The organism is Arcobacter sp. s6 (assembly GCF_040884245.1).
Lineage (GTDB): Bacteria > Campylobacterota > Campylobacteria > Campylobacterales > Arcobacteraceae > Aliarcobacter.
Genome location: NZ_JBEVTN010000015.1, coordinates 1 through 57,671, shown reverse-complemented (window position 1 = coordinate 57,671; position 57,671 = coordinate 1). Strand labels below are relative to the sequence as shown.

Sequence of the window (57,671 nt, the reverse complement as noted above, 5' to 3'; positions counted from 1 at the left end):
AACAAACTCTAAGTTATTAGTAAAAACAACAGTAAATTCTAAATATTTAGACTCAAACTTTATAATAAAAGCAAAAAATATTTTAGATAATGCTTTAAAAAGAGTTTCAAAGAATTCTATATATTATGAGCATATAAATGAATTATATATTTCACTTGATTATGTTCAGTTATTAAAAGGAACAATTTCAAATGAAGATAAAAATAGATTCAAAAACTTTTTAATTAAAAACAATATAAAGTATTATGCTGAAAATGCATCTATTAATTCTTTATTGGCATATATCGATATGAAAAGGGTTGATCCTTTAGTTCCAAAAATCATTTTAAATGAAAGTACTCAGTGGCTTGATTATCAAGAATATGAATTAAAACTTTGCTGTTCAGAAATTGTAGAAGATAAAAAAGCTTCTTCAAGAAGTGCCGTTAGAATGACAGGAGACAAGTCAGATTGGGGAATACAATTAGATCTTAGCTCTATTCCAAAAGGAAAATGGAAAATATATGCAAATGTCAGAATCAAAAAAAGCACTAGTTTATCTGCAATTGACTATGTAAATCCAGCTATTTACTATGGAATATATGATAAAGGAATAAAAAACTTTTCTTTAATTAATACTTTAAAAGATGAAGAATATCATGAAGTAGAAATAGGAAATATAAGTATAGAAAATAATGAAATAGGTCAAATTTGGATTCGACCAGCAGCTAGTGATAAAGTAGAATATATTTATGTTGATAGAATCTTTGTAGTAAAAGAATAAGTGAAATAAAAAGGGGTAAATTGAATTTAATAACAGAAAAAAATTTATCAAAAACAATTATTTTCACTTTTATAATAATAATGACTTCTATGATAGTTGCCATTTCTTATTTTTATGTAAATAATACTTATGATAATTTTGAGCAAGAGATGGATAAATTTGTAAGTGAGTATTATGCAGATAAAAAGAAGACTTTGAAAAAAGAGATAAATACAGTAATTGATATTTTAAATTATAATATTGCAAAATCAAATTTAGACGATGAACAGCTTAAAATTGATGCTGTTAGATTGTTAAATAATATTACATTTGAAGAGAATAAAAGTAACTACTTCTTTGTATATGAAGTGAAAAATATGCAAGGTGGAGATAATTTTGCAAGATTAATGGTAAATCCAAATAGACCAGATTTAGTAGGAGCTTTAATATCTACAAATGTTACTGATATAAATGGAAAAAAGTTTAGAGAAGAATTCCTAAAAGATATTAGAAACTATAAGGAATCTTTCACTCAATATACTTATAAAAAACCATATTCAGATGAGATAAAACAAAAACTTTCTTATTTTAAATATTTTGAACAATGGAATTGGATAATTGCAGTTGGAGTATATACTGATGATATTGAAAATGAAATAGCAATAAAAAAAAGAGATTTAGAGGTAAAAATAAAAAATCAAGTAGTTCAAAATGTAGTTTTATTTGTAATGTTTTTATCAATAGCTATTTTAATATCAATTGCAATTTCTCAAAAAATTGATGAGGTATTAAAAAATTATGAAAATAAAGTTATATCAAATGCAAAAGAGTTGGAAGAATTAAATGAATCCTTAGAAATAAAAGTACAAAAAGAGATTGAAAAAAATAGAGAAAAAGAACAAGTTCTTGTACAAAAATCTAAGTTTATTGCTCTTGGTGAAATGATATCAAATATTGCTCATCAATGGAGACAACCTCTTAGTGAACTTTCTTCAATCCTTATGTATATAAAATTTAAACAAAGTATTAATGCATTAGATGAAAATACAATGAATCAAAAGCTTCAAGAAGCAGATAAAGTTTTAGATTTTATGTCTCATACTATAGATGATTTTAGAAATTTTTTTATGCCAAAAAAAGAAAAAGAAGAGTTTTTACTATACAAAGTTGTTGATATTGTAATAAATATTGTTTCAAGTACTTTAAAAAACTATGATATAAAACTTGAAATAGAGATTGATGAAAAGATAATTTTAAAAACTTATTTAAATGAATATGAACAAGTTTTATTAAATATTATTAATAATGCAAAAGATGTATTAATAGAAAAACAGATCCAAAATCCATACATTAAAATTAAAGCACAAGAAGAAAATAATCATATTATTTTGACAATAGAAGATAATGGTGGTGGTGTTTTAGTTGAGCCTAAAGGAAAAATCTTCGAACCATATTTTACTACAAAAGAGCATAGTAATGGAACAGGAATAGGTCTTTATATGTCAAAAATCATTGTTGATAAAAATATGAAAGGGAAATTAAGAGTAAAAAATACAAAAGAGGGTGCTAAATTTGCAATTATTATTCCTAAAAATATAGAAGAGAATAAAGAGATTAACTATGAATTTGTCTAAAAATATGATTATTGCTCATAGAGGATTACATACAGATTTAATACCTGAAAATTCACTATTGTCATTTCAAAAAGCACTTGAAAAAAGTTATGAAATTGAGTTTGATTTAACAATTACAAAAGATGAAAAAGTTGTAGTTTTTCATGATGAGAATTTATTTAGATTATGTGGTGTGAATAAAAATATAGAAGAAGTAGAATACTCTTATTTAAAAGAATTAAAGCTTTTAAATAGCGAAGAGACTATACCTTTATTTGAAGATTTATTAACACTTATAGAAGGGAAGATAGTACTTATTATTGAAATAAAAAAACACAATAAAATTGGAGTTTTAGAAAATATAGTAACTAAATTATTAGAAAACTATAAAGGCAAATATTGTATTTGTTCTTTTGATAAAAATATATTAACTTGGTTTAAAAACAATAACTCCAATTTGAAAAGAGGATTGATATTTGAATCATGTCCAAAGAAATTTAAAAAATATAATAAAATACTCTTCTTATATAAATACTATAAAACAAAACCAGATTTTATCTCTTTAGATTATAAATTATTAAATAGTTCTATTTATGAATTTTGTGAAAAAAACAGCTTAGAATTAATAACTTGGACCATAAAAAATAAAGAAGATTATGTAAAAATTGAAAAAAAAGTAGATGGAGTAATTTTTGAAAAATTTATTTTTTAGGTTCTTTATTTTGAAGTTTTTGAGTGAAAAATGCTAAAAGTATTACAACAAAAGCGATAATTGCAAAAGAGAAGATTTCCGATTGTAAAGTAGTCATAAGTAGCCTTTTTGAAAGTCTATCTAAATTATAAAAAAAAAGTAAGAGATAAACTCTTACTTAATTTTTTTATCCATACATTAATCTTGGCAACCATAGAGAGATTTCTGGGATATAGGTTATCAGCATTAATCCAATAAGTAATATTCCTGTCATCGGTAAAGATGCAACAATAACTTGCTTAAGACTAAGCCCAGTTATTCCACTAGCCACAAAGAGATTGAGCCCTACAGGCGGGGTTATCATTCCTATTTCCATATTTACAACCATAATAACACCTAAGTGAATTGGATCAATTCCAAGTGCAATTCCAATTGGAAGTAAAAGTGGTACTGTAATCATTACCACAGAACTAGGTTCCATAAATTGTCCCATAAATAAAAGTAAGATATTTACTATTAATAAGAACATTAATGGTCCAACATTAGCTTCTAATATCATTTGTGTAATATGTTGAGGAATTTGCTCATCTGTTAAGAAGTGTGCAAATAACATCGCATTAGCAATAATGAAGAAAATCATTGAACTTGTTTGTGCAGAATCTAAAATAATTCTATATAAATCTTTATATTTAGTATCTTTATAGATAAAAAATGAAACAAAAAATGCATACATTACACTGAATGCTCCAGCTTCTGTTGGTGTAAAAATACCACCATAAATTCCACCAATAACTACAACAATAATTAATAAAGCCCAAAAAGAGTCTTTAAATGCTGTAAATCTTTCTTTAAAACTAGCAGGTTTTGTAGCTTTAAAACCACTTTTTTTTGCTAGGAAATATGTAGCAATCATCATCATAATACCAATCATAAGTCCAGGAATTACCCCAGCCATGAATAGTTTACCAATAGATTGATCAGCTGTTACCCCATATACGATAAATACAATTGATGGTGGAATTAATATCCCTAATGTACCTGATGTTGCTATTGTACCAATTGCAAATTGTTCGTTATATCCAGCTTGTTTAATAGCTCCATACATAACAGAACCAATTGCAGCAACAGTAGCTGGAGAACTTCCACTAACAGCCGCAAAAATAATAGATGCTAAAATAGCAGCAATTGGAAGACCACCTGGAAGATGTCCTACTAAACTTTTTGCAAAATTAATAATTCTCATTGCTGATGAACCACGTGAAAGTAAAGCTCCAGCTAAAATAAACATTGGAATAGCCATAAGCGTATACTTATTTAATCCATCAAAAATTTTAGATGAAATACCCATTAAATCCATATCTGTAAAAAGAAATGAAGTTATTAAAGTTGTAGCTCCTAATGAAACAGCAACTGGAACACCTAGTAACATAAGGGCGAAAAGTAAGATAAATAAAGTAGCGATAATCATATTATTTTTCTCCTTGTGATTTTATTTCATGAATAACTGCTTCATGTTCATTGTATAATTTAATATCATCTGCATCTGTGTAATAAATTTCTACTAATTTCTCAGCACATCTATAAGCAGCTAATGCAAAAGAAATAGGAAGAACTAAATGTGGAATCCATACAGGTATTCCTAAATCTACACTCATTTCTCCAAAATCTTGTAGTAAAAGAATTAGTTCATAACCAAAGTATGAAATTAAACCAAGATATCCAATAGAGACTAAGTTCGCAAAGATTAAAAAGCCTTTAGTGACTTTTGGCGAGAATTTTTCAATAATTAAACTTACTGAAATATGCGCTCCTTGTTTAAATCCATATGCAGCTCCAAAAAGTGCAGCCCAAATAAAAAGATAATTTGTAAGTTCTGCAGCCCATGTAAGACTCATATCAAACGCATATCTCAATATTACATTAATAAATGCTAGTAAAACACCCAATGACAGTCCTACGACTGCCATTGTTTGATTAATTGCACCTACTATTAAATCGATAGTGTCAAAAAATTTTTTCATGTTTTAAACTTCTTTTATTTTGTATCAATTGCTTTTTGAATTAAATCTTCACCAATTACATCATAGAATTTTGGATAAACAGTAGCCATTACTTTTTTCCATTCAGCTTTTTGATCATCTGTTAATTCAATGATTTCAAGTTTATTTGTATCTTTAGCATATGCTCTTAAAGATTCCATGATTTTTGCATCTTCAACAGCTGATTCTTGTCTTTCAAATGCTGTTGCTTCTTTCATAGCTTGAGATACTTTTTCTTGAAGATCTGCAGGAAGCTTTTTCCAGAATCTATCACTCATTACTACTAAATAACCTAAGTAACCATGGCTACTTAAAGTAAGACTTGTTTGAACTTCATTGAATTTTTTTGTATAGAAGTTTGATAATGGATTTTCAGTTCCTTCAACAACACCTTGTTGTAAAGCTGAATAAACTTCTGAGAATGGAAGAACTTGAGGATTTCCACCAATAGCTTTAAATTGTGCTTCTAAAACTTTTGAACTTTGAATTCTATATTTATGCCCTGCTGCATCTTCAGGTAATACTATAGGTTTAGCATTTGTAGAAAAATGTTTAAATCCTGCATCCCAGTAATCAAGTGCAATCATTTGTTTTTTTGCATCGATTTTTGATTTTAAAATAGAACCAACTTCTCCATCCATAACTTTATATAAATGCTCTTTGTCTTTAAATAAGAAAGGTAAATCAAATAGTTGCATTTCTGGTGCGATACTTGTAAATTTTGATAAACTTGGCATAATTAATTGAACATTATCCATAACAAGTGCTTTCATCTCTTCCCCATCACCATATAATTGAGAATTTGGGAATACTTGAACATCAATTTTCCCAGCAGTTAATTCTTCAATTCTTTTTTCAAGAAAAGCAGCTGCTTTACCTTTTGGTGTACTATCACTAACAACATGGCTTACTTTCATTACAAAATCTGCTGCAATACCAGAAGTTGCTAACACTGCTGCTGCAATTGTTCCTATAACTAATTTTTTCATATCTCGTTTTCTCCTTAATTTTTGATATCAAAAAATTATAGTTAAATCTTGTGTAAGTATTATGTATAAAATCAATTTTTTATACATAGATATAAAAAGTGTACAAAAACAACATATGTATAAAAAATATACATTTAGAGAAAATTTAACAAGTAAATATTTTGTATAATGTGGTATCGTAAAGATTCTATTATTTTAGCTATTAACTTTTTTTAAACTAATTTATAGTATATTATCGGACTTTACTTAAGGAATATGTAGATTAATATAAAGGGAAATGATGGGGTGCAATTTAGACTTATTAACTTCTTTTAAAGATAATTGTGGGTTTGGTTTAGTAGCTGATATGAAAAGCAGACCAAGTCATAAAAATTTAGAAGATGCAATAACTTCACTTGAAAGAATGATGCATAGGGGTGCAGTGGCAGCTGATGGTAAAACTGGAGATGGTTCAGGTTTATTATTATCAATGCCAGATTCTTTCATGAGAAAAATAGCAACACAAAAAGGTGTTGACTTACCAGAAATTTATGCAGTTGCAATGATTTTTACAAGAGATCTAGCTGAGATAGATATATTTAAAGAATACTGTGAAAACAATGACTTAAAAGTTTTATTGACAAGAACGGTACCTGTTGATATTGATGCATTAGGTCAACAAGCGTTAGATAGTTTACCTAATATTATACAAGTATTTGTTATACCAAATACTTTAATGACATCAAAAAGATTTGATGCAATGCTTTACTTAACAAGAAAAGAGTGTGAGCATAGATTAGTAGATAAAAAAGATTTTTATATTCCAACGTTCTCGTCAAAAGTGATTGCATACAAAGGGCTTATTATGCCTACGCATATAAAGCATTTTTATATTGATTTAAGAGATGAAGATTTTAAAATTACATTTTCTTTATTTCATCAAAGATTTTCAACTAATACTCTTCCTTTATGGAGATTAGCGCAACCATTTAGAGCAATAGCACATAATGGTGAAATAAACTCAGTTGAAGCAAATAGATTTAATGTTGAAGTAAAATCAGAGCAATTAAAGTCAGAAGTTTTCTCAGAAGAAGAGATGAAAAGATTACTTCCAATTTTACAAAATGTTGGATCAGATTCTACATCATTAGATAATATGTTTGAATTTTTATTAGCAAATGGAGTTGATTTCTTTAAGGCTGCACGTGCATTAGTACCTGCACCATGGCAAAATGCTCCACATATGGATTCAAATTTAAGAGCATTCTATGAGTATACAGCAACTGCAATGGAAGCATGGGATGGACCTGCTGCTGTTTCTTTAACAGATGGAAGACATATTGGTTGTTTAATTGATAGAAATGGATTAAGACCATCTAAATATGTTATTACAAAAGATGATAAATTATATATTACATCTGAGTATGGAACTTTAAATATTGATAATGATAACATCTTAGAGCGTGGAAGATTACAATCTGGTCAAATGATAGCACTTGACTTAAAACATGGAAAAATACTTAAAGAAGATGATATTAATAACTATTTAAAATCAGCTCAACACTATTCTAAATGGTTAAATGATGATATGGATTATGTTCAAGAATATATTGAAGATACTTTTTTAAACGTAAAAGATTATAAAATTGAAAATTTAGAGAAAAAACAAAAGTTCTTTAATATTACATATGAAATATTAGATCAAGTAATTGAACCAATGGCAAAAGATGGTAAAGAACCTGTTGGTTCTATGGGAGATGATACGCCATTAGCATGTTTTTCTCAAGTTAATAGAAACTTTACAGACTTCTTTAGACAAAAATTTGCACAGGTTACAAATCCTCCAATTGATCCATATAGAGAAAAAGTTGTGATGTCTTTAGAAACAGGTTTTGGTAGAGTTCATAATATTTTAGATGAAAAACCTGAATATGCAAAAAGATTAAAAGTAACAAGTCCTATTTTAATGAAAGAAAAATATGATATTTTATACTCTTTTGGAGATGAAAAATCACCAAGATATGATCAATATTATAAAAATAGAATTTTTTCAACTACTTTTAAATCAAATTTAAAAGCATCATTAGAAAAACTAGCTTCTTATGTAGTAAAAGCAGTATCTAAAGATGGTGTTGCAGTTGTTATTTTAGATGATAGAACTTTAAGTGAAAATGAAAAAGCAATTCCTGCTGCTTTAGCTGTTGGTTATGTTAATCAAAAACTATTAAAAGAGGGAATTAGACATAATGTTTCAATAGTTGCAATTACAGGAGAAGTTTATGATCCTCATATGGCAGCTGTTCTAATTGCATTTGGTTGTACAGCAATTTATCCATATATGATGTTTGCTTCAACTGTTGCATTTTTCCAAAGAGAAAAACCATCTAAATATGAGATGCAAAAACTGCTAAAAAACACACAAAAATCTGTTAATGCAGGAATATTAAAAATTATGTCAAAAATGGGTATTTGTACAGTAGCCTCGTATAGAAATTCAGGTTTATTTGATATCATTGGTCTAAGTGATGAAATTGTAAATGACTGTTTTACAGGTGCACATAGTGATTTAGCTGGATTATCATATAGTGATATTGAAGCAAAAATTAATAAATCACATCATAATGCATTTATTGAAGAAAATACTATGTTCCCACTTGATTTAGGTGGTTTTTATAAATATAGTAATGGTGGTGAATACCATGATTATGGTCCAGCTACAACAAATGCTATGCATAATAAAAAAGCAGCTAAAAAAGAAGATATTACAGATTTTGATGCTTTAAGAGATTTAGTTAATAACAGAGATAAAAAATTCATTAGAGATTTCTTTGAATTTAATTCAGATAGAAAAGCTATTGATATTAATGAAGTTGAATCAAAAGAAGAAATTTTTAAAAGATTCGCAAGTGCTGCTATGTCTCTTGGTTCTATTTCTCCAGAAGCTCATGAAGCAATGGCTACAGCTATGAATACTATTGGTGGTATGAGTAACTCAGGAGAAGGTGGAGAAGATTCAAAAAGATTTGGAACTATTAAAAACTCTAAAATTAAGCAAGTAGCTTCTGGAAGATTTGGGGTTACACCTGCTTATTTAAGATCTGCTGAAGAGTTACAAATAAAAGTTGCACAAGGTGCAAAACCAGGTGAGGGTGGACAATTGCCAGGGCATAAAGTAACTGCTCTTATTGCAACATTAAGACATACGGTTGCAGGTGTTACATTGATCTCACCACCACCACATCATGATATTTATTCAATTGAAGATTTAGCTCAATTAATTTTTGACTTAAAACAAGTTAATCCATTAGCTAAAATTACAGTTAAATTAGTTTCATCAATTGGTGTTGGAACAATCGCAGCAGGAGTTGCAAAAGCTTATGCTGATAAAATTGTTATTTCAGGTGGAGATGGTGGAACAGGTGCTGCTCCATTAACATCTATTAAGCATGCAGGTAATCCTTGGGAAATGGGTCTTTCTGAAGCTCATAATGCTTTAAAAGCAAATAAACTAAGAGAGTTTGTACATGTACAAACAGATGGTGGATTAAAAACAGGTCTTGATGTTGTAAAAGCAGCAATGCTTGGAGCTGAATCTTATGCATTTGGAACAGCTTCATTAACGCTACTTGGATGTAAGATTTTAAGAATTTGTCATACAAATAAATGTTCTGTTGGAGTTGCAACTCAAGATGAAAATTTAAGAGACTTCTTTACAGGAACTGTTGATAGATTAATCTCTTATTTTACATTTATAGCAGAAGATGTTAGAAATATTCTTGCATCATTAGGTTATAAAACAATTGAAGAAATTGTTGGAAGATCTGATTTATTAAAAGTTATTGATGACAAATTTGCACAAAAATTTGATTTCCAAAATATTTTAAGAAGAATTGATGGAGTTGATACTTGTCAAAAAGAGACAAATGCTCCTTTTGATGATAATAAATTCGAAAAAGAGTTATTAAAAAAAGTTCATAGAACTATAGAAAATCCAAATTCTCCAATAAAAGTAACATCAGAAATTTCAAATTTAAATAGATCATTCGGTGCTTTAATCTCAGGAGAGATTGCAAGATTTTATGGAGATAAAGGTTTACCTGAAAACTCTATAAATATAAACTTAAATGGAATTGCTGGTCAATCATTTGGAGCTTTCTTATCAAAAGGTATGAACTTATATCTAAATGGTGCTGCAAATGATTATGTTGGAAAAGGTATGAATGGTGGAAAAATCATCATTAATCCTGCACAACAAGGTAAAGATTTTTCAGGTGGAGGAAATACATGTCTGTATGGTGCAACGGGTGGAAAACTTTATATTAGAGCTAATGTAGGTGAAAGATTTGCAGTTAGAAACTCTGGTTGTACAGCAGTTGTCGAAGGTACAGGAGATAATGCTTGTGAGTATATGACAGGTGGTATTGTAGTAATTCTAGGAAATACAGGTATCAACTTTGGTGCTGGTATGACAGGTGGATTGGCATTTGTTTATGACCCTGAAAAAACATTTGTAGATAAAATGAATCAAGAATTAATTGAATCAGTAAGAATTGATACAGATGATACAGAAAGAGAAAGATTATATTTAAAAAGATTATTACTAGATTATTTACATGAAACAGATAGTGAAATGAGTGATAATATTTTACAAAACTTTAGAGCTGAAATTAGAAATTTCTGGATGGTAAAACCAAAAAATATGACAGTATTACCACTAGATCCGGACAAGGGAGATTAAGAGATGTTAAATTTTACAAAATTCGAAAGAATTAACCCTGAAAAAAGAGATGTACTTCAAAGATTAAAAGATTTTAATGAAGTATATCAAGTGTTTTCAAAAACAAGAGCAACAGAGCAAGCTGATAGATGTATGCAGTGTGGTGATCCATACTGTCATACAGGATGTCCACTAGGAAACTTTATTCCGGCATGGTTGAAGCAAACAGCAACAAAAAATCCTGAGTTAGCTTTTGCTTTATCAAATGAAACATCTCCTTTCCCTGAAATTTTAGGAAGAATTTGTCCTCAAGATGTATTATGTGAAGGTGCTTGTTCATTGAATACAGGACATGGAGCTATTTCTATTGGAGCAATTGAAACTTACATTTCAGAAGATGCTTTTGAAAAAGGGATGAAACCTAAATTTACTGAGCATAAAAATGATAAAAGAGTAGCAATAGTTGGTTCTGGACCTGCTGGTATTTCAGCTGCAACATTTCTTTTAAGAAAAGGTTTCAATGTTGAAATGTTTGAAAGAGATGATAGAGCAGGAGGTCTTTTAATGTATGGAATTCCTGGTTTTAAACTTGATAAAACAACTGTTGATAGAAGAATTAATTGGTTATTAGAAGCAGGAATGAAACTACACACTAATTGTGAAATTGGAAAAGATAAAACTATTTCAGAACTTAATGAAGAGTTTGATGCTATTTTCTTAGGAATTGGTTCAACAAAAAGTAACCAAGTAAGAATAGAAGGTGAAAAAGCTTCTAATGTTCATTTTGCAATTGATTTTTTAAAAGGACTTCAAAAAAGAAATCTTGGAAATAAAAAGGTTGATTTTATTGACGTTGCAGATAAAAAAGTAGTTGTAATTGGTGGTGGGGATACTGCTATGGACTGTGTTAGAACATCTGTAAGAGAAGGTGCGGCTAGTGTTAAATGTCTTTATAGAAGAGATGAAGCTAATATGCCTGGATCTAAAAAAGAAGTTGTAAATGCAAAAGAAGAGGGTGTTGAATTTGTATTTAACGTAAGCCCAAAATCAATTAAATTAGAAAATAATTTAGCTGTTGCAGTTGAATTATTAGAAACTTCTATGAGTGAAGCTGATTCAAGCGGAAGACAAAAAGTTGTTATAAATGAAGGTAGTGAATATCTTGAAGATGCTGATGTTGTAATATTAGCTCTTGGATTCTCTCCTGAAGTTCCAGCATTTTTAAAAGAATTAAATGTTGAAACAAATTCATGGGGTGGAATTGTTATTGATTCTTCTTTTAGAACATCAAATAAAAAAGTATATGCAGGTGGAGATTGCCAAAGAGGTGCTCACTTAGCTGTTACTGCTGCTGCTGATGGAAGAGATGCAGCTAGAGTTATGGTAAAAGAACTTTTATAATCACATATGAAAAATATTACAGCCTTTGATAAAAAAACTTTTATAGAGGCTGTAATTCTTGCAAATAAAGAACTATACACTTACATAAATACAAATTTATCTTCAAAAGATTATGAATATACAAACACTATAGGTTTTGGTGGAGATAATTCTTTGAAAATGGATTTACTTGCAGAAAATATTTTTATTAAATATCTTAGAGAACTTGGAAATATATACTCAGAAGAGTGTGGATTATTAGATTTTAAAAAAGAGTATACTTTTATAATTGATCCCCTTGATGGAAGTAATAATTTTTATTCAAATCTTCCTTATTATGGTACTTCTGTAGCTATTCAAAAGGATGGATTCACTGTTGCTGGATTTGTTACAAATTTAGTTTCTGCAGTGCTTTCATATAGAGCTTTTGATGATGAAGTCAAACAGATTTCTCTAATAGATTTAAAAGAATTAGACTTAAAAGAAATAAAAAAAGCAAAAATTTCTATTTTTGAAAGAGCTTATAACTATCCAGATATATGTGAAAAACTAAATAAAAATAGTATAAAATTTAGATGTTTAGGTGCCGTTGCATTATCATTAAGTGATGCGAAAAATTATAATTTTGTTTTATATGCAGGTGAAATTAGAATTTTTGATATTGAAGCAGCTTTATATATTTGCAATGATTTATTCATTCATAAAACAGATAAATTTCTACTTATATCTAAAAATAAAGAAAAATTTGAGCTAATTAAAGAATTTATTAAAGAGAAATAGGTTATAACTCCACATAAATAATTCAACTAGGAAGAAACTGTATGTCTTTAATTATTACTGATGAATGTATTGCATGTGATGCATGTAGAGAAGAGTGCCCAAACTACGCTATTGAAGAGGGTGATCCAATTTATATTATAGATTCGGATAGATGCACTGAGTGTGTAGGTCATTATGAAGAACCTTCATGTATTGAAGTTTGTCCAGTAGACTGTATTATTATTGATCCAGATAATCAAGAGACAATGGAAGAATTAAAATTCAAGTATGAACAATTAATGGAAGAAGAAGCTTAATGTCTAAAGTAACAACTATTATCGACATTGGGTCTAACTCAATGCGTATGGTTGTATTACAAAAAAGCTCTAGATTCTCTTTTAGTTTAATAAATGAAACAAAAAGCAGGGTTAAAATATCTGAAGGTTGTTATGAAAATAACGGAAATCTTCAAGATATTCCTATGCAAAGAGCTTATGAATCTTTAAAATCTTTTTTAAATATATCTCACGCACTAAAATCAAGAAAAATCATCTGTGTAGCAACATCAGCATTAAGGGATGCTCCAAACTCAAAAGTTTTTATATCAAGAGTTCAAAAAGAATTAGGTCTTAATATAAAAGTTATTGATGGAGAAAAAGAGGCATATTATGGTGGGGTTGCTGCATTAAATCTTTTACATGCTAATACTTTCATAACTATGGATATAGGTGGTGGATCTACTGAGTTTTCTTTTATACGAGATGGAAAAATAGAAAAATCTATATCATTGAATATTGGTACTGTTAGAATAAAAGAATTGTATTTTAATAAAAATGACATTGAAGGTGCAAGAAAAAATATTTTAGATAATTTAAAAAAGATTTTTGAATTAGGTATTGAAATTCCACAAAAGGTTGTTGGAATTGGTGGAAGTATTAGGGCATTTTCAAAAATAGTTATGTCTAAAAATGATTATCCCCTAGATATATTGCACGGATATACTTACAGTGTAAAAAATGAAACTCCATTATTTAATAAAATCATAAATGCACAAAATAATGATGATTTAAAATCTGTAGGTGTAAAAAAAGATAGATTTGATACTATAAAAGAGGGTACTTTTATTTTCAAAACTATTTTAGATGAGTTAAATATAAAAGAAGTTGTAACTTCAGGTGTTGGTGTTAGAGAAGGTGTTTATTTAACTGATTTACTAAGAAACTCAAATCATAAATTTCCTGAGAACTTTAATGTAAGTGTAAGATCTCTTCTTGATAGATTTCAAATTGATGAGAAACAAAGTGCTTATTTGGGCTCTAATGCTGGTAAAATTTTTGATGTTTTAAAACCAATGCATAATTTAGATAGTAAATTTAGAACTTTATTAGTTATTGCATCAAAATTACATTCAATTGGTTCTACATTAAACTTTTACAAATCAAATGACAATGCTTTTGATTTTATTTTAAATGGTTTAAATTATGATTTTTTACATACATCAAGAGTAGTTGTTGCTCACACAATTAAATTTTCGAAAAAATCCTTACCTTCAAAAAATGATATTTTAAAATATCAGGATTTATTGCCTTCTTTAGAAGTTATGCAATGGATGTCATTCATGATTTCATTAAATATTGCAATAAATCAAGATTTATCAAGACCAAAAGTTGAATATGTATTAAATAACAATACTTTAGAAATAGATTTATCAAATAAATCATTTTTGATACAATCAAATATTGATAAATTGGAAAGTCCAGAAGATTTAGAAATAAAGATTTAATGATGAAAAAAATAGTTTATAGACTTTTTTTAATTGTTGTTTTTGTTTTAAGAAAGTCACCTAAATCACTAAGAAGAGGTTTCTTTAGAATTATTGCAAATTTAGGATATATTTTTGCAAAAAAGACAAATAAAATCATTGAAGCAAATCTAAATTTAGTTTTTGAAAACTCTTTATCTAAAAATGAAATAAAAGAGATTCAAAAGTATTCATATTTTAATATGGTTTTATGGGTTCAATCAATGATTGAAAATTTAGATGTTAGTGATAAAGAATTAAAAGAAACTGTTCAAATTGAAAATGAAGATATTCTTATAAATTTAAGAAAAGAAAATAAACCAATTATTATAATTTCTGCTCATTATGGAAATATGGAAATGATGAGTTATTATTTTAATAAATTTTTATTTCCAGTTTATCAAGTGGCGCGTGAATCAAACTTTAATGAAATAGATGAATTTCTAATAAAAGCAAGAGAAGCATCAGGAAGTAAAATTGTTTTTAGGAGTGGAGCTTTAAAAACATTAGTAAAAGCTATGATGAAAAAAGAAGCTGTCTCATTAATAATTGATCAAAATATAAACTCTAAAGATGGAGAAGAAGTAGAGTTTTTAGGAAAAAAAGCTTATCAAACCTCTTCAAGCGCTATGCTAGCTAGAAAATTTGATGCATATATTGTACCTATTGCTATTTTTAATCAGGATGACTATAAATATAAAATAAAAGTATATGAACCTATTACTCCTCTTAAAACAGATAATGAAAAAGAGGATTTAAAACAAATTTCCCAATTAGAAGCTAATGCAATATCTGATATAATCTTAGAAGATAAAAAACAGTGGTTTTGGCCGCATAAAAGATTTAAAAGTCATTATAGGGAAATATATGAAACGAATCCTAATAATAAGTGACGGGAAACCAGGTCACCTTAATCAATCAATTGCATTTTGTAAAATAAAAGATGTTAGTTATGATATTTTAGAAGTTAAATTCAAATCAAAATTTCATAAAGCTTTATCCTATTTTTTTGATAAATTAGGATATTACACAGATTTTTTATTTAAAGATTATAAAAAATATTATGGTGATTTCTATGATGCTATTATTAGTGCTGGTTCTGGAACTTATTATTTTAATAAATTTATTTCAAAAAAATACAATAAAAAAGCAATAGCTTTAATGCTTCCAAAATCTTATAAATTTAAAGATTTTTACTATATTATCGCTCAAGAACATGATAATCCTATAAGACAAGATAATATCCTGGCACTTCCTTTAAATCTTTCTTTTCCTAGGGAGAAAGGTTATGTAAAAAAAGTTGAAGAAAAGAAATCCTTGGCAATTATAATAGGTGGTGATAATGATGTTTTTGATATGGAATATGAACTTATAAAAGATGAATTAGATGATATTTTTGAGAAATATCCCGATTATTTGAAATATATTACAACTTCAAGAAGAACATCAAAAGAGATTGAAAATTTGATTAATGAATATAAATTTGATTATAAGCTAATTTATTCAGAAGAACCAAATATAAATCCTATTGGAGATTTTATAGCTGTTTGTGATGAGTTTTTTATAACAACTGACTCAACATCAATGTTAAGTGAAGTAAGAGCTAACAGTAATGCTAAAATAAATATAGTAGATTTAGACTCTAAAAAAGAGAATACAAAATATCATAGACTTGTAAAAATAATAGAAGATATGGATGATGAAAAAATTAATTTTGCAAAATTGCTTAAAAAAGTAAAAATATAAAATTTTTTAAAGCATTTATTTTAAAGGAAAAAAATTGAATAAAAAAATATGCATAATAGGTTTAGGCTATGTAGGATTACCTCTAGCTCATGCTTTTAGTAAAAAATACTCTGTAGTAGGTTTTGATATTAATAAGCCAAGAGTTGATGAATTAAATGCAGGTTTTGATAGAACTTTAGAATTAACAGAAACTGAAGTTAAAGAATCTATTGAAAATGGTATGGTTTATTCAACTAGTATTGAAGATATCAAAGATTGTAATGTTTATATTGTAACAGTTCCTACTCCAATAGATTCTTCAAATAGACCTGATTTAACTCCTTTAATTAAATCTTCTCAAACTATTGGAAAAGTTCTTAAGAAAGATGATATTGTAATTTATGAATCAACTGTTTATCCGGGTGTTACAGAAGAGGTTTGTGTTCCTGAATTAGAAAAAGAATCAGGAATGATTTTTAATAAAGATTTCTTTTGTGGATATAGTCCTGAGAGAATTAATCCAGGAGATAAAGAACATACAGTTACTAAAATTCTTAAAATAACAGCTGGTTCAACTCCTCAAATAGCTGATATTGTAGATGAATTGTATAAATCAATCATAATAGCAGGTACTCATAAAGCAAGCTCAATTAAAGTAGCTGAAGCAGCAAAAGTAATAGAAAATACCCAAAGAGATGTAAATATAGCTTTGATAAATGAATTAGCTTTAATTTTTGATACTATGAATATAAGTACAAATGATGTAATAGAAGCAGCAGCAACTAAATGGAACTTTATAAAATTGAAGCCAGGATTAGTTGGTGGACATTGTATTGGTGTTGATCCATACTATTTAACACATAAAGCTGAAGAACTAGGATATAAACCAAATCTAATCTTAGGTGCAAGACAAATCAATAATGGTATGGGTAAATATATAGCTGAAAAAACTATTAAACTTATGATTAAAGCTGGAAAAATTATAAAAGATTCAAATGTTTTAATTATGGGATTAACTTTTAAAGAAAACTGTCCAGATATTAGAAATACAAAAGTAGTTGATATCATAAAAGAGATACAAGACTATGGAGCAGTTATTGATGTATATGAACCTTGGATTGATGAAAAAGATAAGGGATATTATAATTATAACTTTGTTGAGAATCCATTTGAGAATTCAAAAAAATATGATGCTATTGTAGTTGCGGTAGGACATAATAAATTTAAAGCAATTACCCAAGAGCAGTATGATGGTTTGATTAAAAATGAAAAGATTATTGTTGATGTGAAAGGAATTGTTCCACATCCTTCTTGGAAATTATAATATATGAGAATAGTACAGTTACTTCCTGAATTAAATGAAGGTGGAGTTGAACGAGGTGTTGTTGAACTAAATCGTGAATATGTAAAATTAGAAATTGAGTCATATGTTATTAGTGCAGGGGGAAAACTAGAAAATCAAATAAATATTGATGGTGGAAAATATATAAAATTTGATGTATGTAGTAAAAATATTTTTACAGCATTTTCAAGAGTGAGTGCATTAAAAAAGATTTTGAAAGAATTGAAGCCAGATATTATTCATGTAAGAAGCAGAGTTCCAGCATGGCTTGTTCATTTTGCGAATAAAAATTTAAATATAAAAGTTGTTAGTACTGTTCACGGTTTTAATAGTGTTGGATTTTATAGCTCAATTATGCAAAAATCAGATGCTGTAATATGTGTGAGTAATAGTATAAAAGAGTATATACAAAAGCATTATCAAACACCAGAAAATAAAATTACAGTGATTCCTCGAGGAATAGATCTAGAACTTTTTAATCCAAAAAATATATCAAATGATTTTATAAATAGTTTCAAAAAAGAAAATCATTTAGGAGATAAATTTATAATCTCAAGTGTGGGAAGAGTTACACAATTAAAAGATTATGAAACATTTATAAAAGCTATTTCTCTTGTAAAAAAAGAAATACCAAATGTTGTGGCACTAATAGTTGGTGGAGTAAGAAGTGACAAGCAGGATTATTTAAACTCATTAAAAAAACTAGTTAATGAATTGAATTTAGAAGAGAATATAATATTTACAGGAAGCCAAAGTAAAATAGCAGAAATCTATGCTTTGAGTAATGTAGTCGTAAGTAGCTCAAAAAAGCCAGAAAGCTTCGGACGTGCAGTTGCAGAATCAATAGCTATGAATACTCCAGTAATCGCCACTAATCATGGTGGAGTAAAAGATATCATCATTGAAAATGAAAATGGATTCTTTTTTGAAGTTGGAGATGAAAAAGAGTTGTCCGATAATATTCTGAAATCAAGAGATTTAAAGTTTGATGGGTATAATTACATATCTAGTAATTTTTCTTTGGGGAATATGGTGAATAGAACAATTGAAGTTTATAAAAAAGTTTTGGAGTTATAAATTTGAATATATTAATGGTAAGTCTTGATTATCCACCAACAGTTGGAGGAATAACAGCCCACGTTTATGAGTTGTCACAAGCGTTAAAAAATATTGGATGTAAAGTAAGTGTTGCAACAAAATTTGTTGATGATAGTCAAAAAGCCTTTGAAACTGTTGATGGTGTTGATATTCATAGATTTAAACTTAAATTTATTGGATTTTCTTATGGTTTACAAATAAATAATTTCTTAAAAAAATTAATCAAAAAAGAAAAATTTGATATTATCCATATTCACGGTATGAGACCTTTAGAATTTTATAATATTAAAGATATCCCATTAGTTTATACAAATCATACTTCAGGATATTTAAAAAGAATAAAAAAAGGTGGATATAGAATTTCACTATTAAAAAGATTATTTAATAAACCAAAACTTTTCTTAGCTCCAAGTGAAGAACTTTTAGATGTTCCTTTTGAGTTTAATGCAAAAAAAGTATTTATTTCAAATGGTGTTATTTCTGATAAATTTACAAGAAATATTGAAGTTCGAAAAAAATTAAGAGATGAACTTGGAATAAAAGATAATGAAAAACTAGGTATTGTTACAAGAAGAATGGTTTGGAAAAATGGAGTTAACTTTTTAGCTCTTGCAACAAAATATATAAAAAATCAAGATTTAAAACTTTTGTTTATAGGTGATGGTGAACAATTTGAGGAAGTTAAATCAGTTTTAGAAAAAAACTTTAAAAATAGGTATATTTTATTAGGTTCAAAAAAGCATGATGAAATCATAGATTATTATAGTGCTGCTGATTTATCAATATTACCCTCATTAATGGAAGCTACAAGTATTAGTGGACTTGAGGCAATGGCTGCTTCTTTACCTTTAGTTGGAACAAATGTTGGTGGAATTCCAGTTATTATTAAAGATGGTGAAAATGGTTTTTTATGTGAAAAAGAGAATCCTCAAGATTTAGCCCTAAAAATTGATAAACTTCTTGATAACGATATTGATCAAATGGGAGATAAATCAAAAGAGATGGTAAATATTCATTTTGATTGGATTGAAATTGCAAAAGAGACTTTAAACGAATATAAGGCAGTTTTATGAGAAAAAAAGTCTTACTAGTATTCGGAACACGACCAGAAGCCATAAAAATGGCACCATTAGTAAAAGCATTTGAAAAAGATGAAAGTATTATTTCAAAAGTTTGTGTAACAGCACAACATAGAGAAATGTTAGATCAAGTTCTTGATATGTTTGATATTATTCCTGATTATGATTTGAATATTATGAAACCTGGACAAGATCTTTTTGATGTTACTTCAAATGTTCTTTTAGGTTTAAAAGATGTTTTAAATGACTTTAATCCTGATGTTGTTTTAGTTCATGGTGATACTACAACTACAAGTGCATCTTCATTAGCAGCTTTTTATAATAAAATAAAAGTAGGACATGTTGAAGCAGGTCTTAGAACTGGTGATATGTATAGTCCATGGCCTGAAGAAGCAAATAGACAAATAACTGGTGTATTAGCTAACTATCATTTCGCTCCAACTACAACTAGCCAAAATAATCTTTTAAAAGAAAATAAAGATCCTAAAAATATTATAGTAACTGGTAATACAGTTATAGATGCACTATTTTTAGCATTAGATAAAATAGAAAATAGTAGTGAATTAAAAAATAAAATTATTGCTAATATAAATAGTGAATACAAACTACAAGATGATAAAAAAATCATTCTAGTAACTGGTCATAGAAGAGAAAACTTTGGACAAGGATTTATAAATATTTGTGAAGCTCTAAAAACTCTTGCTACTAATAATCCTGATATAGATATAGTATATCCAGTACACTTAAATCCAAATGTACAAAAACCAGTAAATGAAATACTTTCAAATACTCCAAATGTATATCTAATAAATCCACTTCAATATGAAAGCTTTATCTATATGATGAATAAATCATATTTTATAATAACAGACTCAGGTGGAGTACAAGAAGAAGCGCCATCTCTAGGAAAACCAGTACTTGTAATGAGAGATACAACAGAGCGACCAGAAGCAGTAGATGCTGGAACTGTAAAATTAGTAGGAACAAATCCTCAAGCTATCATAGAAGAAGCTCAAAAGCTTTTAGATGATGAATCTGAATACAACACTATGTCAAAAGCTCATAATCCTTATGGTGATGGCAAGGCTTGTGATAGGATTGTAAATTTTATTAGGGATGTGAAATAGTATGAAAATTTTACATGTTGCAAATTTTTCACTTTTAAAAAAAGATGCAGTTTTTTATTCAATGGATAAGAAAATTTCTAATGGATTAATTAGAAACGGCCATTTAGTTTGTGATTTTAGTTATAGAGATATTTCAAAAGTATATAGAGTATTTGGTTTTAAAAAAATTGGAATAAATAAAATGATTAAATCTTTATTTGCTTCGATTAATAATATACAACCTGACTTAATTCTTTTAGGTCATACAGAACTTATTGATGGTGAAGTTTTATCTTTGATTAGAAAAAAATATCCAAATATTAAAATAGCTATGTGGTGGGTTGATTGGTTAAAAAATCTGTCTTCAATTAAATCTAAAATAAAATATATTGATGTTTTATTTACTACAACTGGAATAAAAGATTTTCCAGAAATAAATTTTGAAAATAAAGATTTAAAGATCTCTTATCTTCCAAATATGTGTGATAGTTCAATTGAAGTATATAAAGCATTTGAGGAAGAAGATTTTGATAGAGAGCTTTTTTTTGCAGGAAGATTAGATAAAGAAAGAGAGAGTTTTATAACAAATTTAAAAAACTCTTTAAAAGATATTAAATTTGATATTTTTGGAAATACAAAAGAGACAGTTTTATTAGGAAATAAATTTTTAGAAACTATCTTTAAAAGTAAAATTTCTCTAAATTTAAGTCGTGACCATGAGACTTCTTTGTACTCTTCTGATAGATTGATTCAACTAATGGCAAACGGTTCTATGGTTATTTCAAAAAATATTCCTGATATTGAAATCTTATTTAATAAAGATGAAATAGTATTCTTTAATGATGAAAAAGAGTGCTTAAAAAAGATTTCTTACTATATAAATAATGATGAAGAACGAAAAGAAATAGCTAAAAATGGATGGCAAAAAGCTCATAATTCATATAATTCAACAAGAGTGACAAAATTTATGATAGAAACAATTTTTCAAGAAACTTATAGTGAAGAGTATGAGTGGAAGAATCTAATTATTAGTGGTGATAAATAATGAAAAAAATCTTAATTATACGATTTACTTCATTAGGTGATTTAGTAACTTTAGAGCCAACTTTTAGAGCTTTTAGAGCTTTTTTTAAAGATAGTGAAATTACATTTTTAACATCAGGAATTGGTAAAGGTTTATTTTCTGATAGTGGTTATTTTGATGAATTTATTATACATAATAAATTCTTTCAAACTTTATCTTTAGTTAAAAATAAAGATTTTGATTTAGTAATAAATTTACAGTGTAATAGACCGTCTCATTTTTTGAATCTTGCAATTTCAAAGAAGAAAGTAATAAACAAATCTTTTAATCTATTTCAAAAAATATTTGATATTAAAGTGCATTCAAAATCTGCTTCGGAAATGATTAAATTAACAGGGTTTGATGAAAGAATTGTTGATGAATATTTTGAAAAAGACAATGGTTTTATAAAATTACCTACCAGTAAATCAAATTTATTTGAAAAAAATAGTGATAATAGAGTTATTGCAATTTCAACAGGAACAAGTGAAAGATGGCTTAGTAAAAAATGGGGAGTTAATAATTATCTTAATTTAATAAAAGAATTAGTAAAAAACAATTATCAAATAGTTTTAATTGGTAGTGAGTTAGAACTTGAAGAATCTGAATTTATATTGAAAAATTTTCAGAATAATGAAGTTACCTCTTTTGTAAATAAAACTAATTTAACCCAATTAAAAAATTTACTAGCAGAAGTTGATTTATATATAGGAAATGACAGTGGACCATCGCATATAGCTGCTGGAGTTGGAACAAACACAATTACAATATTTGGTTCAACTGATATAAAACATTGCGTTAAATTTATGCCATATACTGGAATTCATGAATACCTAAAGCCAAGTGAAGATATAAAATGTCATCCTTGTTATAAAACAAAGTGTCCTACAAATATGGAATGTATGGCATCAATTACTGTTAATCAAATCATTAATTTGATAGTTAAATAAAGGAAGTAGATGATAAAAGAAGATAGTTTTATAAAGAATATTAATGTTGAAGTAGTAGTTTCCATATTATTTCCATTTTTAATACTTTTTACATATATTGGTAGAGGTATCTACAATAGCACATTATTTATTATTTTATGTTCCATTCTTTATTTAATTTATAGAAATAAAGAATTAAAAGTATTTAAAGATGGATTCTTTAAAACTTTTATAATATTTACTGCTTTTGTAGCTATTACAGTACCTTTTTCTACAAATGTAGGATTATCTATTAGTAAATATGGATCATTTTTCTTTTCTTCTATTTCTGTTTTAATCTCTGGATTATATTTATACTCTTATTCAATAAATAAACAAAAGAATCTTATTTTTGCTCTATATATTTTATTCTTTTCCTCAATTTGCATGGAAATAATAACAATAATAAGTATATATTTTGATGTTAATGCTTTAGCTTATATAAAAACATTGGGTGAAGTTAAGGCAAAAGTTGCTAATGGTTTTCATCTTATTGAAATATTTACTTCGGCAATTATTCCTTTAAGTATTTTTTTATATTATTTAAAACCATCAAAATTAAAACTTATGTTTATAATAATTTCTTTTATTGGTATTTTAGCATCAACTTCAAGAACTGCTATGTTAGCTACTATAGTATCTTTAAGTTTGTTTCTTTTGATAAAAAATAAAGGTAATATATTTAATAAAGAATTTCTTTTTTTTATAGTATCTCTTTTTATTGCATCATTTTTAGCTTTTGAAATTTCTCCTCAAATACAAGAACGTGTAAAAAGTTTTCAATCAACATTTTCTTCTAAGGGAGATAGAATGTCTGGTAGATTTACTGTTTACGAAGAGAGTTTTGATAGATTTAAAACAGCAATTTTAACAGGTCATGGAATTAAAAGTAGTACAGATAATTACATAATTATTAAGCATAAAGATTCAAATGAAGAAGTTAAACATTCTCATAATATATGGTTAGAATTACTTCTTGATTCAGGTTTGATTGGAGCATTTTCTTTTTTAATATTTATATCATATTTGATTAAATTCTTTTATATAAAAACAAGAAATATTAGTTCTATCCATAAAGCAACAATATTTGCAACTTTATGTTCGATTTTTTTATCTTCATTATCTTCTTGGTCAATTTGGAGTGGGAATCATATTGGGCCTATATTAGCAATTATATTGATTGTTTCTAATATTGATAAAATAAAACTAAAAAATTAAATAGAATTTTATATTATAAAGGAATTGTATTTATGAATGATAACCTAATTACAATAGGTGTTGCCATATGTAACCATAAAAAAAATATTTTAAAATGTTTAGAGTCAATAGTAAAATAAACTTATAAAAATATTAAATTTGTAGTAATTGATGAGGCTTTTCTCATAATTTTTTGAAGTTTCAAAAGATTATTTAGATAATCAAAATTATAATAAAAACTATAAAATAATTAGAATATGATTTGTCTACACCAAATAAGACATAAAAAAATACTGATGATAAAAAGTTGAAGAAATTTGTTATTCTTAAAATATATAGAAAATCTTAAGGCTGTTTAAAAATCTGTGTCCTTTGGTATTTTGTTTTACTTGTTTGTTACAGATTTTTGAACAATCTTTGCGCTCCTAATTTAATTTTTGCATTTACAAAATAGCTAAGTGCTGCAGTTTCACCAAAATTCTGAAAATTAATACACATATCAAATCTTTTTCTTATATTTTTAAATAAATAATAGACCTCTTTTAAAGAAGCTATAATTCTTTTTTCTTTAAAGCATTTTCTATTTAAAGGGATAATATTGTTAATTAAACCATTAGTCAAATGAATAATATCTTTATTAGCAGAGTCAGTAAGTAGTGTTATATTTGATGTATTATATTTAATTTTAACTTTTTCTAATGTTTGTAATAGCATTACAATATCTCCCAAACCACTATATCTAATTATAAGTATTTTCATATGTTTTAGCTTAATTCATTATCTACGATCTGACAAATAGTATGCCCAAATAATATATGCATTTCTTGTATTCTTGGAGTATCATTTGATGGAACAATTAGATTTATATCACAAACTTCATTCATCGCTCCTCCATCTCTTCCACTTAATCCTAAGGTTTTACAACCTAACTCACGTCCAAGTTTTAAAGCTGAAACAATATTTTTACTATTTCCACTAGTGCTAATACCAATTATTAAATCACCTTTATTTGCAAGTGCATCTACTTGTCTATCAAAAACTCTATCATATCCGTAGTCATTTCCAATAGCTGTTAAAGCACTGGTATCCGTTGTAAGTGCAATTCCTGGTAATCCTCTTCTTTCAGTTTTGTATCTTCCTGTTAGTTCTGCTGCAATATGCTGTGCATCTGCTGCGCTTCCACCATTTCCACATAAAAGAATTTTATTGCCATTTTTTAGTGTCTCAACTACTAATAAAGAAGCAAGTTCTAGTTTTTCTTGCATAGTTTCAATCGTTAGATTTATAACTTCTAAGTGAGATAAAAATTCATTTTTAATTGTTTGTTTCATTATTTTGAATCCTTTGGATTATTTTAGTTGTGCTTTTTCCATCAACAAATTTAACAAGCCTTAATTCTTGAGCAATATCTTGACCAACAACATCTTTACCTTCGTAATCACCACCTTTTACTAAAATATGTGGCTGAATTAATTTTATTAATTCATAAGGAGTTTCTTCTTCAAAAATTACTACATAATCAACAGATTCTAAAGAGGCTAAAATATATGCTCTATCATCTTGATTATTAATAGGTCTTGTTGGACCTTTTAGTTTTTTTACAGAAGTATCGGCATTTAATCCTAAAATTAAAATATCTCCATAACTTTTAGCCTCTTCAAGATATTTAACATGACCAGCGTGTAAAATGTCAAAACATCCATTTGTAAATATAATCTTTTTCCCTTTATCTCGAAGTTTTTTAGCTAAAACTTTGATCTCTTCAAAAGATTTTATATGAGAAGAAGAGTTTGATTTATTTAAGCTTGATTCATATTCATATATTTCATCAAGTGAAGCAGTTGCACTTCCAATTTTTCCTACAACAACTCCAGCTGCTAGATTTGCAAATTGTATTGCATCATCTATTTTCATATGGTTTGCAATAGCAAAAGCAATAGAGGCAATTACAGTGTCACCAGCTCCTGTTACATCATAAACTTCTCTGGCAACCGTTGGTTTGATTCTTAGATTATCATCAAAAATTGCAATTCCACTTTCGCTTAGAGTAATAAGTGAAACTTCTAAATTACAAAATTCTTTTAGTTTTTTGATTGCCTTTTCTAAACTTTCATTATCTTTTATATCAATATCAGTTGCTTCTATTGCTTCTTTTTTATTTGGAGTAAGTGTATATGCACCTTTGTATTTACTATAATCTTTACCTTTTGGATCAACAAAAACTTTTACTTTATTTTTATTTGAAATAGAAATAATCTCTTGTGTTAATTTTGTTGTTAAGACACCTTTCCCATAATCTGAAAGTATAATGACATCATAATTCAAAATATTTGCACTTAATTTACTAATTATCTCTTTTTCACTAGAATTCAAAATATCTTCAATAGTTTCATTATCATATCTTAAAACTTGTTGTTGAGAAGCTATCAAACGGCTTTTTTTAGACGTTTTTCTATTTTTCTCAATGATTAGCATATCTGATTGAACTTTGATATCTTCTAATAAAGCTTTAAGTTCATTTGCAACATAGTCATCACCTAGGACACTTATTACATCAACTCTAGAACCAAGTGCACAAAGATTATTGATTACATTTCCCGCTCCACCTAGTACAGAACTTTCTTTTTGTACATTCACTATTTGAACAGGAGCTTCAGGTGAAATTCTTTCACATTTTCCCCATAAGTAATGATCAATCATTAAATCACCAATAACTAATATTCTAGGACTTTTATTTTTAAAAATAATCATTATTTTACTTCTTCATTGTATAATCTTTTTATTTCAGGAAGATAAGCTTTTATTCCATCTTCCATCTCATGTCTTGGTTCATATCCTAAATTTTCTTTTGTAGATTCAATATTTGCTTGTGTGAAAAATTGGTAAGATCCAACAAATGGATTTGGAATATATTCTTTACCATTATTGATTTCTAATTCTTTTTGTAAAATATTTACAATATCTTCGAAACTTCTAGCTTTTCCTGTTCCTACATTATAAACACCTGATTTTTTAGGATTACATGCTTTTATATTTGCTTGTATAACATCTTCGATATAGATAAAGTCTCTTAATATCTTATCACTTCCTTCAAATAATTTTGGAGTCAAACCTTTTAAAAGTTGATGTCCAAATTGAACAATCATTGAGGCTGTTTTATTTTTGTAAAACTCTTTTGGACCATAAACATTAAAGTATTTTAATCCAACAATTGAAATATCTAAATCTTGTTTTAAATACTCATAAGTTATATTATCCATCATTACTTTTGAAAAACCATATGCGTTATTTGGTTGCTCATATCCAATTTCAAATTTATTACTATCTCCATAAGTTGCAGCACTACTTGCATAAATCATATTTGCTTTATGATTAATAGCAATTTTTAATAAATCTTCATATGCATTAACATTTGTTCTTATCATTAAATCTTGCTCACTAACAGTAGTATCTGAAATTGCAGCTTGATGAAAGATATAATCAAACTTATAGTTTAATTCTAAGTTTTTTAATAGCTTTTTGTCAGTAATATCTCCACTTATTACAACTCCTTTAAAGCCCAATAAGTTTTTAAAATGACCAAAACTCTTTAAATTTCCATTTGAAAAAGTTTCACTATTTCTAAAACAATCAAGAACTACAACTTTAGCCATTGGAAAATTGTTTTGGAAATAAAATGCTAAATTAGAACCAATAAAGCCAGCTCCACCTGTTATTAAAATAGTTTTATTATTAAAATCTATATCGTTGTAAGTCATTATTAACCTTATTTTTTAATTATATTTATTGTATCAAATAAGCTATTAGCAGTAAATGAAGCAATTTTTTCATCTTTTTTTTCGTTGTATGAACTTTTTATTAAGATGTTATTTTTTATATTTGCTTTAAGAGCAGTTTGAATATCAGAAATTTTATCTCCAATTAGCCAAGATTTATTTAGATCAATATCAAAATCATTGCAAGCTTGAGTAATCATTCCAATTTCTGGTTTTCTGCAGTTACAATTTTCATTAGGTGAATGAGGACAATAATATACTTTTAAAATATTTATTCCATTATTTTTAAACTCTTCACTCATCCATTTTGTAAGATTTAAAAAATCATTTTCACTAAAATATTTTCTTCCTATTCCTGATTGATTAGTAATTACAATTATTTCATATCCAAGTTTAGTAAAGTGATTGCAAGCTTGAAAAACACCATTAATGAATTCAAATTTTGAGATATCACTTACATAACCATGGTCATGGTTTATTACACCATCTCTATCAAGAAATATAATTTTTTTTTGTAAGCTTAAAATAATAGATCCTTTTACCTATAAATCTTTAAATAATATCATAAAGCACTTTTAAGTATAATAATGAAAATTAAGATTAAGAGAAATATGAATCAGAAAATAAAAATATCATACAAAACAAACAACATTCTAATTGATAAAATTTCAATGCAGGATAATATTGAAATTCTTAAAGATACAAATTTTATAATGAAACTTTTTTCTAAGAAAAAGTATGCGGATGTATATTTTCATAGTGGTAATTTGGATGAGAATTCAATTGAAAATATTTTAAATGCAAAAATGACAATTGTAAATTGCTTTGCGTTAATGAACGAAGTTATAGCAAAAACTAAAATTTCCCATGAAAAAATAAAAGTAATTTACCCAAGTGTTGATATTGAATATAAAAAAAATAAAGATGTTAAACATAAACTTTGTGAAGAATTAGAAATTGATGTTAAAAATAAGATTATTTTATTTACAGCAAAAAACTTTAAAACTTCAGGTGTGAAAGAGTTTCTGGAAATTTGTTCTTCAATTTCTTATGAAGATTTTAAAGCTATAGTTGCAGGAGACAAACAGCAAATAAGAGCATTGCAATTTCAAATACCAAAATATCAAAAACTTCAAGATAAGATAATTTTACTTGAAGATTATAAAAATATGAATGATTTATTTTTGGCTTCAGATATATTTATTTTACCAACATACAACAAAACATTTGCAGCAAATATTATAAAAGCAATGTATTGTAGATGTGCAGTATTTGTAAGCATTGATAATGACGCAAAAGAGATTGTTGATGTATTTGCTTCTATGGATTCTCCTACAGATGCTAGTATGAGCTTCAAATTAGATGCTATTTTAAAAGGAAAAGATGATCTTAAATTAATAAAAAAAGAGAATAGAAAACTAGCATCTGAGTTTAGCTTAGAAAATAATTTAACGAAATTTAATACAATAATGGACAATATTTAAATTTAACTTAAGAAAATTAAGGTAGAATACGCAAATATTTTTCACTATAGAAGGAAGACAAATGTCAAGAAGATGTGCAATTTCAGGAAAAGGACCTATGTCTGGAAACAACGTAAGTCATGCAAAAAATAGAACTAAAAGAAGATTTTTGCCAAATATTAGAACAGTTAGAGTTACATTAGAAGATGGAACTACAACTAAATTAAAAGTTTCTGCAAAAGAGTTAAGAACTCTTAAAAAACACTCATAAGAAGGCGCTAGAAAAGTGCTTTCATGAGCATCTTTACTAGGCTAAAGAGGGCCATCGGCTGGGAAATAAGAACAGTCAAACCTCAATACGATTTAAATCCACTAATATACTCGCAACTTAAACCTTTAAGGTTACCCTTAATATTAATTCAGTTGGTTATGATGATAGGAACTTTAGGATATGTTTATCTTGAAGACTACACCATAATGCATGCAATCTTTCAATCTGCATATACATTTACTAACACAGGATTTGGGGCATTAAATGAATCAAATTTTAAAAATGAAACAATAGTATTTACTGTATGGTTGATGTTAGCAGGGTTTGCAAGTTTAATTTTTGCAGTTGGTATTGTAATTGATGTTATTTCAAATGGACCTTTGCGTGAATTACTAAAGGAAAGAAAAATGCTTTATAAAATAGCAAGACTAAGAAGACATTTTGTAATTTTTTATCATAATGAATATACAGCACAATTAGCTAAACAATTCAGAGAAAATCATATTCCATTTGTTGTTGTTGATCCAAGTGATGATATAGAAGCAATTGCAAAAGAGAATAACTATCCTTATTATGTGAGAGATGAGCCATATAAAGAAACAGCTTTTTTGAAATCTCATTTATCTTCTGCAAAAGGTGCCATATCTTTATCAAAAAATATTTCAGATAATATTACTTTAATTGCGTCTGTAAGACTTTATGAAAAAGAGTTAGGAAGAAGTCCTTTTTTAATTATTTCAAATGCAGAAACACAAAATGAAAAAATTAGACTTATGAAACTTGGGGCTGATAAGGTTGTTGCAACTCCATCCCTTATGGCAAAAAGAGTAAGTGCAATGGCTATAAGACCTGATATGGAAAATGTTCTAGATGAATTTTTATATAAAAGAGATACTCCTATTGATATGGAAGAAGTATTTGTTAGTGAGCATTCATGGACAGTTAATAGAGAAATAAAAGATTTACATTTAAGAGATAGACTAAAAGTATCTATTATTGGGATTACAGAAGAAAAAGGCAAGTTTATTCAAATGCCAAAGGGATCAATGTCAATAAATGCAAATTGTAAATTATTGTTAGTAGGATCTCAAAAAGGTATTGCAAGAGCTAAAAAAATTATAAATTTAACTACACAACCAGAGGATATATAAAAATGTTTACTATTTTACCAATTAAGGGTTATTTTGATCAAATAGATGGATTTTATTGTGATGGAATTCATGCTGGGCTTAAACCAAATGGAAATAATGATTTAGGATTTATTTATAGTGATAAACCTTGTACTGTTGCAGCTATATTTACAGAAAATAGATTCCAAGCAGCTCCTTTAAAGCATTTTTTACAATACGAAGAAGGTTTTAAAACAAATTTTGTTTTAATCAATTCTAAAAATGCAAATGCATTAACAGGAAGAAAAGGTATCTCTGATATTGATACTTTATTTTCGAAACTTGATTTTGGCTCTTTAAAATTGGTAAATCCAATAATGAGTTCAACGGGCGTAATTGGAAATAGATTACCTATGGAAAAATTAGTTGCAGGTGCAAAAAGATTTAACTTAAGTGCAAAAAGTGGTGAGAACCTAAGCAAAGCTATTATGACAACTGATGCTTATGCTAAATCTTGTATGTATGAAGTAAAACTTGAAGATGGAAGCTCATTTAAAATAGGTGCTGTTGCAAAAGGTGCTGGAATGATAAATCCAAATCTAGCAACTATGCTTTGTTTTATTTGTACAGATGCAGCTGCTCCTTATGGTGATATTATGGAAGCTTTAAAAACAAATAGTGAAACAACTTTTAATGCAATTTCAGTTGATGGTGATACTTCAACAAATGATACGGTAATGGTGTTATCAAATGGAAATTCAAATGCATATGATAAAGAAGCTTTTGCTGAAGTTCTAAGATTAGTAATGTATGATATGGCTATGTTAATGGTAGCTGATGGTGAAGGTGCTAAGAAAGTAGCTGCATTTGAAGTAATAAATGCAGTTTCAAATGAACAAGCTATGATTGCAGCAAAAGCATTATCAAACTCATTATTAGTAAAAACTGCACTTTTTGGTGAAGATCCAAACTTTGGAAGAATAGCTTCAACTATTGGTGCTTCAAGAATTGATTGTGATGATGAAAAATTAGTTATTTCTTATAATGATGTGGTTGTATTTAATAAAGGTGAAATTTGTTTTGATGCCGATACTGAAGCACAAGCAGGTGAGGTACTTAAAAAAGCTCAATATAAAATTGTTTGTGATATTGGTTTAGGCGATGGTAAATTTACAGCATACGGTTGTGACTTAGGTTATGAGTATGTGAAAATAAATGCTGACTACAGAAGTTAAATTAGATTTTTATAAAGTGAGTAAGCTCACTTTATGTACATACGAAGATGTGAAAATAAACGCAGATTTTAGAAGTTAATTTAGAGTTTACAAAATATTAAGTAGATAAAGAGTAAAATTATTTAGTTAAATTAAATTAATAGGATGTAAAATGTTTCACGAATATAGAGATCTAATCACAGAATTAAAACAAAAAGATGGGCATTTCCATAAACTTTTTGAAGAGCATAATGCTTTAGATGATGCAATTACAAAACTTGAGAAATCGCATGCTGATCAGTTTGAAATTGAATCTAAGAAAAAAGAAAAGTTAAAATTAAAAGATGAGATTTATTCAATATTGGTTAACCATAAGAACGAAAATTAATTTTCAAAGAAAAATTATAAAAAGGGATGAAAGTTTTGACTTTTATCCCTTTTTTTTTATTAAAAAAATCTATTACAACTTATACTAAGTCCTTTTTGGATAAAATAATACAATTTTATATTACAAAGGCCTTTTTTTATGGAAAACCTTTTCGAAAATCAAGATATTATAGACATAAATATTGAAGACTCAGTTAAAGCTTCATATTTAGATTACTCTATGAGTGTTATTATTGGTCGTGCATTACCTGATGCAAAAGATGGTTTAAAGCCTGTGCATAGAAGGATTTTATTTGCAATGCATGATTTGAATATTACTTCAAAATCAGCATACAAAAAATCAGCAAGAATTGTTGGAGATGTTATTGGTAAGTATCATCCACATGGTGATATTTCTGTTTATGATGCTTTAGTTAGAATGGCGCAAACTTTCTCAATGAGAGCGCCTTTAGTTGATGGTCAAGGAAACTTTGGATCTATTGATGGTGATAGTGCTGCTGCTATGAGATATACAGAAGCTAGAATGACTAAAATAGCAGAAGAAGTATTAAGAGATTTAGATAAAGATACTGTTAATTTTACTCCTAACTATGATGATACAATGAAAGAACCGTCGGTTCTTCCTACTCGAGTTCCTACTCTTTTATTAAATGGTAGTGAAGGAATCGCAGTTGGAATGGCAACTAAAATTCCTCCTCATAATATTACTGAGTTATTAAATGCAGTTTTATATACAGTTGATAATCCGGATGTTACAGCGGATGAATTAATGCAGTTTATTCAAGGACCAGATTTCCCAACAGGTGGAACAATTTTTGGTAGACGAGGAATAATAGATGCTTATAATACAGGTCGAGGACGTGTAAGAATTAGAGCTAAACATCATATTGAGACAAGAGGGAAAAAAGAGATTATTGTTCTTGATGAACTGCCATACCAAGTAAATAAATCAAGATTAATAGAACTTATTGCAAACCTTGCTAAAGATAAACAAATTGATGGTATTTCAGAAGTTAGAGATGAATCTGATAGAGAAGGTATTAGAGTTGTAATTGAACTTAAAAAAGATGCTATGAGTGAGATTGTTTTAAATAATTTATACAAATCAACTCCTATGGAAACAACGTTTGGTATTATTTTATTAGCTGTTCATAATAAAGAACCAAAAGTATTTAATTTACCTCAGTTATTAAATATTTTCTTATCTCATAGAAAAACTGTAATTATCAGAAGAACTATCTTTGATTTAGAAAAAGCAAAAGCAAGAGCACATATTTTAGAGGGTTTAAAAATTGCCTTAGATAATATTGATGAAGTAGTTAAAATAATCAGAGCAAGTGCTAATGATGCCGAAGCTAAAGATAATTTACAAAATAGATTTGGATTAAGTCCAATTCAATCTCAAGCTATTTTAGATATGAGATTAGGAAGATTAACAGGTCTTCAAAGAGATAAATTAGAAGCTGAATATGCAGAATTGATGATATTAATTGCAGAATTAGAATCAATTTTAAAATCTGAAGATAAATTAAATGAAATTATCAAAGAAGAATTAACAGAAATTCAAGAAAGGTTCGCAAGTGATAGAAGAACTGAGATTGAAGATTCTTACGATGAAATTGATATTGAAGATTTAATTCCAAATGAGCCAATGGTAGTTACTATCACTCATAATGGTTATGTAAAAAGAGTTCCTATTAAATCTTATGAAAAACAAAGACGTGGAGGAAAAGGTAAAGTTGCTGTTACTACGCACGATGATGACTTCATTGAGAAATTCTTCGTAAGTAATACTCATGATACATTGATGTTTGTTACAAATATGGGTCAATTATATTGGTTAAAAGTATATAAAATTCCAGAAGGAAGTAGAACAGCAAAAGGTAAAGCAGTTGTTAACTTAATTAACTTAAGACCTGATGAAAAAATTATGGAAATTATTCCAACACCAGATTTCGATGAATCAAAATCATTAGTATTCTTCACAAGAAATGGTGTAATTAAAAGAACTTCATTAAGTGAATTCTCAAATATTAGATCAAATGGTGTAAGAGCGATTGTTCTTGATGATTTAGATGAAATCGTAACTGCAAAAATTGCGGATGTTGAAACTCAATATTTGATGATTTTTACAAGTATGGGACAATGTATTAGATTTGAAATCGAAAAAACAAGAGATCAAGGAAGAAGTACTAGAGGTGTTAGAGGTATTAAATTCAAACATGATATAGACTTTGTAGTTGATGCTGATGTTGTAAGTAACGAAGAGCAAGAGCTATTAACAGTATCTGAAAAAGGTATTGGAAAAAGAACAACTGTAAGTGAATATAGACTTACAAATAGAGCAGGTTCTGGAGTTATATCAATGAAATTATCACCAAAAACAGGTAATGTTGTAGGTGAAGTTTTAGTTGATGATACACAAGATTTAATGTTATTAACTTCTATTGGAAAGATGATTAGAGTTGATATGCAAGCAATTAGAAAAGCAGGTAGAAATACAGCCGGTGTAATTATTGTAAATGTAGATAAAAATGATAAAGTTGTATCAATTGCAAAATGTCCAAAAGAAGATGAAGAAATTGAATTAGATGAAAATGGAAATATCATAAGATATACAGAAGATGGAGAAATTTTAGAATCACTAACAATTGATCCTGAAACAAATAAAGCATCAAATTTATTAGATATTATAGATGAAAATAATTTAGATAAAAAAGAGGAAGAATAGAAAGATGAGAAAGTTTAATGTTGCAGTTGTTGGAGCTACTGGTGCAGTTGGTGAAGAGTTATTTAGAGTTTTAGAAGAATATAACTTTCCTATTAATAAATTAATACCATTAGCAAGTTCAAGAAGTGCTGGTTCAAAAATTGAATTTATGAACAAAGAGATTACAGTTTTAGAATTAACTGAAACTTGTTTTGAAGAAAATGATGTAGAAATAGCATTTTTTAGTGCAGGGGGAAGTGTTTCTGAACAATTTGCAAAATTTGCAGTTGAAGCTGGAGCTGTTGTAATTGATAATACTAGTCATTTTAGAATGGATCCAAAAGTTCCTTTAGTTGTGCCTGAAGTTAATCCAGAAGATATAAGATCATGGAGAGAAACAGGGATTATTGCAAATCCAAATTGTTCAACAATTCAAATGGTGTTATCTTTAAAACCATTAGATGAATTATATGGAATCAAAAGAGTTGATGTTTCAACTTACCAAGCAGTTTCGGGTGCTGGTAAAAAAGGTATGGAAGAGCTTGTAAAACAAATGCAAGCATTTTTTGCATTTAAGTTAGATGAAGCAGATATTAAAGCATTCCCTCATCAAATTGCATTAAATGTAATTCCACAAATTGATGTTGCAACTGATAGTGGCTTTACTAAAGAAGAAATGAAAATGGTAAAAGAAACTCAAAAAATCATGCATAAAGAGATGCAAATTGCAGCAACTTGTGTAAGAGTTCCAGTTTTAAGATCTCATAGTGAATCAATTACAGTAACATTCAATGAAAATGTAGATGTTGATGTTGAAAAAGTGAGAGAAGTATTAAATAACTTTGAAAATGTAGAAGTTATTGATGACTTAAAGAATAATAAATATCCAATGCCAATTATTTCAACTGATACAGATATTACTTACGTTGGAAGAATTAGAAAAGATATTTATGCTGCAAATGTGGTTCATTATTTTAATGTAGCAGATCAAGTAAGAGTTGGAGCTGCAACAAATGCAGTTAGAATTGGTCTTAAATGGATCGCTTTAGAAAACGAAATCTAAATGTTAGAAAAATTCTTTGAAAGTACTATGTGGAAAGCAAGATTATTTGTTTTGCTTCCTGTTATTTTTGGACTAATTGGAGCTATAATACTTTTTATAGTGGCTTCAGTAGATATTTTTGAAGTTTTAGTTTATACATATGATGTATACTTTAAGGGCTTACATCCTGAAGATTTTCATGAACAAATTGTAAGTAAAATTATTGGTGCAGTTGATTTATATCTAATTGCAGTTGTTATGTTGATTTTTGCATTTGGTTTATATGAACTATTTATTTCAAAAATTGACGCAGCAGAAAATAGTAAATCAGGTAATAATATCTTAGCTATTCACTCTTTAGATCAATTAAAAGACAAAATTGCAAAAGTTATTGTAATGGTTTTAATTGTAAGTTTTTTTCAAAAGGTATTGCATACAAATTATGATGGAGCATTACAAATGCTTTATTTTGCATTATCAATTGGAATATTATCAGCAGGACTTTTCTTTTTAGGAAAAGTAGGAAAACATTAAAATAAAGGTAAAAAATGTCAAAAATATTTGTAGATGCATGTTTTAGAAAACCAACTCCATATACACCTGTATGGATGATGAGACAAGCAGGAAGATATCTTCCTGAGTATATGAAAGTTAGAGCTCAAGCAGGAAACTTTTTAAATCTTTGTCACAATCCAAAACTAGCTGCTGAAGTTACAATTCAGCCTTTAGATATAGTTGGTGTTGATGCTGCTATTTTATTTTCTGATATTTTAGTAATTCCGAATGAAATGGGAATGCATTTAGATTTTATCAAAGGTGAAGGTCCAATTTTCAAAGATCCAATTGTAACTGAAGCAGATGTTGATGGATTACTTGGTGGTGAAGCTGCTGCTGATAAACTAACTTATGTTTATGAAACGATAAAGTTATTAAAAGAACAATTACCTCAAGATAAAGCTCTTATCGGATTTACAGGAGCTCCTTGGACACTTGCAACTTATATGATTGAAGGACAAGGAACAAAAACATATAATATTTGTAAAAAAATGATGTATTCTAATCCTGAACTTTTACATAAAATTCTTAGAAAAGTAACTGAAGTTGTAAAGTTTTATATGGAGAAACAAATACAAGCAGGTGCTGACGTTGTTCAAATCTTTGATTCATGGGCTGCTGCAATAGAACCTGCTCGTTATGATGAGTTTTCATGGTCTTATATGGTTGAAATTGCAGAATATTTAAAAGAAAAATATCCTCATATTCCAGTTATTATGTTCCCAAAAGGAATTCCAGCATTTTTAGATAAAGTATATGGTAACTTCGATGTATTTGGTGTAGATTGGGGAACTCCAATGGCGCTTGCAAAAGAAAAACTTGGAAGTAAATATGTTCTTCAAGGAAATATGGAACCATGCAGATTATATTCAAAGGAGGCTACAACAATGTGTGTAGAGGCTTTACAAAATATAATGCAAGGAGAAGGTCATATCTTTAATTTAGGTCATGGAATCCTTCCTGATGTTCCTGTTGAAAATGCTATTCACTTTGTAAAAGAGTGTCAAAGAGTAAGTAAAAAATAATCTCATAAAAATTAAGTAGGTTTTCCTACTTAATCTATCGAAAGAAAAATCATGTCATATTCAAATTCTATTATTTTTGGACCAATTCCTTCACGAAGATTTGGTATATCTTTAGGTGTAGATTTATCTCCCTCTAAAAAACAATGTAATTTTGATTGTTTATATTGTGAACTTGAAGGTTCAAAAACAGTTGATAAAATGGATAGAAGTCCTAAAGTTACTGAAATAATAAATGCAATAAAAGATAGTTTTGATAAGCATCCAAAAATAGATGTTATTACATTAACTGCAAATGGTGAACCAACTTTATATCCAAATTTAGATGAGTTAGTAAATGAAATAAATGAAATAAAAGGTGAAACAAAAACCTTGATTTTATCAAATGGAAGTACTATTTATAAAAAAGAAATATTTAATACTCTTTTAAAAATTGATACAGTTAAACTATCATTAGATTGTGTAAGTGAAAAATGTTTTAAAAAATTAGATAGAGTAAACAAAAATGTTGAAATAGAAAAAATAATACCTGCAATGTGCGATTTCTCAAAAGAAACAAAAAATGATTTTGTATTAGAAATATTATTCGTAAAAGATTTAAATGATAAAGAAGATGAATTAATTTTATTATATGATGCAGTAAAGAAAATTAATCCTAGAAGAGTTGATATAGGTACAATCGATAGACCGCCTGCATATGAAGTAAAACCTGTTTCTTATGGGTTCTTAGAAAGTGTAGCAAATAGATTTGAAAGTATCAATACTAATATCATATATAAAAATAGACCAAAATCTATTCAATATTTTGATATGGATGAAATTAAATCTATGTTAAAAAGAAGACCTTTAACAAAAGAAGATATTGATAATATGTTTGATGAAAAATCAAAATTAAACTTAAATAATTTACTTAATAAGAATATAATTACTCTTGTCAATAGTAGCGGAGTTGATTTTTATAAGAATTTACAAAAATAGATTCTTTTGCTCTTGACAATAAGAGCATTTTTTACTATAATTCGGACCCATTAAAGTTGAAGTCATATAATCCGGCATAGCTCAGCGGTAGAGTAGATGACTGTTAATCATTTGGTCCCTGGTTCGAATCCAGGTGCCGGAGCCATTACTTCAATTTAATGTTAAATTTATAGATTCCGGCATAGCTCAGCGGTAGAGTAGATGACTGTTAATCATTTGGTCCCTGGTTCGAATCCAGGTGCCGGAGCCATTTATAAATTTAAAACACAAAACCTTTTCAAGTTCCGGCATAGCTCAGCGGTAGAGTAGATGACTGTTAATCATTTGGTCCCTGGTTCGAATCCAGGTGCCGGAGCCACTTCAAATAAAATCCCTAAATTAAATTTCATAATTCAAACAACAAATTTTATATACAAAATCTTACAACTTATTTTTTATACCTCTAGGAGAGTATGAGAATAATCTTTTAAATTCCCTACTAAATTGTGCTGAGTTTGTATATCCTGATTCAAAAGCTGCATTACTAGCATTATATCCAGATAATAGTAGGGAATGCGCATTATGAAGTCTTAGTTGTTTAATAAACTGCATTGGAGCTAAGGATGTAGCTTTTTTAAAATTTTTATGTAAAGTTGGTATACTCATACTTGCAAATTTTGCTATTTCCTCTATTGTAATATTATTTTTGAAATTCTGTTCTAAAAATTTTATAGTAGGTACCATTTCATGTACTTTTGTATGGTGTTGAACACTGTTTCTTAATATATGTCCATCTGAAGATTTTAAAATTTCATAAAAAATTTCTCTAATAAAAGATTTACTTAATACTTTTATATCCATAGGATTATTTACAGTATCTAGTAATCTTTCTAATGAATTTTCTATTGTTAGATTTATTGGTGAAGTTGTTATTATCAAATCAGTTTTTTTATGCAGTTGCCATTCTTTTAATTCATCAAAATTTCTTAAAAGTTCACTAATGATATTTGAATCAAGATAAATGATTACTCCTAAGCAAGGATTTTCAAAAGAGCTATCAATAAGTTCTGCAACTACAGGCATTTTTAATGTACTTATTAAATATGAGTCTTTATTGTAAATATATTTTTCTTCTCCTAAATATAGATTTTTACTTCCTTGTGCAAGAATACAAACAGATGCAGGTAAAACTGAGTTTATTTTTGAGTAAGGAGTTGAAATTTTAAACAACTCAACACCTTCAATTCCTATGTCATTTATACCTTCATTTATTGCAAGTTTATTTATCTTCTCTTTTAGCATATTAACTCCTTAAAATACAATTATATCAATAAAAGCTAATATTTATATATCAAATTATAAAGAATGATATTTTTGTGCAAATAATAAATACAAATGGTATATCCATAAGTTTTTCTATTTGTTAGAATTTAAGTATAAAAATAAAAGGAATTAAATGAGCAAAGTAGAAACTAATCCATTTGGATCACAAGGATGGATTCCTAATAAACTAGAATCTCAAAAGGGTAAAACTTTTTTAATTACAGGTGGTAATGCTGGAGTAGGCTTTGAAGCAACAAAGTTACTCGCATCTAAAGGTGCAAAAGTTATTATTTTATCTCGTAATGTAATAAAAGTAAAAGCAGCTATTCAAGAGATTAAACAAGTAAATATGGATGCCGATATTGAATTTATTCATTTAGATCTTGCCTCTTTAGAATCAATAAGAAATGCAGCACAAATTATTAATAATAGTGTAGAAAAAATTGATGCAATAATTTGTAATGCAGCAATTGCGCAAATTGCAAAACAAAAATTTACTCTTGATGGATTTGAAAGTCAACTTGGAGTTAATTATTATGGAAACTTTCTTTTATGTGGTTTATTATTTGATAAAATAGAGCAATCTAATGGAAAAATTGTATTAGTAAGTAGTTTAGCTTACAAAATGGGATATAAAAAGATTCAATTTGAAGATATGAATTTTGATAAAAATTATCATCCAAATAATGTTTATAGTCATAGTAAATTAGCACTTATGATGTTTTCTTATGAATTGCAAAGAAGAATAAAGAAACAAAATAAAAATGTGCAAGTTCACGTGTGTCATCCTGGATCATCAAAAACTACACTTATAAGAGAAGATGCAAATCTCATAACAAGAGTTATGTACAAACTTTTAACTCCATTTTGGTAATCGGCTGAAAAAGGCTCATGGCCAGAAGTTTTATGTGCAACAGAAAATAGCCTTGAAGCTGAAACATTTTATGGACCAACAAAACGAGCTGAAATGGTGGGGCCAATAGGTAAATCAACACTATTACCTTTTGTTTTAGATAGAAAAATTGCAGCAAAATTATGGAGTGTTTCTGAAGAAAAAGTAGACTTTAAGTGGCCTTTATAAAATGCTAAAGATCTAAGGATAAAAGAAGATGAATTTTGTAGCTAAGAAAGTATTTTTCAAGCTTTCATAAGTAGCTTTTAAAATAAAAAAGAATAAATTAACTCATTAATAAGGAGATTTTATGAATAGACGAGAATTTTTAAATACCCTTTCAATGGCTGGATTGATTTCACCTATTTTATTTCAAAGTGCATTTGCAAATACAAATATGCCTCTTTTAAAACAAATTCCTAGAAGTAAAGAATTTATTCCAAGTATTGGTATGGGAACCTGGATAAGTTTTAATGTAGGAGCTAGTAAAAGACTTAGAGATGCAAGAGCAGAAGTATTAAAAACATTTTTTGATATGGGAGGTAGAATGGTTGATTCTTCACCTATGTATGGCTCAGCTGAAGAAGTTATGGGATATTGTTTAAAAAAACTTGGATATCCAAAATCATTATTTTCTACAACCAAAGTTTGGACAGCAAGTAAAAGTGATGGGGAACAACAGATCTTAGACTCTGAAAATTTATGGGGAATAAAACCTATTGATTTATTCTTAGTGCATAATCTTCTTTCTTGGGAAGAGCATTTAGAAACTCTTTTAGAGAAAAAAAGAAAGGGCGAAATTAGATATATAGGTGTTTCAACGTCCCATGGAAGTAGGCATGAAGAGTTGGAAAAAATTATGCTTACACAAGAAATAGATTTTATACAGTGTGAGTATAATGTACTAAATCGCAAAATAGAAAATAGAATACTTCCTTTAGCAAAAGAAAAGGGAATAGCCGTGATCATAAATAGGCCATTTAAAGGAGGTTCTCTTTTTGATGATTTTGAAAAATATCCTCTTCCTTTATGGAAAAGTGAATATGATATTAATAATTGGGCACAATTCTTTTTGAAGTTTATTATTTCACATCCTGCTGTTACTTGCTCAATTCCAGCAACATCAAGGATTGAACATATGAAAGAAAATATGGGTGCTATGTATGGAAAAATACCAGATGAAATAGGAAGAGCTAAAATGATTCAATATATTGAGAGTTTATGATAAGAGTAGTAGTTCCATATACAAAAGAGGTGATTGACTCTATTATTTATGAATATCAAGAGTTCTTTTATCCTTTGCAATTTGCTTTTATTTTTTTAGCTTTTTTGATGCTTTATTTTATCTGGAAAAATCAAAGTCATAAAATAATAGTAAGTATCTTAGCTTTTTTTTGGATTTGGATTGGAGCTATTTATGAAATAAAGTATTATTTTTCTATAAATTGGTTCGGCTTATATATAGGCTATTTTTTTATACTACAAGCTTTACTTTTATTATGGTTTGGAATGATTAAAAAAGAGCTTATTTTTGTAAAAAATAAAATCTCTTTAATAATAGTCTCCTTTCTTACCTTCTTTTATCCAATAGTACAGATTTTTGCAGGTACACATCATTATGAAATATCTATAATTGGAATGCTACCTAATATTACAGTAGCATTTACATTGATTATACTTTTTATGAATACTCAAAAAAACATCAAAACTCTATTTATTATTCCTATAGTTTGGTCTGTTTTTAGTCTTTATTGGAATTACTTAATACTTTTTAATTAAACCTATATTATAAAATGAAATTAAAATAAAATTGGTAATATTGAAATAATCAATAAAATAGCCATAGTTATATTGAGTTTTTTAATAAATCTCTCATCTTTTAACAATTTTTTTAATGCAATTCCGCCAAAAGACCAAAGGTAAGTTGTAATAATCATAGAGATAAAAATAAAAAGAACAATAATTCCTATTTGAAAAAATCTCACATCAATTGAGGTCACATAAATTGAGATAATTGATGTATACACAATCCAAGCTTTTGGATTAAGAAAGGGATAAACAAGACCTTGTACAAAAGTGAAAGGTTTACTTTGTATATTTTTTTGTGACTCATAAGAACTTCTATTAGTAGCTATTTTCCATGCCATATAACAAAGATACATAATACCACTAATTTTTAGTATTAACATAATTGTTGGGTGTTCTATTAAAAATAAGCCTAAGCCAAATGCTGTAAGGCTCATCATGAGAGGATAACTTATAATATTTGCAATTATAAAAGGAAGAGTTTTTTTATATCCAAAGTTAAGTACTGAAGATAGTAATATTATATTTGTAGGTCCTGGTGTAATATGTGTTGTTAAAATAAATGTAGCAATAGATATAAGTAGTGGCAATGTATAAATTTCATTCATAAATAAACTCTTTTTTTAAATTTTCTGAGGTATTATATCTATTAAAAAAATCTTATTCTTTATCAAAATTATTCTAAATATACTCTTTTTGTATATAAATAATTGTTCATAATTAATCAAAATATATAATTAATATGCTATTATTTATAATGCAAAAGAAAAATACTCGTGATATTCACATAGATATAGCAAATAAAACCATGTCATACATTTATCAAAATATTGACACGTCTATTAATATAGATGAATTAGCATCAAACTTTTCAATAAGTAAAATTCATCTTCATAAAATTTTTAAAGAGCAAATGGGAATTAATATATATGAATCGATAAAATCGATTCGTCTTCAACAAGCTTCGAATCTCTTATTAACAAACAATTATTCAACTATTTCGCAAATAGCAAATATGTGTGGATATAGCTCTCAATCTTCTTTTATAAAAGCATTTAAAATGCGTTTTGAACAAACACCAAAAGAGTGGAGAAGGGGTGGTTATGAAATATATTCAAAGAAAATCTTTGATAATTCTTTACTCTTAGATTCTTTGCCAGATTTTGATGAATCAAAAGTTAGAATCATAAAAACACAAGACAGAAATATCTATTATATTCGCCAAAAAGGTTATATACTAAAAGAAGCAAAGAAAAAATGGCAACAACTTCAAGCTTGGGTATATACAAATGAATTAAATGATTATGAGCAAATTGGTATATATCATGATAATCCTGCAATTACTGCCCATAAAGAATGCTTTTATACAGCAGCAATAAATCCTAAAAAAGAGTCTAAACTTTTAAATACTAATTTACCTTCAAATATTTTAGAAGGAGGTTTGTATGCGGTTTTTGATATTTATAAAGGAAATAGGGAAGTTGGATGGTTTATAAAATGGGCATATCATAAATGGTTGCCCCAAAGTGGATTTGAAACTACAACTAAACCTTCTTTTGTGATTATGCATAAAAACCATTTTCTAGAAGATAATGAGATTGATGCGAGCTTTTATTTACCTATTTGTAATAGCTAGATTTAAAAGTCTTAAAATATAATAATGCTATTTTTATAAGCAACACTTTTATAATTTTAATATTTCATTAAGAAAAGGATGTAATAATTTCAAAAAATTTAAAGGATATATTATGAAAAAAATTTATTTATTCTCTCTATCAATTTTAATAGCAGCTGTTTTTAGTGGATGTTTCCCTTTTCATCATCATGGACATGGACATGCAGGACCAGGTAATAATCAACCAATGCATAGATAATTTTAGAAATATATAAAGAAAAAGGCTAGTGTTTAGCTAGCCTTTCTTATTTTAATTTAAGAGCTACAAGCTCATTTACTACTGTTGGATTTGCTTTTCCCCCTGTAGTTTTTAATACCTGTCCTACAAAAAAACCTAAAAGTTTTGTATTACCAGCTCTAAATTTTTCTACATTATCAGGATTTTTTGCAATAATATCATCAATAATAGGTGAAATTATTATAGGATCACTTATTTGCACTAATCCTTTATCTTCAACAATTTTACTTGGATTAATCCCAGCTTTTGCCATATCTTCAAATACTTCTTTAGCTATTTTACTAGATATTACTTCATCATCAACCATTTTTACAAGTTCTGCTATTTGTATTGGAGTAAATTTTACTTTACTAATTTCTGTTTGTTTTAACTCTCTTGCTACTTCATTTACAACAATATTTGCCAAAGTAACTGGACTATTTATAACAGCAAGTGCATCTTTGTAAAAGTTTGAAAGATCTTTATCTCTCGCAAGAATATTTGATACTTCATTATTTAGTTGTAATTTTTTAGTATATTTATCAAATAATGCTTGTTGCTCTTCATTTAGAGCTTCTATTTCACCAACAACTTGAACTTTTTGCACTTGTGGTTTATCTATAATCTTAGGAGCAGTTTCTTTTTTCGTTTTTTTAGCCCAAGAATCTTTAAGTCCTACAATTTTATTAAATACTGGTTTTTCATTTGTATAATCAATTGGATCAGCGTAGAAATATCCTTGTCTTTCAAACTGAAATCTTTCATCAATTCTATCTATAATAACAGCAGGTTCAATAATTGCATTTTTGATAATTTTTAAAGAATCTGGATTTAAATCTTCTAATCCTTCTGGTGCTTCATTTTTAAATAATCTATCATAAAGTCTTACTTCAACAGTTTTAGCTTCTTTTGCACATACCCATTGAATAGCACTACTAACTTTAATACCACTTGTATCTGCACCACTTTTCGATTCGGGATAATACTGCGCAATTATTTCAATAATATTTCCATTTGCATCTTTAACTACTTCTTTACAAGAAATAATATAACCATGTCTAAGTCGAACAGGTTGCGTAGGAGTAAGTCTAAAATAACCTTTTGGAGGATTTTCCATAAAATCATCTCTTTCTATATAAATATTTTTAGAAAAAGGTAATTTTCTTGAGCCATCTTTTGGTACATCATGTGGGTAATAAGGAGCATCAATCTCTTCATTACCTTCATAATTTTCAATAGTAACTTTAAGTGGATCTAGGACACATAGAACTCGAGGAACTTTTTGGTTTAAATCATCTCTGATACAAAATTCAAGTTGTGCCACATCAACCATTGAATTTGCTTTTGCAATTCCTATTTGATCACAGAAGTTTAAAATTGATTCTTTTGTATATCCTCTTCTTTTATATCCAGCAATTGTTGGCATTCTTGGGTCATCCCAACCATTAACATATTTACCATCAACTAACTCTAAAAGTTTTCTTTTACTCATAACAGTGTAATTGATTCCCAGTCGTGCAAATTCATGTTGATAAGGACGAGGTAATTTAAGTTCAAGGGTATCTAATAACCAATCATAGATATCTCGATTGTTTTCAAATTCAAGTGTACAAATAGAGTGAGAAACACCTTCTATATAATCAGATAGACAATGTGCAAAATCATACATTGGATAAATGCACCAATCATCAGCTGTTCTAAAATGATGTGCATGTCTGATTCTATATAAAAGTGGATCTCTCATTTTCATATTAGCAGCACTCATATCGATTTTTGCTCTTAGTACATGTTCTCCATCTTTAAATTCACCATTTTTCATTCGCTCTAAAAGGTCTAGATTTTCTTCAATTGAACGATTTGCATAAATACTACGTTTTCCACCTTGTGTAATAGTTCCTCTATATTCTCTTATTTCTTCTTCTGTTAAACTATCAACATATGCTTTATTCATTTTAATTAGTTTAATTGCATAATCATATATCTTAGAAAAATAATCAGAAGTAAAGTATACATTTTTACCCCAGTCAAATCCAAGCCATTGAACAGCATCTTTAAGAGCCTCTACATATTTTGTATCTTCTTTAGTTGGATTTGTATCATCCATTCTAAGGTTGCAATGACCATTATAATCTTTTGCAATTCCAAAATTTATACAGATAGATTTAGCATGTCCAATGTGTGGAAATCCATTAGGCTCTGGTGGAAATCTTGTAATTACTTCTTTATACTTCCCTGACTTTAAGTCTTCTTCAACTATTGTACGTAAAAAATCTTTACTTTCACTCATTATTATTAAACCTTTTGATTTTGAAACTCTTATAAGGGTTGCATTTTAGCAAATTAGAGCTTATTATATATTATGTTCTAATTATATATTTGTTAGAATTTGGCTTTTTTAAGGATTATTTGTGAAAAATTATTTAAAAACAAATATAGCTATTGTATATATTGTCTTATGTATTGTATTGTGGTCTTTAATTCCAACATTTGCTAAAATTGCACAATCAGGATTAGATCATCATCAATATTTATTTTATTCTTCAATTATTTCATTTTTATCAATATTTATTGTTTCGGTTTATGAAAAAAATTTTAAAGAGATTTTTTCATATTCAAAAAAGATTTTTTTGATTTTATTTGCCTTAGGCTTTTTAGATTTTATATTTTATTTACTTTTATATTATGGTTATAACCATGCTAATGGTTTAGAAGTTTTAGTTATTCAATATATGTGGCCAATTTTTATAGTTTTTTTATCATTAGTGATTTTAAAAGAGAGTTTTACAAAAAGAAAATTTTTTTCAATACTATTTGGTTTTATAGGAGTTATTTTAGTTATTACTAAAGGAAATTTTAGCGCTTTAGATTTTTCACAAATAGATGTGTTATTAATTGTAATGCTAGGTTCATTTGCTTTTGCTCTTTTTTCTGTATTAAGTAAAATCGTAAAAATAAATGCTACAAATGCCGTAATGATATATTTTTTCTCAGCAATACTATATTCAATTATTGCAGTAGGAAGTTTTTCAAGTTTTGTTATTCCCTCTTCAAAAGATTGGTTTAGTATTATCATAAACGGAGTATTTATTAATGGTATTTCATATCTATTTTGGATTAAAGGTCTTCAATCATTTGATGCTTCAAAAGTAGCACCATATATATTCTTAACACCAATACTAGCTGCATTTTTTTTAATTCTGTTTTTTAATGAAGAAGTTTTAGCAATTTATTTTGTTGGACTTGCATTTGTTATTGTATCAGGATTAATTAGTAGTTTTAAAAGGAAAAGAAATATTTAATCATTTAGATTTTATTTTTTTTCCATATTTTCTCTAGCCCAATTTTCAAGATAGTTTAGAGGTTCAAAAAGTGTTTTTCCTTTACTTGTAATATTATATTCAACTCGAGGTGGAACTTCTGGAAATACTGTTCTTTCAATTAGCTCATTTTGTTCCATTATCCTTAAATGTTCTGATAAAACTTTTTTTGAAATACCTGGAACAATTTTTTGTATTTCAGAAAATCTTAAATTTTCTTTTATTAAATGCCATATAATTAATGCTCTCCATTTCCCTGCAAGTAAATCCATTGCAGCTTCTAGTGGACATTTGTATTCTTTTTCATTATATTTGTAGATTTTTTCATTGCCTCTAGTCATATGTTTTCCTAAATTTTGTAAATTTTTTATTGCTGTTTTGCATAGATTGTTTCACAAGAGAAACTAAAAGGTAACCTAATAACTCAAAGGTTACGTCTTCCAAAAGTATTATTATATAGTTATTATACGCTCAATTATAACACAAATTAAAGGAAAAATAATGAGCAATTATCCAAGAGCATTTTCACATATAGGAATTACAGTTCCAAATTTAGAAGAAGCTGTAAAGTTTTACAGTGAGGTAATGGGTTGGTATGTAATGATGGGTCCAACAGAAGTTTTAGAGGAAAGCAGTACTGCAATTGGTCAAATGTGTATTGATGTATTTGGTGATGGATGGGGAAGTTTTAAAATAGCGCACTTATCAACAAGTGATACTATAGGAATTGAGCTATTTGAATTCCCTCAAAACCTAACACCAAAACATGAATTTAATCCATATCAAACAGGAATCTTTCACTTTTGTGTAAAAGATCCAGATATTGAAGGATTAGTAGAAAAAATAATTGCAGCAGGTGGAAAACAAAGAATGCCAATAAGAGAATATTTCCCAGGTGAAAAACCATATAAAATGGTGTATTGTGAAGATCCATTTGGTAATATCGTAGAAATTTATACTCACTCTTATGAATTAGTATATTCGGCTTCTTATAAATAAGAAAGTTTACAATATAATAAATTAGAAAAAAACAAAGGCTTTCTTATATGGGTGAATATTCTTTCCTAATAGCAATTTCTATTGTATTTATATTTGGATCAATGAGCCCAGGCCCTAGTTTTATTCTTGTTGCAAAAACAGCTGTTTCAAAACCTCTTAGTGAAGGAATAGGTGTATCTATTGGATTAGCAATAGGAGCTGTATTTTTTACACTATTAGCAATCTTTGGATTATATGCTTTATTTGAAACTGTACCTTTTTTATATGGTGTTTTCAAGCTTTTTGGTGGAGTATATTTATTGTACTTAGCATATAAAATATGGAAACATTCAGATGAATCATTATCAATGGATATGAAATTAGAAAAAAGTAAGAAAAGTTTTTTCAAAGCTCTATTATTTGGTTTTTTAACACAAATCAGTAATCCAAAAACTGCGATTATAATAGGAAGTATTTTCGCAGCACTATTACCAAAAGAATTACCAGCACATAGTGAATTATTATTGTGTTTAATTGCTTTTTTTATAGATGCAATTTGGTATTGTATGGTTGTTCTTTTATTATCTACACAAAAATCTCAAAAAATTTATTTACGATTTAAAAAATATATTGATAGAGTTGCAGGAACTTTACTTGCTGTCTTAGGAATAAAAATAGCTCTTGATTATCAATAGATAGTTATATATCATTAAGTTGAGCTTAAAATACTTTAAATAAAATATAAAGATATTATTTATGGAGATTAAAATGAAAATTAAATTATTATCACTTTTAGGTATTTTATCTCTTTTCTTATCTTCTGCTTATTGTGAATATACAGGTATTGCTCAAGTAATTAAAGGAAAAGCAGAAGTAAAAGTAGAAAACTTATTTTCTTGTGAAAATGGAAATTCACGACCTTCACCTATTGGCGTACACTCACTTGATAGTAAAGAGTTTATAGTTCCTGCAAATGTTCAATATGAAAAGAAAAACTTTGTTAACAATCTTTATGATGAGTGCTCAAATATTACTCCAAACTCTTTAGCTGAGGTAGATTTATCAGCTGTTCCTATTGTTGAAATTGATAAAGATGGAGAAGTTGTTACTGGATATATATTTACAGATAATTATTTTGAATTGTATATCAATGGAAAATTAGTAGGTGTTGATGCTGTTCCTTTTACTCCATTTAATTCAAATGTTGTAAAATTTAAAGTTAAGAAACCGTATGATATCGCAATAAAAGCTGTGGATTGGGAGGAAAACTCTGGACTTGGTAGTGAAAGAAATAGAGGTAAAAAATATTTTCCAGGAGATGGTGGTTTGATTGCAAGTTTTTCAGATGGAACAAAAACAAATTCAAAGTGGAAAGCTCAGACTTTTTATAGCTCTCCTATTTATGATTTATCTTGTGTAAAAGAAGTAGGGCAGGAACGTATAACAAAAGATTGTGATATAAGTGGTTCAAACGAATATAAAGAGACTTACTCTTTGCATTGGGATATTCCTTTATCTTGGGAATCAAATGATAATTATCTTTCTTGGCCAAAAGCAGTGCAATATACAGAAAATGAAATAGGGGTTAATAATAAAAAAGCATATATGAATTTTCAAGAACAATTTTCAGGCTCAGGGGCTTCGTTTATTTGGTCTAGTAATTTAGTTTTAGATAATCTTGTATTATTTAGATATCACGTTAAATAAAACTTAGTAATTTCAAGGATAGATATTTTCTATCCTATGAAATATTATATTGATAAAACAATTTTTCCAATATGTTTTTTTTCTAAAAACTCTTTTTGTGCATCAACAATATCTTCCAAAGGAAATACTTTTGCAACTAAAGGTTTAATCTCTTTATTTTCAATTCTTTTTATTAAATTAGCAAAAACTTCGGGTTCTAATACAGTACATCCAAAAAAGCTTAAATCTTTTAAATAAAGAGTTCTTATATCAAGTTCAACAATAGGTCCAGCAATAGCACCTGAAACAGCATATCTTCCTCTTGGTTTTAAAACCTCTAGAAATCTACCCCATGTTTTGCCTGCAACTAAATCAATAACCACAGTAACACTGTTATTTCCTAATACTTTTACAATATCATCATTTCTTGAAATAACTTGCGATGCCCCTAATGATTTAATTTCATCAAATTTTGAAGGGCTTGTTATTGCTATAACTTTCGCACCCCTTGCACAAGCTAATTGAATTGCAGCACTTCCCACACCACCAGAAGCTCCTGAAATCAGAACAGTGTCATTTTGATTTACATTTGCTCTTGTTAGCATATTTTCAGCTGTTGAGTATGAACATGGAAATGAAGCTAATTCTATATTAGTGTATGAACTGTCAATTTTATAAGCATGCTCTTGTGATATAACTGTATATTGTGCAAAGCCACCGTTACATTCGCTTCCAAAATACCATGGACTTTGAAGTTGTTTTCCATTTATTTTTTGAATACACGGTTCTATTAAAACCCTTTCTCCTATTCTACTTTGTGCTACATTTTCACCAATATCAACGATAAAACCGCATACATCAGCTCCTTGGATTCTTGGAAATTCTAAATTATTCCCATCCCAAGATGCATCTTTTGTGCTTTCATTTTTTGAATACCAGCCAATTCTTGTATTAATATCAGTATTATTAATAGCTGCGGCTTTTATTTCAATTAAAACCTCATTTTCTTTTGGCCTTGGAGTGTCAAAGGTTTTTGTGTATTCAAGTTGTTCAAAATCGCCATAATTTTTTAGTAAAATTGCATTCATATTTGTTTGTATTTTCTTCATTATAATCTTTTTATATATTTAAAACTTATTTAGCAGCTTTAGCTTCTTTTATCCATGCATCAACTTTTTCTGCATTTTTTTCAAGCCATAATTTCGCATGTTTTTCAATATCTTTTTCTTTATTTTGCCCATTTGCCATAAGCATATTTTGTCCACTTACATCATTTACATCAAGTTTTATAATATCAAATAATTTTGCGATATCTTTGTGTTTTGTTACAACACTTGCATTTGCTGCAATTTTTTGATTATTTATATTAAATCCATAATCAGCTCCATTTGACAATTTGGTAGAATTTCCACTTGGATGTGCAGATTCTTTTACTTGTAAGAAAACAACATCTTTCCCAGGAACTAACTTACCACTTACCCAGTATGGAGTCCAAGTGTAGTAAAGAATTGGTTTTCCAGTTTTATAATTAGCAATAGTATCTGCAATTAATGCAGAATATTCACCTTGATTATGTTCAACAACATCTCTCATTTTGTAAGCATCAAGTTGATACTCAATTACACCTTCACATCCCCATCCTGCATTACATCCTGTTAAATCAGCTTTTCCATCATTATCTAAATCAAATAATTTGGCAATTTCAGGTTTTTTTAAATCATTGTAGTATTTGATATCATATTTGTCAGCTGTTTTTTTATCGATTAGATATCCTTGAGCACAATTAGAAATAAAATTAGAGAATGTAAGAATTTTTTTATCTCCTCCTACACCTTCAATTTTTGAAGTATGTAATGGATCCCAAGACGATGCTAAAAAATAGACATCATCACTTTGAGCATTATTTGCAAGTGTTTGATAAGCAATATCATAACCTACATCATTTGTAACTTCAACTTCATGTCCCATTTTTTTTAATATCTCTGCAACAATATCCATTTGAAATGTTTCTTCAGCAATATTTGTTTTAATTGCAGTAACCTTTGCAGCAAATAAATTTGATGCTAGAACTATTGATACTAGTCCACTTATTAGTATTTTTTTATTAATCATTTTTTTCCCTTATTTGTTAATTTATATATAAATCCAATTGGTCCTTTTTGAAACCATTTCGTTTTATCATTTTTATCTTTTTGCCCCATTGCTTGAGTTAATCTATCTAAAACAACTGCTAATAAAACAATTCCAAGACCACCAACAGCAGCAAGTCCAATATCTAATCTTCCAATTCCTCTTAAAACCATTTGTCCAAGGCCACCAACTGCAATCATAGATGCAATTACAACCATAGAAAGTGCAAGCATCAGTGTTTGATTCACTCCTGCCATAATTGTGGGCATTGCAACTGGAATTTGAACTTTCCAAAGCATTTGAGAAGAGCTAGCTCCAAATGATCTTGAAGCTTCTATTAAATCAGCAGGAACTTGTCTAATCCCTAAGTTAGTTAATCTAATCAAAGGTGGAAGTGCAAAAATAATTGTTACAATTACCCCAGGAACATTTCCAATCCCAAAAAGCATTACAATTGGAATCAAATATACGAAAGCAGGTGTAGTTTGCATAGCATCAAGTATAGGTTTTAATACTTTATTTACTGTGTCACTTCTTGCACTCCAAATACCAAGAGGTAAGCCAATTATTATTGAGAAGAGAACAGCAGTAATAACTAGTGATAAGGTAATCATAGACTCTTCCCAAGCCCCAATAAACCCAATGATAAAGAATGAAATCAGTGTACCAATAGCAAGTTTTTTACTTGAAAATTGTAAAGCTAATAAAACGAAGAATAAAATTACAACATATGGATTTAAAAATAATAAAAAACTTTCAATTGATTTTAAAACTAAATCAATAGGTGCTTTTGCAGCTAAAAAAAACTCTCTAAAATTTTCGACAAGCCAGTCAATTCCTTGATTGGTCCAATCATCAAAAGGTATTATTGAATCCTCAAAAGGATTTAATATATCAAATGTTTTTTCTTCTGTAGGAAGAATTTCATTTGCGTCCATCCAGTTAACAGATGATTCTTTATTTTCTTGTGCTCTTGAAGCATTTCCCCATGGATCGTTACTCATTATCTACTCCTTCATCAAATACCTTTAATAATCTACTTTTAGAAATAGTTCCTTTATATTTACCATTATCATCAATAACCGCTGTAGGATAAATATTATTAGCAATATAAGAGATAAATTCTGAAATTGGGAGATTTTCATTAATAGTTTGCTCATTGATTATTGCATCATGAATTGAACCATTTAATTTTTGCTGTTTTTTTAATGAATCTACTGTAAGCAATCCTATGAATTTTCCACTCTTCTCAACAAAATAACAGTAGTCTTCATCAAAGTCAGATATATATTGTAAAGCTGATTTGATTCCAGTACTTTCTTTGTTTATTATTGTAGAATGAGCTTTTTTAACAATATGAGATGCTGTTAAAACAGAAGTCACATCAACACCTTTAAAAAATGATTTTACATAATCATTTGCAGGTTGATTGATAATTTCTTCAGGTGTTCCGATTTGGCAAACTTCACCATTTTGCATAATTGCAATTCTATCTCCAATTCTAATTGCTTCATCTAAATCATGAGATATAAATACAATTGTTCTTTTAGCTTTTTCTTGAAGTACTAAAAGTTCATCTTGCATTTCTGTACGAATTAAAGGATCAAGTGCTGAAAAAGCCTCATCCATAAGCATGATATCTGGATTATTTGCTAAAGCTCGAGCAAGTCCTACTCTTTGTTGCATTCCACCACTTAGTTCATCAGGATAAGATTCTACATAATTACCAAGTCCAACTTGATCTAAAGCATTTTTTGCAGCTTCATATCTTTTGGATTTTTCTATTCCGCTTAATTCTAATCCAAAAGATGTATTATCTATAATATTCATATGTGGCATTAGTGCAAAAGATTGAAAAACCATTGATATTTTTTTTCTTCTAATGTCTATTAGTTCTTTATCATTTAAGTTAGTTACATCAGTTTCGTCAATATAGATTTTTCCAGAACTAGGTTCTATTAGTCGATTAAGTAGTCTTACAAGTGTAGATTTACCAGAACCTGACAAACCCATTATTACGAAGATTTCGCCTTCATTTATTTCAAAACTAGCGTTTTGAACTCCGATTGTCATTCCAGTTTTTCTGAATATTTCATCTTTAGATAAACCATTCTCCAGCATTTTTAAAGCTTTTTTAGGATTATCACCAAAAACTTTAAAAACATTTTTTATAACAAGTTTTTTATTTATTGAATTAATGTTTTCTTGCTCCTATGTATGTATTTGTTAATACATTATTGTTAATTTTTACTTAGTTTAATATTAAATCATACATTAATTATGTAAATATTATACATTAGTTATGTAAAAAAAATGATATATTTTTTGTCTATAAAACACTTAGAAGCTATAAAAAAAGAAAAATCCGTTACACTTGACATTATAGAATTATTATTCTATAATTTTACAAATGGAGATACAAAATGGCAAGACCAACTGAATATAACTTAGAAAAAGTACTTGATAGTGCAATGGAACTATTTTGGCAAAAAGGATATGAAAATGTATCTATGGCTGATTTGGTAATACACACTCAGTTAAATCGTCGAACTATGTATTCTTTATTTAAAGACAAAGAGGGAATCTTTAAAGATTCACTTGATAATTATTATACAAAAAGATCCTCAAAAAATATTACGCTTCTGAAAAATAATCCTGGTAAAAAAGGAATTATTATGTTTCTAGAAAAATTTATTTTTGATAAAAATTTTAGAGGATGTTTATTTACGAATTGTATGGGAAAAAGTGAATTTATGACACAAGATGCTTTCAATATTCCAAAAGATTTTTTTATAAAACTTCAAGAACAAATTGAAGTAAATTTAAAAGAAGCATCAATAAATGGTGAGTTTAGTGGAAACGAAAAAGCAATGGCACTTACTATCATTACATTAATTCATGGATTAAATGTACATGGGAAATATAATCATGTTAAAGAAGATGGTGAAATTATCATAAAAAATATCATAGATATGATTAGATAATTTTTTTAAATATTATAGAATAAATATTCTATAATAAAAAAAGAAGGAAATAAAATGTCAAGATTAATAGATGAAATAAAAAAATATCAGGAAGGATTTAAACAAAGAGCTCCTTTAGAAATACAAAATATAATGTTAAGTGCAACTAAAAAGTTACAAGATCAATCAATAAGCAAAAATGCATTGAAAGTGGGAAATAAAGTAAAAGAATTTAAATTACCAAACGCAGTAACAAAAGAAGTATCACTTTCAGAAGTATTAGAAAATAATGATTATGCAATCGTAAGTTTTTATAGAGGTGTATGGTGCGCATATTGTAACTTTGAATTAAAAGCATTACAAGAAAAAAATGAAGAGTTCAAATCTTTAGGAGCACAATTAATTGCAATTTCACCACAAAGTCCAGATGCAAGTATGACAACAAAAGAAAAAAATGAATTAGAATTTGAAGTATTAAGTGATCACAATAATTTAATAGCAAAAGAGTTTGGATTAGTATTTTCATTAGCTGATGAGTTAAGACCTATATATAAAAGTTTCAATATTGATATTCCTGCAAACAATGATGATGATTCATATGAAATCCCAATGCCAGCAACATATGTTATAAATAAAAATAAAGAAATCATATTTTCATTTATAGATGAAGATTATACAAAAAGATGTGAACCACAAGATATAATTGATGTTATAAAAGAAAATTTAAAATAATATATTCTAAAAGGAGTATAAAATGAAAACTTTAGCCTTTGATGTTTATGGAACACTAATTGATACAAATGGTGTTTTAGTTTTATTGAATAAAATCATAGGAGAAAAAGCAAAGGCTTTTTCTCAAACATGGAGAGATAAACAATTAGAATATTCCTTTAGAAGAGGACATATGCAAAACTATGTAGGTTTTGAAGTATGTACATTACAAGCTCTTGAATATTGTTGTTTATATTACAAAATAAAACTAAGTAATGAAGAGAAAAAAGAGCTTATGAATATTTATGCAATTCTTCCTGCTTTTGCTGACGTAAAAGAATCATTGATTAAATTAAAAGAAAAAGGGTTTAGATTATATGCCTTTTCAAATGGTAAAGAAGCAGCTGTTGAAAAATTACTTATTAATGCAGGAATAAAAGAGCTATTTTTAGGTGTAGTTAGTGTTGATGATATTAAAACATTTAAACCATCACCTGCTACGTATGCGCATTTTTTAAGAAGTGCTGAGGTAAAAGGTGATGAAGCTTGGTTAATTTCCAGTAATCCATTTGATGTAACAGGTTCTATTTCTGCAGGAATGAAATCAGCTTGGGTTCAAAGATCATCTGAGGCTATTTTTGATCCATGGGAAATTCAGCCTATGATTACAGTTAGTTCACTTTTAGAATTAGCAGAAAAATTAGATTAAAATTTGGGATGATATATCCTAAATTTTAATCTTATTTATTATAAACTTTAGTATGAAAATAAAATTATTAATACTTATTATATCATCAAATTTATATGCATCATCATATGGTGAATTATTGTTTAATGGAAACTGTGTAACATGTCATAGTACAAATGAATTAAATAAATCAGCACCTACAATAAAAGAAATACAAAATATATATAAAAGTGCTTTCCCCGAAAAAAAAGATTTTATATTCTACATGAGTAATTGGGTACTAAATCCAAATAAAGAAATGGGACTTATGGATGATTCAATAAAAAAATATAAATTAATGCCCATGTTGGGTTATGATAGAGAAACATTAGAAGAAATTAGTGCATATTTATATGATTTAAAAGAATAAAATGAACTTGTAAAATAGAAACAGGATAATAAGTAACATTATAAAAAGCATGAAACCAATAAAAACCCAATAAAAAATAAGT

At 27.8% G+C, this 57,671-nt stretch carries 56 protein-coding genes and 3 tRNA genes (1 of these 59 running past the window's edge); 43 read left to right on the top strand and 16 right to left on the bottom strand.

Going from position 1 to position 57,671, the window contains the following annotated elements:
• The 3 genes in view from ABVS04_RS10505 to ABVS04_RS10495 are tightly spaced (at most 20 nt apart) and all read left to right on the top strand, a layout consistent with a single transcriptional unit that may run on beyond the window.
• Positions 1 to 763, top strand: the 3' end of a protein-coding gene (locus tag ABVS04_RS10505; RefSeq protein ID WP_368030693.1) for a DUF4838 domain-containing protein. Its footprint begins 1,352 nt before the window's first position; the window shows 763 of its 2,115 coding nt (coding positions 1,353-2,115); its start codon lies off the left edge, out of view; the stop codon is at positions 761 to 763.
• A 20-nt stretch (positions 764 to 783) separates the two neighbouring features.
• The gene (locus tag ABVS04_RS10500; protein ID WP_368030692.1) at positions 784 to 2,376 is read left to right on the top strand and encodes a cache domain-containing protein; all 1,593 of its coding nucleotides are present in this window, start codon (positions 784 to 786) and stop codon (positions 2,374 to 2,376) included.
• Positions 2,363 to 3,067: a glycerophosphodiester phosphodiesterase family protein gene (locus tag ABVS04_RS10495; protein ID WP_368030691.1), complete on the top strand. Its 705-nt coding sequence runs from the start codon at positions 2,363 to 2,365 to the stop codon at positions 3,065 to 3,067. Before ABVS04_RS10500 ends, ABVS04_RS10495 begins: the two co-directional genes overlap by 14 nt.
• A 166-nt stretch (positions 3,068 to 3,233) precedes the next feature.
• On the opposite strand, the gene ABVS04_RS10490 is transcribed toward ABVS04_RS10495, so the two are convergent.
• Genes ABVS04_RS10490 through ABVS04_RS10480 form a run of 3 tightly spaced genes read right to left on the bottom strand, consistent with a single transcriptional unit; the run spans position 3,234 to position 6,074 of the window.
• The gene (locus ABVS04_RS10490; protein WP_368030690.1) at positions 3,234 to 4,514 is read right to left on the bottom strand and encodes a TRAP transporter large permease; all 1,281 of its coding nucleotides are present in this window, start codon (positions 4,512 to 4,514) and stop codon (positions 3,234 to 3,236) included.
• A 1-nt stretch (position 4,515) separates the two neighbouring features.
• Entirely contained in the window at positions 4,516 to 5,067 is a 552-nt protein-coding gene (locus tag ABVS04_RS10485; protein ID WP_368030689.1) for a TRAP transporter small permease, read from the bottom strand.
• A 14-nt stretch (positions 5,068 to 5,081) separates the two neighbouring features.
• On the bottom strand, positions 5,082 to 6,074 hold the full coding sequence (locus tag ABVS04_RS10480; RefSeq protein ID WP_368030688.1) for a DctP family TRAP transporter solute-binding subunit: 993 nt from the start codon (positions 6,072 to 6,074) through the stop codon (positions 5,082 to 5,084).
• Between the two features lie 280 nt (positions 6,075 to 6,354).
• On the opposite strand from ABVS04_RS10480, the gene gltB reads away from it, so the two are divergent.
• From gltB to ABVS04_RS10410, 14 genes are read left to right on the top strand one after another with little or no spacing between them, the layout of a single operon-like run.
• Positions 6,355 to 10,791, top strand: coding sequence for a glutamate synthase large subunit (gene gltB / locus ABVS04_RS10475; RefSeq protein WP_368030687.1), 4,437 nt, complete (start codon positions 6,355 to 6,357; stop codon positions 10,789 to 10,791).
• A 3-nt stretch (positions 10,792 to 10,794) separates the two neighbouring features.
• Positions 10,795 to 12,171, top strand: a complete 1,377-nt coding sequence (locus ABVS04_RS10470; protein WP_368030686.1) for a glutamate synthase subunit beta — start codon at positions 10,795 to 10,797, stop codon at positions 12,169 to 12,171.
• Between the two features lie 6 nt (positions 12,172 to 12,177).
• Complete coding sequence (locus tag ABVS04_RS10465) at positions 12,178 to 12,930, top strand: inositol monophosphatase family protein (protein WP_368030685.1); 753 nt, start codon at positions 12,178 to 12,180, stop codon at positions 12,928 to 12,930.
• Between the two features lie 41 nt (positions 12,931 to 12,971).
• Positions 12,972 to 13,226: a YfhL family 4Fe-4S dicluster ferredoxin gene (locus tag ABVS04_RS10460; protein ID WP_172127225.1), complete on the top strand. Its 255-nt coding sequence runs from the start codon at positions 12,972 to 12,974 to the stop codon at positions 13,224 to 13,226.
• Positions 13,226 to 14,692 (top strand): Ppx/GppA family phosphatase, encoded by a 1,467-nt coding sequence (locus tag ABVS04_RS10455; protein WP_368030684.1) that lies wholly within the window; start codon positions 13,226 to 13,228, stop codon positions 14,690 to 14,692. The genes ABVS04_RS10460 and ABVS04_RS10455 overlap by 1 nt, the downstream gene beginning before the upstream one ends.
• A 2-nt stretch (positions 14,693 to 14,694) precedes the next feature.
• On the top strand, positions 14,695 to 15,603 hold the full coding sequence (locus tag ABVS04_RS10450) for a lipid A biosynthesis lauroyl acyltransferase (protein WP_368030683.1): 909 nt from the start codon (positions 14,695 to 14,697) through the stop codon (positions 15,601 to 15,603).
• Positions 15,578 to 16,456, top strand: coding sequence for an ELM1/GtrOC1 family putative glycosyltransferase (locus tag ABVS04_RS10445; protein ID WP_368030681.1), 879 nt, complete (start codon positions 15,578 to 15,580; stop codon positions 16,454 to 16,456). Before ABVS04_RS10450 ends, ABVS04_RS10445 begins: the two co-directional genes overlap by 26 nt.
• Positions 16,457 to 16,490: 34 nt before the next feature.
• The gene (locus ABVS04_RS10440) at positions 16,491 to 17,759 is read left to right on the top strand and encodes a nucleotide sugar dehydrogenase (protein ID WP_368030680.1); all 1,269 of its coding nucleotides are present in this window, start codon (positions 16,491 to 16,493) and stop codon (positions 17,757 to 17,759) included.
• Between the two features lie 3 nt (positions 17,760 to 17,762).
• Positions 17,763 to 18,854 carry a glycosyltransferase family 4 protein gene (locus tag ABVS04_RS10435; RefSeq protein ID WP_368030679.1) on the top strand — a complete coding sequence of 364 codons (1,092 nt, stop codon included), beginning with the start codon at positions 17,763 to 17,765 and terminating at the stop codon, positions 18,852 to 18,854.
• Between the two features lie 2 nt (positions 18,855 to 18,856).
• A complete protein-coding gene (locus ABVS04_RS10430) occupies positions 18,857 to 19,948 on the top strand; it encodes a glycosyltransferase family 4 protein (protein ID WP_368030677.1) in 1,092 nt (363 codons plus the stop codon).
• Positions 19,945 to 21,081 (top strand): non-hydrolyzing UDP-N-acetylglucosamine 2-epimerase, encoded by a 1,137-nt coding sequence (gene wecB / locus ABVS04_RS10425; RefSeq protein ID WP_368030675.1) that lies wholly within the window; start codon positions 19,945 to 19,947, stop codon positions 21,079 to 21,081. Before ABVS04_RS10430 ends, wecB begins: the two co-directional genes overlap by 4 nt.
• A gap of 1 nt (position 21,082) precedes the next feature.
• The gene (locus tag ABVS04_RS10420; protein WP_368030673.1) at positions 21,083 to 22,105 is read left to right on the top strand and encodes a glycosyltransferase; all 1,023 of its coding nucleotides are present in this window, start codon (positions 21,083 to 21,085) and stop codon (positions 22,103 to 22,105) included.
• Entirely contained in the window at positions 22,105 to 23,073 is a 969-nt protein-coding gene (locus tag ABVS04_RS10415) for a glycosyltransferase family 9 protein (protein WP_368030671.1), read from the top strand. Before ABVS04_RS10420 ends, ABVS04_RS10415 begins: the two co-directional genes overlap by 1 nt.
• Positions 23,074 to 23,082: 9 nt before the next feature.
• A complete protein-coding gene (locus ABVS04_RS10410; RefSeq protein WP_368030669.1) occupies positions 23,083 to 24,309 on the top strand; it encodes an O-antigen ligase family protein in 1,227 nt (408 codons plus the stop codon).
• Between the two features lie 375 nt (positions 24,310 to 24,684).
• On the opposite strand, the gene ABVS04_RS10405 is transcribed toward ABVS04_RS10410, so the two are convergent.
• From ABVS04_RS10405 to gmhB, 5 genes are read right to left on the bottom strand one after another with little or no spacing between them, the layout of a single operon-like run.
• Positions 24,685 to 25,047 carry a glycosyltransferase family 9 protein gene (locus tag ABVS04_RS10405; protein WP_368030667.1) on the bottom strand — a complete coding sequence of 121 codons (363 nt, stop codon included), beginning with the start codon at positions 25,045 to 25,047 and terminating at the stop codon, positions 24,685 to 24,687.
• Between the two features lie 5 nt (positions 25,048 to 25,052).
• Positions 25,053 to 25,619 carry a D-sedoheptulose 7-phosphate isomerase gene (gene gmhA / locus ABVS04_RS10400; protein WP_368030665.1) on the bottom strand — a complete coding sequence of 189 codons (567 nt, stop codon included), beginning with the start codon at positions 25,617 to 25,619 and terminating at the stop codon, positions 25,053 to 25,055.
• Positions 25,603 to 27,039, bottom strand: coding sequence for a D-glycero-beta-D-manno-heptose-7-phosphate kinase (gene rfaE1, locus ABVS04_RS10395; RefSeq protein ID WP_368030664.1), 1,437 nt, complete (start codon positions 27,037 to 27,039; stop codon positions 25,603 to 25,605). The genes gmhA and rfaE1 overlap by 17 nt, the downstream gene beginning before the upstream one ends.
• Entirely contained in the window at positions 27,039 to 28,046 is a 1,008-nt protein-coding gene (gene rfaD / locus ABVS04_RS10390; RefSeq protein ID WP_368030663.1) for an ADP-glyceromanno-heptose 6-epimerase, read from the bottom strand. Before rfaD ends, rfaE1 begins: the two co-directional genes overlap by 1 nt.
• 8 nt (positions 28,047 to 28,054) lie before the next feature.
• The gene (gmhB, locus tag ABVS04_RS10385) at positions 28,055 to 28,567 is read right to left on the bottom strand and encodes a D-glycero-beta-D-manno-heptose 1,7-bisphosphate 7-phosphatase (protein WP_368030737.1); all 513 of its coding nucleotides are present in this window, start codon (positions 28,565 to 28,567) and stop codon (positions 28,055 to 28,057) included.
• 108 nt (positions 28,568 to 28,675) lie between these two features.
• On the opposite strand from gmhB, the gene ABVS04_RS10380 reads away from it, so the two are divergent.
• The 13 genes from ABVS04_RS10380 (at position 28,676) to ABVS04_RS10320 (ending at position 39,173) form a co-directional block, all read left to right on the top strand.
• The gene (locus ABVS04_RS10380) at positions 28,676 to 29,548 is read left to right on the top strand and encodes a glycosyltransferase (protein WP_368030662.1); all 873 of its coding nucleotides are present in this window, start codon (positions 28,676 to 28,678) and stop codon (positions 29,546 to 29,548) included.
• A gap of 61 nt (positions 29,549 to 29,609) precedes the next feature.
• Complete coding sequence (gene rpmB / locus ABVS04_RS10375; RefSeq protein WP_128360241.1) at positions 29,610 to 29,798, top strand: 50S ribosomal protein L28; 189 nt, start codon at positions 29,610 to 29,612, stop codon at positions 29,796 to 29,798.
• Between the two features lie 23 nt (positions 29,799 to 29,821).
• The gene (locus ABVS04_RS10370; protein ID WP_368030661.1) at positions 29,822 to 30,949 is read left to right on the top strand and encodes a TrkA family potassium uptake protein; all 1,128 of its coding nucleotides are present in this window, start codon (positions 29,822 to 29,824) and stop codon (positions 30,947 to 30,949) included.
• A 2-nt stretch (positions 30,950 to 30,951) separates the two neighbouring features.
• Positions 30,952 to 32,142: a bifunctional glutamate N-acetyltransferase/amino-acid acetyltransferase ArgJ gene (argJ, locus tag ABVS04_RS10365; RefSeq protein ID WP_368030660.1), complete on the top strand. Its 1,191-nt coding sequence runs from the start codon at positions 30,952 to 30,954 to the stop codon at positions 32,140 to 32,142.
• 151 nt (positions 32,143 to 32,293) lie between these two features.
• Entirely contained in the window at positions 32,294 to 32,509 is a 216-nt protein-coding gene (locus tag ABVS04_RS10360; RefSeq protein ID WP_368030659.1) for a YdcH family protein, read from the top strand.
• Positions 32,510 to 32,647: 138 nt separating this feature from the next.
• On the top strand, positions 32,648 to 35,239 hold the full coding sequence (gene gyrA / locus ABVS04_RS10355; RefSeq protein WP_368030657.1) for a DNA gyrase subunit A: 2,592 nt from the start codon (positions 32,648 to 32,650) through the stop codon (positions 35,237 to 35,239).
• 4 nt (positions 35,240 to 35,243) lie between these two features.
• Positions 35,244 to 36,281 carry an aspartate-semialdehyde dehydrogenase gene (locus ABVS04_RS10350; RefSeq protein WP_368030655.1) on the top strand — a complete coding sequence of 346 codons (1,038 nt, stop codon included), beginning with the start codon at positions 35,244 to 35,246 and terminating at the stop codon, positions 36,279 to 36,281.
• Positions 36,282 to 36,794: a YqhA family protein gene (locus ABVS04_RS10345; RefSeq protein ID WP_368030654.1), complete on the top strand. Its 513-nt coding sequence runs from the start codon at positions 36,282 to 36,284 to the stop codon at positions 36,792 to 36,794. It abuts the gene before it with no gap.
• Between the two features lie 14 nt (positions 36,795 to 36,808).
• Positions 36,809 to 37,840, top strand: coding sequence for a uroporphyrinogen decarboxylase (hemE, locus tag ABVS04_RS10340; RefSeq protein WP_368030652.1), 1,032 nt, complete (start codon positions 36,809 to 36,811; stop codon positions 37,838 to 37,840).
• A 51-nt stretch (positions 37,841 to 37,891) separates the two neighbouring features.
• Positions 37,892 to 38,815 carry a radical SAM protein gene (locus tag ABVS04_RS10335; RefSeq protein WP_368030651.1) on the top strand — a complete coding sequence of 308 codons (924 nt, stop codon included), beginning with the start codon at positions 37,892 to 37,894 and terminating at the stop codon, positions 38,813 to 38,815.
• Positions 38,816 to 38,885: 70 nt separating this feature from the next.
• Positions 38,886 to 38,960, top strand: a tRNA-Asn gene (locus tag ABVS04_RS10330).
• Between the two features lie 30 nt (positions 38,961 to 38,990).
• Positions 38,991 to 39,065: transfer RNA gene (locus ABVS04_RS10325), tRNA-Asn, on the top strand.
• A 33-nt stretch (positions 39,066 to 39,098) separates the two neighbouring features.
• Positions 39,099 to 39,173 (top strand) — tRNA-Asn (locus ABVS04_RS10320).
• Between the two features lie 62 nt (positions 39,174 to 39,235).
• On the opposite strand, the gene ABVS04_RS10315 is transcribed toward ABVS04_RS10320, so the two are convergent.
• Positions 39,236 to 40,096, bottom strand: a complete 861-nt coding sequence (locus ABVS04_RS10315) for an AraC family transcriptional regulator N-terminal domain-containing protein (RefSeq protein WP_368030650.1) — start codon at positions 40,094 to 40,096, stop codon at positions 39,236 to 39,238.
• A 154-nt stretch (positions 40,097 to 40,250) separates the two neighbouring features.
• On the opposite strand from ABVS04_RS10315, the gene ABVS04_RS10310 reads away from it, so the two are divergent.
• From ABVS04_RS10310 to ABVS04_RS10300, 3 genes are all read left to right on the top strand, one after another.
• Positions 40,251 to 40,991, top strand: a complete 741-nt coding sequence (locus ABVS04_RS10310; RefSeq protein WP_368030648.1) for an SDR family NAD(P)-dependent oxidoreductase — start codon at positions 40,251 to 40,253, stop codon at positions 40,989 to 40,991.
• Positions 40,992 to 41,319: 328 nt separating this feature from the next.
• A complete protein-coding gene (locus ABVS04_RS10305; protein ID WP_368030646.1) occupies positions 41,320 to 42,234 on the top strand; it encodes an aldo/keto reductase in 915 nt (304 codons plus the stop codon).
• Entirely contained in the window at positions 42,231 to 42,788 is a 558-nt protein-coding gene (locus tag ABVS04_RS10300; protein WP_368030644.1) for a DUF6064 family protein, read from the top strand. The genes ABVS04_RS10305 and ABVS04_RS10300 overlap by 4 nt, the downstream gene beginning before the upstream one ends.
• A 20-nt stretch (positions 42,789 to 42,808) precedes the next feature.
• On the opposite strand, the gene ABVS04_RS10295 is transcribed toward ABVS04_RS10300, so the two are convergent.
• The gene (locus ABVS04_RS10295) at positions 42,809 to 43,423 is read right to left on the bottom strand and encodes a LysE family translocator (RefSeq protein WP_368030642.1); all 615 of its coding nucleotides are present in this window, start codon (positions 43,421 to 43,423) and stop codon (positions 42,809 to 42,811) included.
• Positions 43,424 to 43,572: 149 nt separating this feature from the next.
• Between ABVS04_RS10295 and ABVS04_RS10290 the strand changes: the two genes are divergently transcribed.
• Together ABVS04_RS10290 and ABVS04_RS10285 are read left to right on the top strand one after the other, a co-directional pair.
• Positions 43,573 to 44,451 (top strand): GyrI-like domain-containing protein, encoded by an 879-nt coding sequence (locus ABVS04_RS10290; RefSeq protein WP_368030640.1) that lies wholly within the window; start codon positions 43,573 to 43,575, stop codon positions 44,449 to 44,451.
• A 112-nt stretch (positions 44,452 to 44,563) separates the two neighbouring features.
• On the top strand, positions 44,564 to 44,689 hold the full coding sequence (locus ABVS04_RS10285) for a hypothetical protein (protein ID WP_368030638.1): 126 nt from the start codon (positions 44,564 to 44,566) through the stop codon (positions 44,687 to 44,689).
• A gap of 46 nt (positions 44,690 to 44,735) precedes the next feature.
• Here ABVS04_RS10285 and ABVS04_RS10280 read toward each other — a convergent pair whose 3' ends face one another.
• Entirely contained in the window at positions 44,736 to 46,994 is a 2,259-nt protein-coding gene (locus ABVS04_RS10280) for a glutamine--tRNA ligase/YqeY domain fusion protein (RefSeq protein WP_368030636.1), read from the bottom strand.
• 121 nt (positions 46,995 to 47,115) lie between these two features.
• Between ABVS04_RS10280 and ABVS04_RS10275 the strand changes: the two genes are divergently transcribed.
• Positions 47,116 to 48,006: a DMT family transporter gene (locus ABVS04_RS10275; protein ID WP_368030634.1), complete on the top strand. Its 891-nt coding sequence runs from the start codon at positions 47,116 to 47,118 to the stop codon at positions 48,004 to 48,006.
• An 11-nt stretch (positions 48,007 to 48,017) separates the two neighbouring features.
• Here ABVS04_RS10275 and ABVS04_RS10270 read toward each other — a convergent pair whose 3' ends face one another.
• Entirely contained in the window at positions 48,018 to 48,365 is a 348-nt protein-coding gene (locus tag ABVS04_RS10270) for a winged helix-turn-helix transcriptional regulator (RefSeq protein WP_368030632.1), read from the bottom strand.
• A gap of 160 nt (positions 48,366 to 48,525) precedes the next feature.
• On the opposite strand from ABVS04_RS10270, the gene ABVS04_RS10265 reads away from it, so the two are divergent.
• The 3 genes from ABVS04_RS10265 to ABVS04_RS10255 all read left to right on the top strand — a co-directional run bounded on the left by ABVS04_RS10265 (position 48,526) and on the right by ABVS04_RS10255 (position 50,709).
• Positions 48,526 to 49,023 carry a lactoylglutathione lyase family protein gene (locus ABVS04_RS10265; RefSeq protein WP_368030630.1) on the top strand — a complete coding sequence of 166 codons (498 nt, stop codon included), beginning with the start codon at positions 48,526 to 48,528 and terminating at the stop codon, positions 49,021 to 49,023.
• A gap of 47 nt (positions 49,024 to 49,070) precedes the next feature.
• The gene (locus tag ABVS04_RS10260) at positions 49,071 to 49,697 is read left to right on the top strand and encodes a LysE family translocator (RefSeq protein ID WP_368030628.1); all 627 of its coding nucleotides are present in this window, start codon (positions 49,071 to 49,073) and stop codon (positions 49,695 to 49,697) included.
• A 73-nt stretch (positions 49,698 to 49,770) separates the two neighbouring features.
• Positions 49,771 to 50,709 carry a hypothetical protein gene (locus tag ABVS04_RS10255; protein WP_368030626.1) on the top strand — a complete coding sequence of 313 codons (939 nt, stop codon included), beginning with the start codon at positions 49,771 to 49,773 and terminating at the stop codon, positions 50,707 to 50,709.
• Between the two features lie 44 nt (positions 50,710 to 50,753).
• Here ABVS04_RS10255 and ABVS04_RS10250 read toward each other — a convergent pair whose 3' ends face one another.
• From ABVS04_RS10250 to proV, 4 genes are read right to left on the bottom strand one after another with little or no spacing between them, the layout of a single operon-like run.
• A complete protein-coding gene (locus ABVS04_RS10250; RefSeq protein WP_368030625.1) occupies positions 50,754 to 51,797 on the bottom strand; it encodes an alcohol dehydrogenase family protein in 1,044 nt (347 codons plus the stop codon).
• Positions 51,798 to 51,822: 25 nt separating this feature from the next.
• Positions 51,823 to 52,800, bottom strand: a complete 978-nt coding sequence (gene proX, locus ABVS04_RS10245) for a glycine betaine/L-proline ABC transporter substrate-binding protein ProX (protein ID WP_368030623.1) — start codon at positions 52,798 to 52,800, stop codon at positions 51,823 to 51,825.
• The gene (gene proW, locus ABVS04_RS10240; RefSeq protein ID WP_368030622.1) at positions 52,797 to 53,822 is read right to left on the bottom strand and encodes a glycine betaine/L-proline ABC transporter permease ProW; all 1,026 of its coding nucleotides are present in this window, start codon (positions 53,820 to 53,822) and stop codon (positions 52,797 to 52,799) included. Before proW ends, proX begins: the two co-directional genes overlap by 4 nt.
• Positions 53,815 to 54,939 carry a glycine betaine/L-proline ABC transporter ATP-binding protein ProV gene (gene proV / locus ABVS04_RS10235; RefSeq protein ID WP_368030620.1) on the bottom strand — a complete coding sequence of 375 codons (1,125 nt, stop codon included), beginning with the start codon at positions 54,937 to 54,939 and terminating at the stop codon, positions 53,815 to 53,817. Before proV ends, proW begins: the two co-directional genes overlap by 8 nt.
• 302 nt (positions 54,940 to 55,241) lie before the next feature.
• Here proV and ABVS04_RS10230 point away from each other — a divergent pair, with 302 nt between their 5' ends.
• Genes ABVS04_RS10230 through ABVS04_RS10215 form a run of 4 tightly spaced genes read left to right on the top strand, consistent with a single transcriptional unit; the run spans position 55,242 to position 57,589 of the window.
• A complete protein-coding gene (locus ABVS04_RS10230) occupies positions 55,242 to 55,802 on the top strand; it encodes a TetR/AcrR family transcriptional regulator (RefSeq protein ID WP_368030619.1) in 561 nt (186 codons plus the stop codon).
• Positions 55,803 to 55,856: 54 nt separating this feature from the next.
• A complete protein-coding gene (locus ABVS04_RS10225) occupies positions 55,857 to 56,513 on the top strand; it encodes a peroxiredoxin-like family protein (RefSeq protein WP_368030618.1) in 657 nt (218 codons plus the stop codon).
• Positions 56,514 to 56,535: 22 nt separating this feature from the next.
• On the top strand, positions 56,536 to 57,201 hold the full coding sequence (locus tag ABVS04_RS10220) for a haloacid dehalogenase type II (protein ID WP_368030616.1): 666 nt from the start codon (positions 56,536 to 56,538) through the stop codon (positions 57,199 to 57,201).
• A 52-nt stretch (positions 57,202 to 57,253) separates the two neighbouring features.
• On the top strand, positions 57,254 to 57,589 hold the full coding sequence (locus ABVS04_RS10215) for a c-type cytochrome (protein WP_368030615.1): 336 nt from the start codon (positions 57,254 to 57,256) through the stop codon (positions 57,587 to 57,589).
• Positions 57,590 to 57,671: the final 82 nt, after the last annotated feature.

Bases quoted from the DNA above. Each gene is read 5' to 3' on its own strand.
- ABVS04_RS10495 (WP_368030691.1), top strand. From the start codon at position 2,363: ATGAATTTGTCTAAAAATATGATTATTGCTCATAGAGGATTACATACA.
- ABVS04_RS10345 (WP_368030654.1), top strand. From the start codon at position 36,282: ATGTTAGAAAAATTCTTTGAAAGTACTATGTGGAAAGCAAGATTATTT.
- ABVS04_RS10445 (WP_368030681.1), top strand. From the start codon at position 15,578: ATGAAACGAATCCTAATAATAAGTGACGGGAAACCAGGTCACCTTAAT.
- proW (WP_368030622.1), bottom strand. From the start codon at position 53,822: ATGAGTAACGATCCATGGGGAAATGCTTCAAGAGCACAAGAAAATAAA.
- ABVS04_RS10290 (WP_368030640.1), top strand. From the start codon at position 43,573: ATGCAAAAGAAAAATACTCGTGATATTCACATAGATATAGCAAATAAA.
- gmhA (WP_368030665.1), bottom strand. From the start codon at position 25,619: ATGAAACAAACAATTAAAAATGAATTTTTATCTCACTTAGAAGTTATA.
- gyrA (WP_368030657.1), top strand. From the start codon at position 32,648: ATGGAAAACCTTTTCGAAAATCAAGATATTATAGACATAAATATTGAA.
- rfaE1 (WP_368030664.1), bottom strand. From the start codon at position 27,039: ATGATTATTTTTAAAAATAAAAGTCCTAGAATATTAGTTATTGGTGAT.
- ABVS04_RS10335 (WP_368030651.1), top strand. From the start codon at position 37,892: ATGTCATATTCAAATTCTATTATTTTTGGACCAATTCCTTCACGAAGA.
- ABVS04_RS10480 (WP_368030688.1), bottom strand. From the start codon at position 6,074: ATGAAAAAATTAGTTATAGGAACAATTGCAGCAGCAGTGTTAGCAACT.
- ABVS04_RS10490 (WP_368030690.1), bottom strand. From the start codon at position 4,514: ATGATTATCGCTACTTTATTTATCTTACTTTTCGCCCTTATGTTACTA.
- ABVS04_RS10405 (WP_368030667.1), bottom strand. From the start codon at position 25,047: ATGAAAATACTTATAATTAGATATAGTGGTTTGGGAGATATTGTAATG.
- ABVS04_RS10415 (WP_368030671.1), top strand. From the start codon at position 22,105: ATGAAAAAAATCTTAATTATACGATTTACTTCATTAGGTGATTTAGTA.
- ABVS04_RS10285 (WP_368030638.1), top strand. From the start codon at position 44,564: ATGAAAAAAATTTATTTATTCTCTCTATCAATTTTAATAGCAGCTGTT.
- ABVS04_RS10255 (WP_368030626.1), top strand. From the start codon at position 49,771: ATGAAAATTAAATTATTATCACTTTTAGGTATTTTATCTCTTTTCTTA.
- ABVS04_RS10470 (WP_368030686.1), top strand. From the start codon at position 10,795: ATGTTAAATTTTACAAAATTCGAAAGAATTAACCCTGAAAAAAGAGAT.
- ABVS04_RS10465 (WP_368030685.1), top strand. From the start codon at position 12,178: ATGAAAAATATTACAGCCTTTGATAAAAAAACTTTTATAGAGGCTGTA.
- rpmB (WP_128360241.1), top strand. From the start codon at position 29,610: ATGTCAAGAAGATGTGCAATTTCAGGAAAAGGACCTATGTCTGGAAAC.
- ABVS04_RS10310 (WP_368030648.1), top strand. From the start codon at position 40,251: ATGAGCAAAGTAGAAACTAATCCATTTGGATCACAAGGATGGATTCCT.
- ABVS04_RS10225 (WP_368030618.1), top strand. From the start codon at position 55,857: ATGTCAAGATTAATAGATGAAATAAAAAAATATCAGGAAGGATTTAAA.
- ABVS04_RS10280 (WP_368030636.1), bottom strand. From the start codon at position 46,994: ATGAGTGAAAGTAAAGATTTTTTACGTACAATAGTTGAAGAAGACTTA.
- ABVS04_RS10435 (WP_368030679.1), top strand. From the start codon at position 17,763: ATGAGAATAGTACAGTTACTTCCTGAATTAAATGAAGGTGGAGTTGAA.
- ABVS04_RS10315 (WP_368030650.1), bottom strand. From the start codon at position 40,096: ATGCTAAAAGAGAAGATAAATAAACTTGCAATAAATGAAGGTATAAAT.
- hemE (WP_368030652.1), top strand. From the start codon at position 36,809: ATGTCAAAAATATTTGTAGATGCATGTTTTAGAAAACCAACTCCATAT.
- ABVS04_RS10410 (WP_368030669.1), top strand. From the start codon at position 23,083: ATGATAAAAGAAGATAGTTTTATAAAGAATATTAATGTTGAAGTAGTA.
- ABVS04_RS10215 (WP_368030615.1), top strand. From the start codon at position 57,254: ATGAAAATAAAATTATTAATACTTATTATATCATCAAATTTATATGCA.
- proV (WP_368030620.1), bottom strand. From the start codon at position 54,939: ATGCTGGAGAATGGTTTATCTAAAGATGAAATATTCAGAAAAACTGGA.
- ABVS04_RS10370 (WP_368030661.1), top strand. From the start codon at position 29,822: ATGAGCATCTTTACTAGGCTAAAGAGGGCCATCGGCTGGGAAATAAGA.
- proX (WP_368030623.1), bottom strand. From the start codon at position 52,800: ATGATTAATAAAAAAATACTAATAAGTGGACTAGTATCAATAGTTCTA.
- ABVS04_RS10250 (WP_368030625.1), bottom strand. From the start codon at position 51,797: ATGAAGAAAATACAAACAAATATGAATGCAATTTTACTAAAAAATTAT.
- ABVS04_RS10360 (WP_368030659.1), top strand. From the start codon at position 32,294: ATGTTTCACGAATATAGAGATCTAATCACAGAATTAAAACAAAAAGAT.
- ABVS04_RS10295 (WP_368030642.1), bottom strand. From the start codon at position 43,423: ATGAATGAAATTTATACATTGCCACTACTTATATCTATTGCTACATTT.
- ABVS04_RS10270 (WP_368030632.1), bottom strand. From the start codon at position 48,365: ATGACTAGAGGCAATGAAAAAATCTACAAATATAATGAAAAAGAATAC.
- rfaD (WP_368030663.1), bottom strand. From the start codon at position 28,046: ATGACTTACAACGATATAGATTTTAATAATAAAACTATTTTAATAACA.
- ABVS04_RS10350 (WP_368030655.1), top strand. From the start codon at position 35,244: ATGAGAAAGTTTAATGTTGCAGTTGTTGGAGCTACTGGTGCAGTTGGT.
- ABVS04_RS10300 (WP_368030644.1), top strand. From the start codon at position 42,231: ATGATAAGAGTAGTAGTTCCATATACAAAAGAGGTGATTGACTCTATT.
- ABVS04_RS10220 (WP_368030616.1), top strand. From the start codon at position 56,536: ATGAAAACTTTAGCCTTTGATGTTTATGGAACACTAATTGATACAAAT.
- gltB (WP_368030687.1), top strand. From the start codon at position 6,355: ATGGGGTGCAATTTAGACTTATTAACTTCTTTTAAAGATAATTGTGGG.
- ABVS04_RS10460 (WP_172127225.1), top strand. From the start codon at position 12,972: ATGTCTTTAATTATTACTGATGAATGTATTGCATGTGATGCATGTAGA.
- ABVS04_RS10420 (WP_368030673.1), top strand. From the start codon at position 21,083: ATGAAAATTTTACATGTTGCAAATTTTTCACTTTTAAAAAAAGATGCA.
- ABVS04_RS10380 (WP_368030662.1), top strand. From the start codon at position 28,676: ATGAATCAGAAAATAAAAATATCATACAAAACAAACAACATTCTAATT.
- argJ (WP_368030660.1), top strand. From the start codon at position 30,952: ATGTTTACTATTTTACCAATTAAGGGTTATTTTGATCAAATAGATGGA.
- ABVS04_RS10485 (WP_368030689.1), bottom strand. From the start codon at position 5,067: ATGAAAAAATTTTTTGACACTATCGATTTAATAGTAGGTGCAATTAAT.
- ABVS04_RS10305 (WP_368030646.1), top strand. From the start codon at position 41,320: ATGAATAGACGAGAATTTTTAAATACCCTTTCAATGGCTGGATTGATT.
- ABVS04_RS10455 (WP_368030684.1), top strand. From the start codon at position 13,226: ATGTCTAAAGTAACAACTATTATCGACATTGGGTCTAACTCAATGCGT.
- ABVS04_RS10230 (WP_368030619.1), top strand. From the start codon at position 55,242: ATGGCAAGACCAACTGAATATAACTTAGAAAAAGTACTTGATAGTGCA.
- ABVS04_RS10265 (WP_368030630.1), top strand. From the start codon at position 48,526: ATGAGCAATTATCCAAGAGCATTTTCACATATAGGAATTACAGTTCCA.
- ABVS04_RS10260 (WP_368030628.1), top strand. From the start codon at position 49,071: ATGGGTGAATATTCTTTCCTAATAGCAATTTCTATTGTATTTATATTT.
- wecB (WP_368030675.1), top strand. From the start codon at position 19,945: ATGAGAAAAAAAGTCTTACTAGTATTCGGAACACGACCAGAAGCCATA.
- ABVS04_RS10450 (WP_368030683.1), top strand. From the start codon at position 14,695: ATGAAAAAAATAGTTTATAGACTTTTTTTAATTGTTGTTTTTGTTTTA.